A 48,279-nucleotide genomic window follows, 5' to 3' on the forward strand; every position below is an offset into this window, starting at 1 on the left:
GCACGGCGATAGGGGATCTGCACCTTCAGGGTCTTCTGCCTCCGGCTCAAGGTCGAATAGTCCGGAACGGGCCAGTCCAGCCCCGCGAGACGCAGCAGACTGGCGACCAGCCCGGCGGTCTGCCTGAGCGGCAGCTTGAACAGCACCTTGATCGACAGGCAGAACTGGATCGCCGCATTCGAGAACACCGGCGGGCGCCCAGGGCGGCCCTCATGCGGCGCGTGCCAGACCATCTCCTTGTCCAGCCAGATCAGCAAAGACCCGCGCTTGCGGAGCGCAGCGTTGTAGGCGGACCAGTTCGTCGTGCGGTAGCGGGCGGGCTTGGGCTTGCTCATGCTGCTCGTCTAATCGCATGGATTCCCGATGTGAATCCTTCACCCGCTGAGTTCTGCAACAACGCCGGGTTCAGCCTTTGGAAGGTCTCTCGACGCTGCGCCAGGAAATATGACAGCTGAAGTGCGGTCATTTTGGCTCCGGCCAAGTTTCCATCGATCTCGAACATCAGAGCTTCGTCATCCGAGCACCGCAACACATCACAGGGGATGACTGCTTCGCCGAGTTCGCGCATCGCGGAGAGCCGATTGGCCCCATCGAGCACGAAATCGCCCTTCTTGGTTCGACGCACGACAATGCGTCCGACGAAGCCTCGCTCGCTGATTGCTTCCTTCAGAGTGTCCACACCGTCGCGGGACACATCTCTAAGCCGTCCAGCGATCTGGATCTGATCGACTGGCAACTCATTGACTGTCGTGAGCCGCTCGATCATCTCTCACTCCCGACAATCCCTTGCAGCACTGACCGGAGTGCGCTGATGCGGATCTGGACGTCCGAGTTGATCCTCGCCGCCTCGTCATTGAGGATCTCGAGATGCTCGCGCTCGGCATCGGCATTGGTGAGCAGTTCGTCGATTTCGCCGTCATCGGTGCTCGCGCTCCGAGCGAGCAAGTCGACTTGGGCAGCGACCGAAGCCAACTCGTTTTCCATCCACTGCAAGCGGTCGGGTTGAACCAGGCGAACCGGTACCGATCTGAGATCTTCTTTAGGCTTGGGCCCAGAGATTTTTTGGAAGTCTGTCTTAGCCATCGGTACGCGGCCCTTTCTTCATGGTGTAGTAGAAGCGTCTCTCGCGCTCCGGCCCTTCGAGCCGGGTCTCGCAATCGATCCGTGCGCCGAGACAGCGCAGCTCGGCGATGCAGCTGTTGACCGCGCAGACCTTGGCCCGGCGCATGATCGACCAGGTCGAGTGGGGCTTGCCGTCGGACAGCACGGTCAGGACGCGCTGCAGGCGGGCGGATTTGAGCGAGGCGGCATTCATGATCCGCCTCCGCTCTGGCACCACATTGTGTGCTTTCCTTCCGCGAAGGCGCGACCCGTGCTAGGGTGGCGGCGCTGCCGGGTGTTACCGCACCCAGCAGCGCCTCTCATGCCCAAGTGAAGACAGCACAAGGACACGATCTCGATGACTGGATATGTGATCGAGGCGCAGGCGCGCGCGGACGAACTGTTGGAAATGCTCACGGAAGAGCAAGTCGACCTACTCTGGACATGGGCCCTAAACGTGGCGGAGATCGACTGGGAGCGCATCATGTCCGCTCCTTCCGATCATTCGCTCCGCGTCTTAGCGATGACGCCAAAGCAGCGATATCGCTGGATGACTGAGACACCGCCGGAGCAGTTCTATCGCCAATGGATAGAGGCTCGTCACTGGTCGGTTCTGTCAGCCATTGCATTGCAGCAAGCAGAATTCGCTGAGTACGCGAAGGGCATGAAATATCGAGAAGCCTGTCGATATGGGGCTCAAGCAGCAAGCAGGCATCTGGCCCCAAGGTCTCTAGAAACGACGCTGCGGCACTCATTTGGCGTCCTATGAACCAGCCTGGCAGACAGATCGGCGGGATCTGCCGCCACGACGGCCTCGCTCCCCTCAAGCTCCGGGCTGCCTTGCGCCGTTTGCGTATTCTTCGATAGATGTCGCGGCTCGTTGCCGTTCCGCCATGGATGCGTGGATCGGTCTCCATCTCTGGTCTTTCCCGGTTCTTGAGGGCATGGAACTTGGCTCCGGGATAAAAGTCCGGAGGCGTTTGACGATCGCGAAGATGCTCGAGCAGAAGGATCCCTGCACGGTCTTCAGTCGGGACCTCGGGCAGCTCCGGGAACTCGAATTTCCAAAGCAACTTGGTCCGGTCGTATGCCGCCTCAAAGGTCGGCCGGCTCGACCGAAAGAAGTCCTCGGCCAACAACAGAATGAAGCGATTTTCGGAACTCACAGCAGCACCCCCAGACCAATGATCGTGCCAACCACCAGCGCGACCACCGACACGCCGCCCAGCAGGTCGCCGAGCAGGCTCTCGGACAGCCGCCGTTCGGCGGCGCGAATGGTTGCCCAGGCCGCGCGCAGGGAGGAGAGGAAGGGCGCGGGCCTGGGCGCCCCGACGGTGCCTCTGCCGCCGGGGAGACGGTTGCCGGCGTTTCCGTGAGTGGTGGCAACCGTCTTGGTCTGGTGCATGGCTTCGTCGCCGCGCAGCGCGTCGGCCAGCAGCATGCGGGCGTGCTCGCCCACCATGCGCTCGGCCGCGCGGGCCGCGCCGAAGCTCTCGGGTTGACGGGCCGTGCCGATCAGCGTGACCCCGAGCGCAATGCGCTGCGCATCGGTCAGGCCACGGCCGATCTCGTGGGCACGAACAAGGACATCTGCGCGGTCCTGCATCACGAAGCCCTCCGGTCGCTGGCGGTGAGGGGCGCAGGGCGCGGCGTCTCGATCGGCCAGGGACACCTGTCCGGCCAGATCGTCGAGAAGACGCGCAGTGTAGCGTCGAAGGTCTCTTGGCGGACCCCAGACACCGGGTTTTCGCCCAACCGGACACGCAGCATCGTGAACTCGTGCAGGTTGCTTAGTGAGATCTGCGGGCCGAGGGACCTCACAGCATCGGACGCCAGGACTTGCCCGGTCGCGTCAAAATGAGTGGCGAAAAGAGTGCGAACCTCGTTTGCACGACGGCGGTTTTCGCGTGTTGTCTCAGGCGGCTGCGTCCTGCCCGTGCGCGCGGCCCAGGCCGGCACGTCGCAAGCGTCGATGCCAGCTGCGACCGTAGTAGCTCGAGTGCCTTTATGACACCGGCTGCCGATACTGCGTTCGACCGTGGATCGAAGCCCAGCGATCGCCTGGCGAGACCCGTCGAGAGCTTCGCCGAGCTCCGGACGGAGACGGAAATGGCTACCGGCGGCCATCAAACGCGCTCCTGCTCCAGCCGCTTCGCGTAGAGTGCGGCGAAAAGATCTGGGCCGATCTCCTCGATCATCGCATCGCGCATCAACTGCGCCTTCGGGCCATTACTCCAGCCGGTCGAATACCCACGAATGTTCTGGAAGTTGACACCGTGACGATCGGCGAACTCACGACTGCTGGACCCCAATGCCCGCATGCCCGCGAGGAACGCGTCATGAAAGATCGGCCCCGGCTGGTAGGATTGTTGATGTTTTGTCATGCTGCTCTCTTGAGTCGATGTGGCTTGACCGCGAATAACGTTCAGGAGGAAGATGACCGTGTATTACGTTATTGTCAATGGGCATTGAAATGGCAACCGCAATTTACGGTCAGCGCATCGCCGAGATACGCAAAAAAATTGGTCTGTCACAGCGAGCTTTTGGGTCAAAAGTATCGCGAAGTCAGGGATTTATCAGCGACATAGAGGCAGGACGCACCGATCCTTCGTTCGACTTTCTAGTCAAGCTTTGGCGTGAACTCGGCGTCGATCCCAGATGGGTCATCACAGGCGAGGGGAACGAGTTGCAGGCGCAAGCTCAGTTCCAGGGTCGCACCAGTCTAGTCAGCGCACCGGACACCAGCGTGCCAGCGCATGGCGATGTCATCATAGGTGACGCAGAGCTTCAGATGGTCCGCCGCTTCGATGTGTCCGGGTCTGCTGGCCTTGGCGCATTGGTGCCATCCGAGGAGGTCATTGACCATGTGGCCTTCACACGCTCGTGGCTCTTGCGAATGGGAATTAACGCTGATTTGGCTGGCCTTTTAAAAGTTAGTGGCGATAGCATGGCGCCGAATTTGCGAGACGGCTCCTTAGCTCTGGTTCACTTTGCAGAATTTGAAGTCGATGATGGCTACATTTATGCGTTCCTGTTGAATGAGGAACTCTTCATAAAGCGGCTGGCAAGAATTGACGGAGGATTTTTGGTAACATCTGATAATCCGACCTTCCAACCTTACAAGGTCTTGGGAAATGACGCCAAGGAACTCAGAGTGCGTGGACGAGTGCGCGCAGTGATCTCTCAAGTGTGAACGTGGAGTGGTACTATGAAGTTTATGAAATTCAGCATGGCGATTGTGCTTTCCAGCCTTTCTGTACCTGCGAAAGCGGAGGAAACTGATACTGCTAAAAGTGCCGCTGACAGTTGCTTAATGGCTTTAGAGGCGGGTGAAGAGCGCGCCGCGGGCGAGGCCGCGATCACCTTACAAGCCGTCGAAGGGGATGTTTTTGGTGAGGCTCGAGACCTCGGCGTTGAGTGTTTGGAGAAGTTCACCGGCGAGCAATGGCTATATGCACAAGGCCATAAGCGATTTATGTCCATCGACGCCTTCAAAGCCATTGATCAACGACGCACGATCAAGGCCAGAATGGGTCAAGTCGTAGAAGAAATAATATCTGATACGGAAGGCTTGGCCGAGCAAGCCAGGCAGAACCGCCTAGCTGCAGAAAAAGAGCGAGTGAGGGCCGGAGAGCTCTTGCAGCAATCTGCACAGGAGTTGTCGAAGGCACGTCGAGAGAGCGTTTCAATCCGAACTTACACGGCCTGCGTTAAACTCTATCGATCTAACGAGAACTCAGCGCTGGTGAACCCTGTCTGTAACGCATCATTTGTTGCCAACGGCCTGCCGCCCTCGATCGACTGAGGCAACTCACCATTCGCGTACGATCGCCTGCCGTGAGTTCTCCAGTGCGTGGCTGCACGCGTGGGCGCCGCCATCGTTGAAGGGCGGTCGGGGATATTGACGGTCGGATCGACAGGAGCGAAATAGACCTAGCCGGATCTCCACGTCGATCCTCGACTTTGTCGTGACTGCTCACACGAGTCGCATAAGGCACAGTATGTGGTGCGGTACGGTCGCGGCCTGGCTGAAAATCGGGTCCCACTTCTCTGAAACCGTTACGACGCCTCGCATCGACATAACGTGCTGTAATGGCGCTCGAAAATCCGTAAGTGGGACGGTCGACACGAAGTGGGCGGCTAGGGTCCCAGTTCGCAGCCCTGGTCAAAGCTCGAGAATGCCCCTGTACGGGCTTTCTCAGGGGGCATTGAACCATATTTCAATGGGGTTTCGCGGTGATCGCTTCTTACTCGCCTTCAAAGGCCTTCAGAGCCGCCATGGTGGCCGATTTGACCGGTTTCGCAGGATCACTGTAAACTTATGCCGACTGGGAGCAGACCATGCGTGGCGCTCAGCAACCCCTTGATTTCTCTTTCCATCCGCCGTCTTCCGACTTCTTCGAGCGTCTTCCGGGATCACTGTAATCTAAGGTGTCACCTAACAGCCACTGCTGTCACGGACAGATATCCGGAACGTTCGGGAAAAACCGCAAGAAACTGAAATCATTTGAAGATCGCGATCCCGATGAAGGTCCAGATGACCATGCCCGCGAGCACCGCCCAGAGAATCCACCATCCATGTCGCAAGCTGCAGGCTCCCCCGATCTGCCGTAGCGCGTCGCAATATCTTGCCCCGCGCGGCACGGGACCGGCAATGACTAGCGTTGTGTCAGGTGGATGACATTCACCGACTCGCCGGCCTCGCGGGCGGGGTCGCCGGGTGGGCGTACGACGAGCGCGTCGGCCGCCCCGAGAACGCTCAACAGAGAGCTGTCCTGCCGATCGAAGATCGTGACACCCTCGGAGCCGATGCGCCCGCGCATGTAGTGTTCGCGTGGCCCGTTGGCGCCGACGGGCGCGGCAAGGCGCAGCGCCTCGCGCGGGGCAGGAGCGGCGCCCAGGCCGAGCATGGCGCGGATCACCGGCGCGACGAAGACATGGCCGCAGACCATGGCCGAAACCGGGTTGCCCGGAAGCCCGATCATCATGGCAGGCCCCAAACGCCCGGACATCAGCGGCTTGCCCGGCCGCATGGCAACGCGGTGGAAGGCCCGCTCGAGGCCCATCTCGCCGGCCACCCGCGCGACGATGTCGTGATCCCCGACCGAGGCTCCGCCCACGGTGATGACGAGATCCGCGTCGTCGACCAGCCCCAACACGCAGCGCAGCGACTCCGGCGTGTCGCGGGCGATGGGAAGAAGCCGGGGCTCGGCGCCGAGATCGGCCAGCAGGGCATGCAGGCCGAAAGTGTTCGAGGCGATGATCTGATCTGGGCCGGGATCCTCGCCGGGCATGCGCAGTTCGTCGCCGGTGGCGATGAGGGCGACGCGAGGACGGCGTGCCACGGGCACCCGGTCGATGTTCATCGACGCCAGGAGAGCGAGGTCCTCGGGGCTGAGCCGGCGCGGCGCCTCGACGCGGTCACCGGCGCGAAAATCGTTGCCAAGAGCGCGGATATTGGCATTCGGGGCGACGGGTTCGGAGAGAGTGACGGCCTCGCCGTCGCGGATGACATTCTCCTGCAGCGCAACGCGGTCGGCGCCCTCGGGCACCGGGGCGCCGGTGAAGATGCGCACCGCCTCGCCCTGCGCGACCGTTCCGTCGAACCGCTGGCCTGCCGCCGATTCACCGATCACGCGGAAGCTGTCGACATCGCCGCCAAGGGCGTAGCCGTCCATCGCGGAGGCCGAAAAGGGCGGCTGGTCGCGGCGGGCCACGACGTCGCGCGCAAGCACGCGACCGTTGGCCTCCAGCAGCGGGATCTCTTCGCTCCCGAGTGGCTGCGCCAGGGCAAACAGCTTGTCGAGCGCCTCGGATACGGGGATCATGTCGCCTCGTAACGGCCTGATTTGCCGCCGTCTTTCAGGACAACGCGGATGCCGCCGATCTCCATGCCGCGATCCACGGCCTTGGCCATGTCATAGACCGTCAGCGCGGACGTGCTGACGGCCGTGAGCGCCTCCATCTCGACACCGGTCTGGCCGGTGGTCTTGACCGTGGCCTCGATGCGCAGGCCGGGCAGGTCGGTGTCGGGCGTCAGGTCGACCGAGACCTTAGTGACCGGCAGCGGATGGCAGAGCGGGATCAGCTCGGGCGTCTTCTTGGCGCCCATGATCCCGGCCAGCCGCGCGACACCGATCACGTCGCCTTTCTTGGCCTTACCTTCGGTAATGATCTCAAGGGTTTCGGGCTGCATCTTCACCCAGCCGACGGCGGTGGCGACGCGTGCGGTCGTGGCCTTGTCGGACACGTCCACCATGTGGGCATCGCCCTTGTCGTCGAAATGCGTCAGACCGCTCATGCCGCGACCGGATCCCTGAGCAGCGTGCGGGTGGCACGTTCCACGTCGGGCTGCCGCATGAGGCTTTCTCCGATCAGGAAGGCCCGCGCACCGTATTGCGCCATGTCGGCAAGATCGGCGGGCGTGTGGAGGCCGGATTCCGAGATCAGCAGCCGGTCGGCCGGCACATTGCGCGACAGGACGCGGGTCGTGTCCAGCGTGGTCTCGAAGGTCTTGAGATTGCGGTTGTTCACGCCAACGAGCGGCGAGCGCAGCTTGAGCGCGCGGTCGAGTTCGGCCGCATCGTGCACCTCGATCAGGGCGTCCATGCCCCAGCCAAAGGCTGCGTCCTCGAGCTCGGCCGCCTGCGCGTCGCTGACGCTGGCCATGATGATCAGGATGCAGTCCGCACCCAGCGCGCGAGCCTCGGCCACCTGGTAGGTGTCATACATGAAGTCCTTGCGCAGCGCCGGCAGCGTCGTCGCCGCGCGCGCCTCGGTCAGGAAGGATTTGGCGCCTTGGAAAGAGGGCGTGTCGGTCAGAACCGAGAGGCAGGTCGCGCCGCCGCGTTCATAGGCGGAGGCCAGTGTCGCGGGGTGAAAATCCTCTCGGATCAGGCCCTTGGACGGCGAGGCTTTCTTGACCTCGGCGATGAGGCCATAGCCCGTTGCGGCGGCCTCGCGCAGCGCGGCGCCGAACGGGCGCACCGGATCGGCCGCGCGCGCCTCGGCCTCGACCGAGATGAGGGACTTGGCAGCCTTGTCGGCCGCCACCTCTTCCAGCTTGTAGGCCTTGATCTTGTCGAGGATCGTCTGCGTCATCCGCTTACCCAGTCAATCGGTGTCTCGCCCCTTGCAATAAGCCACTCGTTGACGCGGGAAAAGGGGCGCGATCCGAAAAAGCCCCGCCGTGCCGAAAGCGGCGAGGGATGGGCCGAGCGCAGCAGCAGATGGTCCGTCCCGTGGATGTGCCTCTCGAACCCCTGCGCATGCTTGCCCCAGAGCACGAAGGCACGCGGCTTTTTCGACAGCTCCTCGAGCACCTGCTCCGTCAGCGTCGACCAGCCCATCCGCGCGTGGCCGCCCGCCGTGCCCGCCGGAACGGTGAGCGCGGTATTCAGCAGCAGAACGCCCTGCGCCGCCCAGTGGCGCAGGTCTCCGGTCGCGGGCGCCGCGCCGAATTCGGCCTCGAGTTCCTTGAAGATGTTGCCCAGCGAGCGCGGCAGCGGCCGAATGTGGGGCTCGACCGAGAAGGCCAAGCCGTGCGCGTGTCCGGGTGTCGGGTAGGGGTCCTGGCCCAGGATCACCACGCGCACCGTGTCGGGCGGGCAGGCGTCGAGCGCCGCGAAGATCTGCGGCGCAGGCGGCAGCACCTCGCGATCCTCTGCGGCAAGCGCGGCCGCGATGCGGGGCAGGTCCCGGGTGAAGAACGGCAGATGCGCCCAGGCTTCGGGCGGGGTCATGCCGCCTCTTGGGTCGCCTCGGCCAGCGCGCGAACCTTACCGAGCGCAGCGCCGCTGTCGATGCTCTCGCGGGCCATCTCGACGCCCTGGCGCAGGTCCGTGGCCTTCCCGGCCACGACGAGGGCGGCAGCGGCGTTCAGCAGAACCGCGTCGCGGTAAGCGCCCGCCGCGCCCTCGAGCAGCGCGCGGAAGGCGGTGCCGTTTTCCTCGGGTGTGCCGCCGACGATCTCCTCGAAGGCATGCTCGGGCAGGCCCGCGTCCTCGGGATGAAGCTCGACCTCGCGGACCGAGCCGTCCTCCTCCAGCGCGGCGACCCAGCTCATGCCGGAAATCGCCAGCTCGTCGGTGCCGTCAGAGCCGTGAACCAGCCAGGCGCGCTCGGACCCGAGCTGGCCGAGCGTCTCGGCCATGGGCTGGATCAGATCGCGCGAGAAGGCGCCGGTGAGCTGGCGCTTGACCCCGGCCGGGTTGGTGATCGGGCCGAGGATGTTGAAAATCGTGCGCGTGCCCAGCTCGGTGCGCACCGGGCCGACGTTTGCCATGGCCGGGTGGTGCATCGGCGCCATCATGAAGCAGATGCCGGTCGATTTCAGAGCCTTTTCAGCGGCTTTCGGCGGGATCATCACCTTGACGCCCATCTGGGTCAGCGCATCCGCCGAGCCCGATTTCGACGACAGGTTGCGGTTGCCGTGCTTGGCCACCGGCACGCCCGCGCCCGCGACCACAAAGGCGGCCGCCGTCGAGATGTTCAGCGTGCCCTTGCCGTCGCCGCCGGTGCCGACGATGTCGATGGCCCCCTCGGGCGCCTGCACCTTGTGGCACTTGGCGCGCATCACGGCGGCGGCGGCGGCATATTCCGACACCGATTCGCCGCGCGTGCGCATCGCCATCAGCAGCCCGCCCATCTGCGCCGGGGTCGCCTCGCCCTCGAAGAGGATGTCGAAGGCCGTCTCGGCCTCGTCACGGGTCAGCGGGCGGGTCGCGGCGGCGCCGATCAGCGGCTTCAGTCGGTCGCTCATGCAGGTTCTTTCATGGTCTCGAGGAAGGTCTTGAGCAGCGCATGGCCGTGCTCCGAAGCGATGCTCTCGGGGTGGAACTGCACGCCGTGGATGGGCAGCTCGCGGTGTCGCAGGCCCATGATCGTGCCGTCCTCGAGCCAGGCGTTGACCGCCAGCTCCTCGGGCAGCCCGTCGCGCGAGACCACCAGCGAATGGTACCGCGTCGCCTCGAAGGGTGAGGGCAGGCCGGCAAAGACGCCGGTGTCGTCGTGGTGCATGCGGCCCATCTTGCCGTGCACGATCTCGTCGTGGCGCACGACATTGCCGCCGAAGGCCTGGCCGATCGTCTGGTGACCGAGGCACACGCCCAGCAGCGGCGTTCCGGTCTCGGCGGCGGCCTGCGTCAACGCGAGGCAGATGCCGGCCTCGTTCGGGGTGCAGGGCCCCGGCGAGAGCAGGATGCCCGAGGGCCGCAGTGCCATCGCGTCCTGAACGGTCAGCGCGTCGTTGCGCCAGACCTGCGCCTCGACACCAAGCTCGCCGACGTAGTGCACGAGGTTGTAGGTAAAGCTGTCATAGTTGTCGATCAGCAGAAGCATGGGCGCGTCTCGGGGCTGGAAGGATGGGCATTCTCGGCGCTATACATGCGCCCGGGTGAGGTGCAGCGTCAAGGGCTGGCGCCGGAGAGCGCGACCGCGCCCGCAAGAGGCACGACAGACCGGCACGGATACCGGCGGGCAGAAGGGGCGCAAGGCATGGCGAAGGGATTTCTGACGGGGGCGATCAGCGGCCTGGTGGTTTCGGGTGTCGCAGCGGGCGCTGTCTCTTTCGCGCTTGGCCCGCCGCGGCCGGTTCGCCTGTCCGAGGCTCCGGTGGCGCCGCCGGCCGAGACCGCCGCACCCGCGCAGGACCAGGTGCTGCCCGAAACCGAGGGAACCGAGACAGCGCCCGAGCCGGTTGCAGAGGGGCCCGCACCAGAGACCGAGATGGAGACGGTCGAGGTCACCCCGTCCCCGGACGAACGTGCCGACCCCGAGAGCGAGACCGCCGAGGCGGAAGCCGGGGAGGTATCCGCGACGGAGACCGAACCCGCGACAGAGAGTGCCGAGGCGGAGTTGGACGAACCGGCCGCCGTTCAGGAAGTCGTCCCGCCGGCAAGGCGCCCGGCCGACGAGGCGCAGGTCGCGCTTGCAGGCGAGGGACCGGCGCTCAATTCCCCGCCAAGTGCGCCCGAGGCCAGCGCACCCGACACGACGCCCGCCGCGCGGCCCGACGCGGTGACCGGCACCGATGCGCCCGCCGCACCCGAGGCCAGCGAAGAGCCCGAGGCCCGCGTTGCGGTTTCGAGCGAGGCGCCCGTCCTGCCCGGCGGCCAGGCCGCAGCGCCCGAGGCGCCGCTGGCCGAGCGCGAGCCCGACATTTCCACCGACCCGGCCCAGCCCCCGGCGCCGCCGGTGTCCGCCGAAGAGAGCGGCCTGGTCGCGGATCCTGCTCCCGAAACAACTGAGGCAGGGCAGCCCGCGTCCGAAGACGAGGACGAAGACACCGGCACGATCGTCGCGGAAGGGGCCGTCGATGACGCCAACGAGGGCGCGCAGACGGCGCCCACAATCGGGCGGCCCGCGCAGTCGCTGATCCCCCGGGGCGGCGCCGAAGAGGCCGACGCTGATGAGACGGATGCTCCCGAGGCGGAGCAGCCCGCAGCCGAGGCCCGCCCGCTCGAGCGCTACGCGGCAGAGGCGGATGCAGCAGAGGACGAGCCGCGCATGTCGATCGTGCTGATCGACGACGGGTCCGGTCCGCTGGGCCCCGACACCATCGAGGCCTTCCCCTTTCCGGTCAGTTTCGCGATCCCGGCCTCGCATCCGGACGCCGCGGCGGCCGTCCGGGCCTACCGCGATCTCGGCTTCGAGGTGCTGGCACTCGCCGGCGTTCCTGAAGGCGCCCAGGCCTCCGACGTCGAAGTGACGCTCGAGGCGACGCTCGACGCGGTCGCCCGGAGGCTGTGGCGGTGCTCGAGAACCCGGGGCAGGGGCTTCAGTCCTCCCGCGCGGTCTCGGACCAGGTGGCGGGCTACCTCGCCGATACCGGTCACGGGCTTCTCATGCAGCCGAGCGGGCTCAACACCGCGCAGTCGCTGGCGCTGCGCGCAGGCGTGCCGTCGGCCACGGTGTTCCGCGATTTCGACGGCTCCGGACAGGACCCGCGCGTCATGCGCCGCTTCCTCGACCAGGCGGCCTTCAAGGCGCGGCAGGAGGGGGCCGTCATCATGCTGGGGCGGCTGCGGGCCGACACGGTCTCGGCGCTGCTGCTCTGGGGGCTGCAGGACCGGGCGGGCAGCGTGGCGCTGGTCCCGGTCTCGACGGTGCTCAGGGAGAGCGTCGCAACAGAGTAGGCGCTCAGCGCGCAGCCCAGCCGCGCAGCGTCGTCTCCAGATCACCGTAGCCCGTCGGCCGCCGCTCGAATGCAAGGCCGAGCCGCTCTGCCTGCGTGCGGGCGCGCTCGGTCAGCGTGGCGTCCTCGGTCTGGGCAAGATAGACCAGCGTCTCGTAGTTGCCGAAATACATGTCGCGCAGTTCTGGATGCCGGTCGAGCCCGAGCGGTTTCCAGACGAAGGCATCGAACTGCCGCACAAGGAAATCCGTCAGGTAGAAGGCCGTCGCCTCGTCCCGCGCGGCAAAGGCATCAACCCCCTCGAAGAAGGCGTAGCAGTGCGGCCCGGCGACCATCTCCACGCCCAGCCGCGCGCATTCCGCTCCGAGCAGCCCGCCGGTGCCGCAGTCGGCGTAGACGACATGGATCGCGTCATACCCCGCACGATGCCGCTCGACGGCGTCGCGAACGGCTTCCGGGATCTTTTCCGGACGATTGTGCAGAATGGCGGGCAGGCAGACGAGATCGAGGTGGTCCCAGCCGTTCCGCGCCTTGAGATCGAGGATCTCGCGCGCGAGCGCACCGCAGGCAATCAGCAGCACCTGCCCCTTGCCTGTGTCCTGCCATCCGGTATCGGTGAGCGTGGTCGCGTCAGGCGTGGCCATCGTCGGAAGCGATCGGCATCATGGCCCAGCGAGCCAGCAGGGCCAGCCCCAGCAGCAGCGGAACCATGGTTCCCGCGCCCCAGGCCACGAAGGCCCAAACGGTCAGGGCGGCCGCCGTCAGAACGGCGAAGATGAGCGTCACGAAAGTCGTTACCGGCATGATGCGTCTCCTCTGCCTAACAAGATAGGGCGCGACGCTCGGAAATAAAAGACAAATTCCTGACACGCACCAGGCGTCGCGACGTAACGGCCGCTTTGCGGGACAGCAGTGTTCTGGGGGTTGGGGCGTTTTCAGCCCGGGACCGGCCCTCCTCCCCGCCGGTCCCGGTGGCGCCGCCCGGCTATCAGCCTGCGGCGCGCTGATTGTGCCTGCGCGCAATCAGATCCTTCGCCATCTCTACCGCAACGGCGGCGTCACGGCAATAGGCGTCGGCACCGATGGCCTTGCCGAATTCCTCGTTCAGCGGCGCGCCGCCGACCAGGACGATGTAGTCGTCGCGGATTCCCTGCTCGACCATCTGGTCGATGACGACCTTCATGTAGGGCATCGTCGTGGTCAGAAGCGCCGACATGCCGACGATATCCGCGTTCTCGGCGGCCGCAGCCTCGATGTAGGTCTCGACCGGGTTGTTGATCCCCAGATCGACCACCTCGAATCCGGCACCCTCCATCATCATCGACACCAGGTTCTTGCCGATGTCGTGGATGTCGCCCTTGACCGTGCCGATGACCATCTTGCCGATGGTGGGCGCGCCGGTCTCGGCCAGGAGCGGCTTGAGGATGGCCATGCCGCCCTTCATCGCGTTGGCTGCCAGCAGCACCTCGGGGACAAAAAGGATCCCGTCGCGGAAATCCTTCCCGACCACGGTCATGCCGCCGACCAGTGCCTCGGTCAGGATGCGGTAGGGTTCCCAGCCGCGCTCGAGCAGGATGTTCACACCCTCCTCGATCTCTTCCTTGAGACCGTCGTACAGGTCGTCGAACATCTGCTCGACGAGTTCCTCGTCGTTGAGGTCCGAAAGGATCAGGTCGTCTTCTTCGTCAGACATGCGATTGTCCCATGGGTTCTGGCGTGGCACTGCACGCGGGAGGGGATACTGGTTTCCTGCGGGTTTCCGAGGCGGCACACTTGGCGGATTGCGACATGCGCCAAGCCGCCTGCGACGCCGGCGGATCACTGTGCGGGACCGCGACGGGGTGATTGCGGATGTTCCTTATTCGTTCTATCCTGCCTGCATGGAGCAATCGCCCAGACACGTCGATCCCGAGCGCCGCCGCGGACGCGGCGCCGCGACCCGCGAGACGGGTCGCTTCGAACGGCTGAACCGCGCCGACGAGTCCGACGGCTGGGACATTCCCGAGGAACTGCCGCCCATCCGAACCGAGGTGAGCGAGGAGCGGCCGCGCAGCCTCATCAACTACGTCCGCTCGCCGGACATTCCTTTCGACCGTACGATCAACCCCTATCGCGGCTGCGAGCACGGTTGCATCTACTGCTTTGCCCGGCCGAGCCACGCCTACCTGGGCCTCTCGCCAGGCCTCGATTTCGAGACGAAGCTGGTGGCGCGTCCCGAGGCGCCCGAGGTGCTGGCGCGCGAACTGCGGGCATGCCGATACGAGGTGGCACCGCTGGCCATCGGCACCAACACCGATCCCTACCAGCCCATCGAGCGCGACCGCGGCATCATGCGCGCCTGCCTCGAGGTGCTGCGCGATTTCCGCCACCCGGTCGCCATCGTGACCAAGGGCACGCTGATCGAGCGCGACATCGACATCCTCGCGCCGATGGCCGCCGAGGGACTGGTGCGCGTCGGGCTCTCTGTCACCACGCTCGACCCGGACCTGTCCCGCCGGATGGAGCCGCGCGTGCCGTCCCCGGCGCGGCGGCTGGCAACGATCCGGCGCCTGGCCGAGGCGGGGATCCCCGTCCGCCTCATGGTCTCGCCCGTGGTGCCTGCGCTGACCGACCCGGAGTTGGAACGCATCCTCGCCGCCGGTGCCGAGGCGGGCGCGGGCGCGGCAAGCTGGATCATGCTGCGTCTGCCGCTCGAGGTCTCGCCGCTCTGGCGCCGCTGGCTCGAAGAGCACTATCCCGGCCGCGCAGGCCGCGTCATGGCGCGACTGCGCGAGATGCACGGCGGGCAGGACTACTCGTCCCGCTGGCACCACCGCATGCGGGGCGAGGGGCATTACGCCGAGCTCATCGGCCAAAGGTTTCGCAAGACGGCGCGGCGCCTCGGGCTCGACCGCGAACAGCCGCCGCTGCGCTGCGATCTGTTCGCGCCACCGCCGCGGGCAGGGGACCAGTTGAGCCTGTTCTGAGGCCGCGCGCCCGAATCTCTTCGAAGAGATCTGCAAATTCCTTCGAAGGTATTTGGCGCGGCCCCTCACCGCAGCACCCTCACCGGCGCCCGATTGCAGAAGACGACCGTCCGGCCCGCGTTCTCGACCGCGCGAAAGCCGCGCCGGTCGAGCTTTGCCAGGAACCGCTCATTCCCCACGATCTGCCCGATGGCGCAGGTCCTGCGCCGGACCACGCCGCCCTGCGCCGCCGCGCGCGCGGCAACGAGCTGTGTCAGGCATTGGTCGAGGCGAATCGGAGCGGGGCGATCTGTCATGTCTGCAATCTCGCCCCGCCAGTGTTAAAGCCCGGTCAACCGCGACGCCGGCCGCGGCGCTCGCGCTTTGGCGCGCCCGAGTCGCCGGTGCCGTCGGTTTCCGAACTGAAGCCGCCCAGGCGCTCTGCGATCACCTCCAGCGTCGGCCGCTCGCCGCGCGGGCGCGTCTCGAGCGCCTCGCGCATGGCGCGCAGGTGCTCGGGCATGGTTCCACAGCAGCCACCGATGATCGTCGCGCCCGAGTCGCGCGCCATGCAGACATAGTCGGCCATAAGATCTGGCGTGCCGTTGTAGTGGATGTGCCCGTCCTCGTAGCGGGGGATGCCCGCGTTGCCCTTGGCGATGATCGGCCGAGCGGTGCCCGTGGCGGCAAAACCCAGCACCGTGCGCAGCAGGTCCGAGGCGCCCACGCCGCAGTTTGCGCCGAAGGCGAGCGGGGGGTTGGGCAACCCGTCGACCAGCTGGACGAAGGCCTCGGAAGTCACGCCCATCATGGTGCGCCCGGCCGTGTCGAAGCTCATGGTTCCGCACCAGGGCATGCCGACATTGGCGAATGCCTCGGCGGCGGCCTTGAACTCCTCGGGGGCCGAGATCGTCTCGACCCAGAGCACATCGGCGCCGCCTTGCTTGAGGCCGGTCGCGGTCTCCTCGAACATCTCGACCGCGGCGGCGTGGCTCAGCTCGCCCACCGGCTGCATGATATCGCCGGTGGGACCGACCGAGCCCGCGACCACCACCTTGCGACCGGCCGCGTCGGCCACCTCGCGGCCCAGCTCGGCGGCGATGCGCGACAGCTCCAGCGCGCGGTCCTGCGCGTCGTGCAGTTTCAGCCGCGAGGCATTGGCGCCGAAGCTGTTGGTCAGGAAGATGTCCGATCCCGCCTCGACCGCGTTGCGATAGAGCGTGCGGATCCGGTCGGGGTGGTCGATGTTCCAGAATTCAGGGGCGTCGCCCGAGCTCAGGCCCATGTTGAACAGGTTGGTGCCCGTCGCCCCGTCGGCCATCAGCCAGTCACGGGTCTCGAGCAGTTCGGAAAGCGCGTTTGTCATTCAGGGTCCTTGGAACTGCGGGTGTTCAGGGTTTCACATGGCGCACCGCGCGGCAATCGCGCAAGGCCCGCATGCGTCGCGCAAGGCGCCTTCGCGACCTATCCTGCCTTCCGTTCGCGCAGGACCATGACTTCGCCCACGTTTTCGCGCGTAACGTAGCCGAGCACGCGGCCCTGCCGGTCGGTCACAGCCACGGCGGGCGCCTGCGCCAGCGCGTCGAGCACCGTCTCGAGCGGCGTGGTCAGCGGGTATTGCGGCACCTCCTCCATGACCTCGGCCACGGGCTGCGCGCCGCGTTCCTCGGCCATGGCGTGAAACAGTCCCGCGCGGGTCAGGAAGCCGGCAAGCCGGCCCTCGGGATCGAGCACCGGGAATTCGTGCTGCGTGGTGCGGATGAGCGTCTGCGCCGCGACCTGCAGCGTGTCCTCGGGGCGCAGCGACTCGAAGCTGGTGATCATCGCATCGCGCGCGGCGAGATCGTGCGCAATGGCCCGGTTCGCCACGTCGCGGCTCTCGGCCGTGCCGGCGAAGAAGACGAAGAGGGCGATGAGCAGCAGCACGAGATTGCCCGAGGTCAGCCCCCAGAAGCCCAGCAGGAAGGCCATGACCTGTCCGGCGGTCGCGGCGGCCTGCGTGGCGCGCACCCGGCTCATGCGGGTGGCCAGCGCGGCGCGCAGCACCCGGCCGCCGTCCATCGGGAAGGCGGGCAGCAGGTTGAAAAGCGCAAGGAAGAGGTTCACCGCCGCAAGCTGGCCCAGGAAAGCGCCGGGCGTTGTGCCGATATCGGCAAGGTCCTCGACCGCCGTGGAGGCGCCGAAGCCCAGCAGCAGCGCCCAGATCACGATGTTGACCGCGGGGCCCGCGAGGGCGACGGCAATTTCCTGGGCCGGCTTCTCGGGCATGCGCTCGAGCCGGGCGAGCCCGCCGATCGGCAGCAGCGTGATGTCGGGGGTCTTGATGCCGTAGCGCCGGGCCATCAGCGCGTGGCCGAATTCATGCGCCACGACGCAGGCGAAGAGAGCCAGCACGAATGCGACGTTCTGCAGCGCCGCCTGCGGGCCGCCCGCGGCCCATGCTCCGGCCCCGACCCAGGCCAACAGGAGGAAAAACGTGGCATGGACCCGCAGGTCCGAGCCGAAGAGGCGTCCGATGGAAAACGACCAGGTCATGCGTACAATGTCCCCATGCCGGCGCAGCGCCGGTTACATCCAGAATTCGGGATCTGTCCGGACGTTGTCAACTCGGGCGGGGTGCCGCAGGGGCGCTCATCGCGGCGCCGGCCGATTGCTCCGGACGCTGTCGGAGGGGCACGAAAAAACGGGCCGCCCGGCCGGCGACCCGCTTTCGCATTCGTCGGATCTGGCGCCCGCCGGGCGCCGCGATCAGAACGGGATCTCGTCGTCGATGTCGCGAGAGGGCGCCCGCGAGGGGCCCGAGCCGCCGCCCGAGTAATCGTCGCGGCCGCCGCCGTAGCCACCGCCGCCACCCGAGCCGCCGCCGTAACCGCCACCCGAACCGCCGAAATACACCGCCGCCGCCGCCACCGCCGCTGCGACCGTCCAGCATGGTAAGGTTGCCGCCAACGCCGGCCACGACCACGTCGGTCGAATAGCGATCCTGGCCCGACTGGTCCTGCCATTTGCGGGTCTGCAGCGCGCCCTCGACGTAGACCTTGGAGCCCTTGCGCAGGTACTGCTCGGCCACGCGGATCAGACCGTCGCCACGCAGCACGACGTTGTGCCATTCGGTCCGTTCGCGGCGTTCGCCGGTGTTGCGGTCGCGCCAGTTCTCGGAGGTCGCGATGCGCAGGTTGCACAGCTTGCCACCGTCCTGAAAGGTGCGAACCTCCGGGTCCGCGCCGAGATTGCCCACCAGGATCACCTTGTTCACGGAACCGGCCATGTCGTCCTCTCTCTCGTATCCGAATCCCCGTTTCGGGGTCCAAGCATCCTTACACCACCATAGAGTGGTTAACAGGGGGGAAAGACCCGCCTCCGGGCCGATCCGCCCGAGGGTTTCGCGACCGCTCAAATCCTGTATAGTCGTGGCCGAGTGGACAGGGAACGGAACGGGACAATGAAGCGTGTGACGAGACCGGCGATGGCCGCGCTCGCCGCCGCCGCATTCTGCGGTGCACCTGCGGCGGGCGACGTCCTTTCGACCAAGAACAGGGTCATGCTTTTCCAGAAGCAGACGAACGTGCTCGACAGCCGTGCGGCGCAGCAATACCGCAACTCGGTGCGGCTGCAGCCGCCCAAGGTTGTGACGCCCACGAAATGGGGCCCGCGCGGCGGCGAGGAGGGCTCTGCACCCGCCTATCGCGGCGCCTACAAGGGCGTCTACGCCGACATGGCGCGGGTCGCGGCGCGCCGCCACGGCGTGCCGGAGGACCTGTTCCTGCGCCTCGTGCAGCAGGAGTCGGGCTTCAACCCCAAGGCGCTGTCGCACAAGGGCGCGATCGGGCTCGCGCAGCTAATGCCCTTCACCGCGCGGGCGTTGGGGGTCGATCCGAAGATCCCCGAGCAGAACCTCGACGGCGGCGCGCGTTACCTCGTGACGCAGTACCGCAAGTTCGGCTCCTGGAGGCTGGCGCTTGCCGCCTACAACGCCGGTCCGAACGCGGTCGAGAAGCACGGCGGCGTTCCGCCCTACACCGAGACGCGCAACTACGTGAAAACCATCTGGGGCGGCTGAGCCGCGCGCCCCGGATCAGCCGGCGGCGAAGCCCAGACCGTAGGGGTGGATCTCGAAGGTCGGGTGCATCTCGGCGCCGACCACACCGGGGCGGAAATGCCGGTACAGCGCGCGCCAGTAGGGCTGCACGATCACCGCGTCCCGCTGCAGCATCCGTTCCATATCGGCCATGACCTCGCGCCGCGCCTCGGCGTCGGCGATCGACATGGCCCGCGCCAGCAGCGCGTCGAACTCGGGATTGGCATAGCCGGACTCGTTCCAGGGCTCGCCCGACCGATAGGCCAGCGCCAGGATCTGCACGCCAAGCGGCCGGTGGTTCCACTCGGTGATCGACAGCGGAAAGGACGTCCATTCGCTCCAGAAGGCCGAGCCGGGCAGCACGCGGTGCGTCACCGCGATGCCCGCGTCGGTCAGCAGCGCCGCCGCCGCCGCGCCGGTGCGCCGGGTGAACCCGTCGTCGAGCGTCACAAGCTCGTGCCGGAAGTCCTCGAGCCCCGCCTCGACCATCAGCGCGCTGGCCTTCTCGGGGTTGAATGGCGTGGGGCCAACCTCGGCATAGTCGGGATGGATCGGCGCGACGTGGTGGTTGTGCGCCACCGTCCCGCGGTCGCCGTAGCCAAGCTCGAGGCAGACCGCGTTGTCCACGGCCATCTGCAGCGCCTGCCGCACGCGCAGATCGGCATAGGGAGTCCCCCCGTCGACCTGCGCGGTCTGGTTGCCGCGCAGCACGACCGTGGCGCCGGTCACGACCTCCGAGCGTTCCCAGCCGAGCTCGTCCGCTTCCTCGATGAAACCGCCCAGGTTCTCGTGCAGCATGTCCACGGTGTCGGCCTTGATCGCGGCGATCCAGCTCGCCGGGTCGGTGCCGAGGTCGATGAACTCGATGCGCTCGAGCGTCGGCTCTTCCCATCCTTCGACACCCGCGCCCCACCAGTCGTGGGCCGTGTTGCGAACCAGGACGGCGCTGGCGTGCGGCGCGAAGCTCTCGGGCAGGTAAGGCCCGGTACCGACGGGCGAGTCGAGCATGGTCTCCGGGTCGTGGCTGGCATGCACGACGGCTGCCGGGTAGTCGGCGAGCCCGGCCATGATCGTGACATCGGGCGCGGGCAGGGTGACGCGCACGGTCAGCGGGTCCACCTCCTCAACCGCGCCGTCACGCAGCTGCCCGGTCTCCGGATCGACGAGCGAGGCCAGACGGCCGGCCATGGAATTGCCCGCGACGCTGCGGTCGCACCAGTAGCCGAACATGCGCAGCACGTCCTGCGCGTCGAAGGCGTCGCCGTTGGTCCAGGTCACGCCGGGGCGCAGGTGGAGAACGTAGGTCGTGGCATCCTCGTCCACCTCCCAGCTCTCGAGCAGCATGCCCCGGAGGGTGCCCTCGCAGGTGTATTCCACGAGGTATTCGAGCCATCCGCGCGTGAAATTGGCGATCTCGGGCCAATCCGCCGTGCGCGGATCCCTGACCGGGCGCACGCCCATCTGGATGCGCAGGGTGCCACCCGGGCGCCGCTCCTGCGCCGCCACGGGCGCGGCGAGGCCTCCAAGCGCATGCACCGCGGTCGCACTCAGCCCCAGGGCCGTGGCACGGGTCAGGAATTCACGGCGACCGATCCGGCCCGCCGCGAAGTCGCGGGCCTGCTGGATCGCCGCCCGGTGGACGCGTGTGGGCGCGCCGCTCTGCGTCATGGTCGTCTCCCTCCGGCGCGTCTGGCCGATGACCTCATGGAACAACCCGGAGCGCCCGGACCGCAAGCCTTTTCCTGAGGGCGCCCGGCCTCAGCCGGCAAGACCGTTGCCGGCGGCGCGGCGCAGGTCCGTGGGAGAGCTTCCGGTGTGGCTGCGAATGAAGCGGGTGAAATAGGCCGCGCTCTGGAACCCCAGCATCTCGGCCACCCGCATGACGGGCGCCTCGCCCTCGGCCAGCATCTGGCGCGCGGCGTGCAGCTTGCGCTCGGCGATCATCTCGGCCGCCGTCCGGCCGCAGGCCACCCGGCAGGCGCGGGTGAGATGGGTGGGCGTCACGCTCAGCGCCTCGGCATAGCCCGCGACGCTGCGGTCCGAGGCGTAGTGCCGGGTCAGCAGCCGGGCGAAGGTCCGCGCGAGCCGCTGCGCCGCGCTTTCCTCTGGCGCGTCTGCGGTGCCCTCGGCGGCCTGGCGGTGCAGCCAGACGGCGATCAGGCGGACATGCGCCTCGAGCGCGTCCTGCAGCATGATCCGGCCCTTGGTGAACTCCCGCTGCATGGCCTCGATCTGGGCGGTCAGCTCGGACTGGGCCCGGGTGTCGCGGGCGCGCAGGTGCAGCGCCGAGCCGGGCAGGCGGCCGGTCAGCCCGGCGGGGCTGGTCACCACGAGGCCGAGGCATTGGGCGCTGGCGTCGACGGAGAACAGTGTGCCGGCTGGAATGAACATGGCGTTGTGCGTGCCGAACCCGCGCCGGATACCGTTGACCACGACCCGGCCCTGGCCGCGCGTGACCCAGATCAGCACGTTCTCGGGCCGGTCGTGCAGCAGGCCAAGACGCCAGGACGGCATGCGACCCAGCGAGGTGACCCGCACGAGCGCGGGGTCCTCGGCGCCGGTCATCGGCTGCGGGTGACGGATGAAGGCGGGTGTGGTCATGCCTCGGCCTCGGCGGGGGCAAGAGCGGGCCAGTCGCGCATCCGCGCCCTGAACCAGGTGCGCTGGCGCTTGGCGAATTGCCGGGTGAGGACTGTGGCACGCTCGATGGCAGTTTCCAGCGTGATCTCGCCGCGCAGGTGCGCCATGAGCTCCGACGCGCCGATGGCCTTGGCCGAGGGCAGGTCAGGCGACCAGTCGGCGAGGTTCGCGCGCGCCTCGTCCAGTGCGCCGCCCTCGACCATGGCGCGAAAGCGCGCGGCAATACGCGCATCGAGCCAGTGCTTGGGTGCCTCGACGAGGATCGGCTGCGCGCGCGCAAGCGGCAGCAACGGCGGCGGCGTCTCGTCCTGCCATTGGGCAAGGCCGCGGCCGGTGGCGCGCAGCACCTCCCAGGCGCGCTGCACGCGCATCGGGTTGTCCGTGTCGATGCGGGCGCGGGTCTCGGGGTCGAGCTCGGCCACCATCTCGGCGCGCCCGCCGGCATCGAGGCGGGCCATCGCCTCCGCCCGAACCTCGGACGGCGTGGGCGGGATCTCGGCCAGGCCCTGCGTCAGCGCGGTGAAGTAGAGGCCCGTGCCGCCGGTGATGATCGGGCGCGGGCGCTGTTCGAGCAGGGGGGCGAGATCGCGCAGCCAGTCGCCCACGGAATAGGCCTGCGAGCCCGGCACATGGCCATAAAGCGCGTGGGGTGCACGCGCCTCGTCCTCCGGCCCGGGCCGCGCGGTCAGCAAGCGCCAGTCGGAATAGACCTGAATCGCGTCGGCATTCACCACGACGCCGCCCGCGCGCTCGGCGATTTCCAACGCGAACGCGGACTTGCCGCTCGCCGTCGGTCCGGCGATCAGCACGGGCGCCGCCGGGTCCGGCGCGAGACGTGTCAGCCTGTCGGTCACGGCGCCCCCTTCGGACCTCGTCCTGCGGCATTGCAGCCGCAGGCGTTTTCCGCCACATATGGCGCGATCCTAGTCCCGGCAGCCGATGGAGCGCAACATGGCCGAGCCCTCCCAGACCACATTCAAGCGCGTTCTGCTGAAGATTTCGGGGGAGGCGCTGATGGGAGACCAGGGCTACGGCCTGCACCCACCGACGGTCGAACGCATCGCCCGCGAGGTGCAATCGGTGCACCAGATGGGCGTCGAGATCTGCATGGTGATCGGCGGCGGCAACATCTTCCGCGGCCTCGCGGGCAGCGCGCAGGGCATGGAGCGGACCACCGCCGACTACATGGGCATGCTGGCCACCGTGATGAACGCGCTGGCGATGCAATCGTCGCTGGAAAGCCTCGGCGTCTTCACGCGGGTCATCAGCGCGATCCGCATGGACGAGGTGGCCGAGCCTTACATCCGCCGCCGCGCCGTGCGCCACCTCGAGAAGAAGCGGGTCTGCATTTTCGCGGCGGGCACGGGCAACCCCTATTTCACGACCGACACGGCGGCGACTTTGCGAGCGAACGAAATGGCTTGCGAGGCGATCTTCAAGGGCACCAAGGTCGACGGCGTCTACGACAAGGACCCGGTGAAGTTCCCCGATGCGAAGCGCTACGACCGCGTCAGTTACGACGACTGTCTCGCCAAGCACCTGAAGGTGATGGACGCGAGTGCCATCGCGCTGGCGCGCGACAACAGCCTGCCGATCATCGTCTTTTCGCTCGACGAGCCGGGCGGCTTCCGCGGCATCCTGGCCGGGCAGGGCACCTACACGACGGTTCACGGCTGAGGCCGCGCCCCCGGGGCCAAGCGCCCCGGGCACCGCACCGTCAGCCGAGGTGGATGCGACCTTCGGGGTAGCGCACCAGCGGGTGCGCACGGGTTGCCAGGAAGTATCCCAGCGTGAGCGGCCCCACCCGGCCGATGAACATGATCACGCCGATCACCGCCTGCCCGAAGAGCGACAATTCGCCGGTGAAGCCGCGGCTGAGCCCCACGGTGCCGAAGGCACTGGCGACCTCGAAACTCACGTCGAGGAAATGCCCCTCATGCGTGGCCGAGAGCAGGAACACGCCGAGGAACACCAGCATCACGCTGATCGCCGTGAGCGCCATGACCTTGAGCACCTCGGTCAGGGGGATCGACCGGCCGAAGGCCGAAAGCTGGGTGCGGCGGCGGAAGAAGGCCACCGTCGCGAGGCACATGACCACGAAGGTGGTGACCTTGATCCCGCCCGCTGTCGACGTCGGGCCCGCCCCGATCAGCATGAGCGAAATCACCATCAGCGCGGTGCTGTCGTGGATGCCCGCCATGTCCACGGTGTTGAAGCCTGCCGTTCGGGGCGTCACTCCTTGGAACCAGCTCACCAAGAGGCGTGCTGCCGCGCTGTCATAATCTCCTAGCGTCAACGGGTTCGTCCATTCCAGCACGGCAAAGCAGCCCACCGACCAGAGGATCAGCCCGAGGCTGCCCGTGAGCATGATCTTGCTGTGCAGCGTATAGCGGCTCCAGCGATGGTGGCGCAGGATGTCGTCGATCACCACGAATCCCAGCCCGCCCACGATCAGCAGAGCCGGGATCGCGAGGTTCACCACCGGGTCGGTCGCGAAGGGCACGAGCCCCTCCGAAAAGGTCGAGAAGCCCGCGTTGTTGAAGGCCGAGACCGAATGGAAGAGCGCGGTCCAGAGACCGGGCCAGAATCCCTGTAGCGGCACGAAGGTGAAGCACAGCAGCAGCGCGCCGATCGCCTCGCAGACCAGAACGACCTGAAAGATCCGGCGCACCAACGCCATGATCCGGTGCAGCGAACTCTGGTTGAGCTCCTCGCGCAGGTAAATCTGGCCGTGCAGCCCCACGGGCACCCGCAGCGCCGCCAGCACGAAGACCGCGAAGGTCATGAGCCCCAGCCCGCCGAGCTGGATCAGCGCCAGCAGCACGGCCTGGCCGAAAAGGGTGAATTGCGTGCCGGGATCCACCACGATGAGCCCGGTCACGGTGACCGCCGAGGTCGCGGTGAAAAGCGCATCCGACCAGCTCAGCGGCACGCGGCTGGCCCAGGGCAGGAGAAACAGCGCGGTGCCCAGCACGATGAAGCCCGCGTAGAGCAGCGCCAGCATCAGCGGCGGCGGGACCGCCGTGACCCGGCGCAGAATGCGGCGACGAAGGCCCGTCATGTCGCCCCGGCTCGCGTTTCAGAGTCCATCGCCGAAGGCACGCAGATCGCCGCGGCGGCCCAGAACGATGAGCTTGTCGCCCTCCTTGAGGGCGGGCGCCGCCGCGTGGCAGTCGATGAACTCGGTGCCACGCATGGCGCCCAGCAGCCGCAGGTCGGGCCATTCCTCGAGCCCCAGCGCCTCGGTCGTCTCGCCACCCAAGCGTTCGGGCACGAGCATGTTGACCACGCTGTACCCGTTGCCGAGGCTGACGTAGTCCTTTACCATCGGGTTGTTGAGCATCTGCGCGATGTGGCGGCCGATCTCCTGCTCGGGCTGGATCACGCGGTCGGCGCCCAGCTTGGAGAGGATGCGGTGGTGCGTCTTGTCTCCGGCCTTGCACCAGATCTGGTCCAGCCCCAGCACCCGCAGGTTCATGGTCGCCAGGATCGAGGACTGCAGATCACTGCCGATGGCAACCAGTGCCACGCCGTAGCGGTCGATCCCGGCCTCGCGCAGAGCGGTCTCGTCGGTGGCGTCGAGGATGGCGGTCGCGGGCAGATCCTCGGCAAAGCGGGCGACCCGCGTCTCGTCCGAATCCACGCCAAGAACGTGGTTTCCGAAGCGCGCCAGTTCGAGCGCGACGGTCGAACCGAAGGCGCCAAGCCCGATCACGGCGTAGCTGGGGTTCGCGCGTGCCAAGTGCCTCATTCCACGGGATTTCGCAGAAGCAAGCGTTTCACCGCCCGCGCGAGCTGTCAAGCAGGCGGGCCGCGGCCTGCGGGCGCAAATCGCTATACATCCGGGGCTTGCTGCCTTAGAAGGCCGGAAGGACAAGAACACGGAGCGGACAAGACCACCATGTCTGAAGACTTCGAACTCGACACGGACGACCTCAAACGCCGGATGGACGGCACGCTGTCGAACCTGCGCACGGAATTCGCCTCGCTGCGGACAGGGCGGGCCTCGGCCTCGATGCTGGAACCGGTCCAGGTCGAGGCATACGGCCAGATGACGCCGATCAACCAGGTGGGCACCGTCAACGTGCCCGAACCGCGGATGGTCACCATCAACGTCTGGGACAAGGGCCTCGTGAACAAGGTCGAGAAGGCCATTCGCGAGAGCGGGCTGGGCATCAACCCCCAGATGAACGGCACGATCATCATGCTGCCGATCCCCGAGCTCAACGAAGAGCGCCGCCGCGAGCTCGGCAAGGTCGCCGGCCAGTATGCCGAGCACGCCCGCGTCTCGATCCGCAACGTGCGCCGCGACGGCATGGACCAGATCAAGAAGGCCAAGGCCGACGGCATCTCCGAGGACGACCAGAAGTTCTGGGAGACCGAGGTGCAGGAGCTGACCGACGAGTACATCAAGAAGGTCGACGCCGCGCTGGAGACCAAGCAGGAAGAGATCATGCAGGTCTGAGACGGCCCGCGCGAGCCAGGAAGGGGGCGCCATGCCCAAACCGATCCGCGACTGCGCCGGCCCGCGTCATGTGGCGATCATCATGGACGGCAACGGTCGCTGGGCACAGGGCCGCGGCCGGCCGCGCCTGTTCGGCCATCACGCGGGCGCCAAGCGCGTGCGCGAGATCGTCGAGGCCTGCCCGGACGTGGGGGTCCGCTACCTGACGATCTTCGCGTTCTCGACAGAGAACTGGAAGCGCACCCAGAACGAGGTGGCGGGGCTCATGAGCCTCTTCCGCCGCTACATCACCAAGGAAGCCAAGGCTCTGCGTGCCGAGAACGTGCGCGTGCGTTTCATCGGTGACCGCCTGCGGCTCGACGACAAGCTTGTCACGCTGATGGACGAGCTCGAGTTGATGACGGCCGACTGCACCGGCGTCAACCTGACCATCGCGCTCAATTACGGCGGCCGCGACGAGGTCGCGCGCGCGACACGGCGGCTGGCGCAGGACGTGGCGGAGGGCCGCCTGAAGCCCGAGGATGTGGGCGAGGAGACGTTGCCCAAGTATCTCGACACCTGCGTGCTGCCGGATCCGGATCTCGTGATCCGCACCAGCGGCGAGGCGCGGATCTCGAACTTCCTGCTCTGGCAGTCGGCCTATGCCGAGTACGAATTCGTTGATACTCTCTGGCCGGATTTCACCGACACCGAATTCTCCGGGCTCGTGCGTGCCTACGGCCGCCGAGAGCGCCGCTACGGGGGCGTGAAGGCATGACCTCGGTCTCGCGTTGGCAGGACCTGCGGCCGCGCATGCTCTCGGCCGCCGTGCTGATCGCACTTGCCCTGGTCACAGTCTGGATCGGCGGCCTTGTCTGGCGCGCCTTCATCTCGCTGGCCTGCGGGATCATGGTCTGGGAACTCGTGCGCATGGTCGACACCGCGCGCGACCGGTCGGCGCATGTGTTGGGGGTTATCGCGGGTGTCTGCTCGCTTGCGGCAATCTACCTGCCGCCATCCTTCGCCCTGCCGCTTCTGTTGTTGCCCTCGATGGCCGGCTTCGGCCGGATGGAGCGCGGCGGCGTGACCTATGCCGTCTTCACCGCGCTGATCATGCTGGCAAGCTACGGCTTCATGGCGCTGCGGGCCGATTTCGGCCTGATCTGGATGCTCTGGCTGGTCTGCGTCGTCGTCATCACCGACGTCGGCGGCTACTTTGCCGGCCGCGCGATCGGCGGCCCCAAGCTCTGGCCCCGGGTCAGCCCCAAGAAGACTTGGTCCGGCGCCATCGCCGGCTGGGTCGGCGCCGCGGTGGTGGGCCTGGTCTTTGCCGGCACGACACAGGCCGGAGCCGGGCTCATGGGCGTCTCCATCGCGGTCTCGATGGCCAGCCAGATCGGGGACATGGCCGAGAGCACGGTCAAGCGTCGCGCCGGGGTCAAGGACAGCTCGAACCTCGTGCCCGGCCACGGCGGGCTTCTCGACCGGTTCGACGGCATGCTGGGGGCGGCGCTCTTCCTGCTGGTGGCAGGGCAGATCGTGAACTTTCCGCCGGGGGTGGAATGAAACGCATCTCGATCCTTGGCGCGACCGGATCCATCGGGCAGAACACCATAGACCTCATCGACCGCGCGACGCAGACCTACGAGGTCGTGGCATTGAGCGGTGGCAGGAACGTCGCGCAACTGGCTGACGACGCACGCAGATTGCGCGCCGAGGTGGCCGTGACCGCGCACGACGAACTGTTGCCCGAGCTGCGCGACCTGCTCGAGGGTTCGGGCGTCGAGGCCGCCGCTGGCACGACTGCCCTGATCGAAGCAGCGCGACGCCCGGCCGACTGGGTCATGTCGGCCATCGTCGGGGCGGCCGGGCTCGCGCCGGGGCTGGCGGCGCTCCAGCAGGGGGCGACGCTGGCGCTGGCGAACAAGGAGAGCATGGTCTGCGCCGGCCCGCTGGTGATGGCGACGGCGCAGGCGCATGGCGGATCGGTCCTGCCGGTCGACAGCGAGCATTCGGCGGTCTTCCAGGCGCTCATCGGTGAAGACATCGCAAGCGTCGAGCGGGTCATCATCACCGCCTCCGGCGGAGCCTTCCGCGACTGGCCCGAGGAACGGCTGGCCGAGGCCACGCCCGAGCAGGCCGCGACCCATCCCAACTGGGACATGGGCCAGCGCATCACCATCGACTCCGCGTCGATGTTCAACAAGGCGCTGGAAGTCATAGAAACGAAAGAGTTTTTCGGCATCGACCCGGAGAAGGTCGAGGTCGTGGTGCATCCGGAGTCGATGATCCATGCGCTCGTGGGGTTCAACGACGGGGCGCTCATGGCGCATGTCGGCGCGCCGGACATGCGCCACGCCATCGGCTTCGCGCTGCATTACCCCGAGCGGCGGCCGCTGCCGGTCGAACGGCTCGATCTTCTGAAACTCGGCAGCTTCACCTTCCGCGAGGCCTGTGAACGGCGCTGGCCCGCGTTGCGCCTCGCGCGCGAGGTCATGCGCACGGGCGGCCTCGCCGGGGCGGTCTTCAACGCCGCCAAGGAACGCGCCCTCGACGGCTTCATAGAGCGGCGCATCGGGTTCACGCGCATGGCCGGGGTGGTCGAGGAGGTGCTCGAACGCGTTTCTTCGCAAAGCGGCCTCATTCGCGCCGAGATCACCCTTGATAACGTGCAAAACGCCGACCATCTGGCCCGTAAGGCGGCCGACGAGATCATGGCCGGCAGCTGAGGGAGCGACGTCTTTGGAAATCACGCAGCTGATGCCGCAGTTCGGCGGTCTTGTCTGGACTCTGGTGGCCTTCGTGGTCGCGCTGTCCATCATCGTCGCCATCCACGAATACGGTCACTACATCGTGGGCCGCTGGTCGGGCATCGAGGCGGACGTATTTTCGCTGGGCTTTGGGCCCGTGCTGTGGTCGCGATACGACAAGCGGGGCACCCGCTGGCAGATCGCGGCGCTGCCCTTCGGTGGCTACGTCAAGTTCAAGGGCGACGCCAACGCCAGCGGGGGCTCGGACGAGTCCGCACTCGCGGGCATGTCAGACGATGAAAAGCGCCACACCATGGCCGGCGCGCCGCTCTGGGCGCGCTCGGCGACCGTGGCTGCCGGTCCACTTTTCAACTTCGCGCTGACCATCCTGCTCTTCACCGGAATCTTCATGGCACGCGGCACCGTGACCGAGCCGCTGACCGTCGGCGAACTGCGCCCGCTGCCCGCCGTTCAGGAACTGCAGGAAGGCGACGTCATCCTCGAGATCGAAGGGCAATCGCCGACCTCCTTCGACGACGGCGCCGGCTTCCAGGATTTCATCGAAGCTCTGCCCGATACGGCCGCCCTGGGATACACCGTCGAGCGCACCGGCAGCCGGATGACGGTCGAGGGACCGCATGTCTATCCGCCGCTCGCCACGCAGATCGTGCCGCGCTCGGCCGCGAACGAGGCGGGCATGCAGCCCGGCGACGTGATCACCACGGTCGACGGCGATCCGATCCACGTCTTCGACGAGCTGAAGGAAAAGGTCGAGGCCTCGGAAGGCGCGACGCTGGCGCTGGAGGTCTGGCGCGACGGCGAGCTGCTTCAGCTCGACATGACGCCCGAAAGCACCGACGAGCCGCTGCCCGAGGGAGGCTACCAGACGGTCTACCGCATCGGCATCGTCGGCGGCCTGTTCTTCGAACCGGCGACCGAGCTCGCCGGCCCGGTCGAGGCGCTTGGCGGGGCTGTGACCCGCACCGCGAGCATCATCACCGGCTCGCTTTCGGGCCTTTGGCACATGGTCACCGGCAGCATTTCCTCGTGCAATCTCTCCGGGCCCATCGGCATCGCCGAGACCTCGGGCGCCATGGCGGCACAGGGCGGGCAGAGCTTCCTGACCTTCATCGCGGTGCTCTCGACGGCGGTGGGCCTCATCAACCTCTTCCCGGTTCCGGTGCTCGATGGCGGGCACCTGGTGTTCCACGCCTGGGAAGCGGCAACGGGCCGTCCGCCCTCGGACAAGGCGCTGAACGCGCTGATGTCGATCGGGCTCGTGCTGATCCTCGGCCTCATGGCCTTTGCCCTGACGAACGACATCTTCTGCCCCTGAGCGCCGGCCCGCGCCGGCCGCGCGGGGCAGGGCGCCAACATGCGCAAGTTCTTCATAAAACGCCCTAAAAGGGCCATATTCCCAGCGTAGCTCAGGCCGAGTGAAATACGACTCGGAGTGATCTCCATGCAAACGATCAATGCCGGATACAAGAGCCTGAGCCTGCTGGTCACCATCAACTGGGACCGGCTCCTCTACGTCTTCACGATCCTCGCCGCGCTCTTTCTCGGCGCCTTCGTCGGATCGCTTTGACGGCGCGAGGTTTCGGACTTTCGGCTTTTGACAAGGCCCCCCAATCCCGATACTCACGTTTGAAAAACACGGCGGAGTAAAGTGGTGGCATGACCAACGGGCTTTCGGGGGACGAGCCCCGGCGTCCGGCGCGCGCAGGTCGCGTCGGCGTCTCTCTCGCAGCAATGGCAGTTGCGCTGTCGACGGCGTTCACGGCCCTGCCTGAACCGGCAGCGGCGCAGAACTACACCTTCAACAGCGTTTCGATCGAGGGCAACCAGCGCATCGAGCCTGGCACGATCCTCAGCTACGCGGGCATCGCGCGTGGCGAGACGGTCAGCGCGGCGGAACTCAACGACGCGTATCAGCGCATCCTGGCCTCGGGCCTTTTCGAGAGCGTCGAGATCGTGCCCCAGGGCGGCACGCTGGTGATCCGCGTCGTGGAATACCCGACGATCAACCGCATCGCCTTCGAGGGCAATCAGCGCCTCGACGACGAGGCCCTCGCGGCCATCGTCGAGTCGCAGTCGCGCCGGGTCTACAGCCCCAGCACGGCCGAGGCCGACGCCAACTCCATCGCCGAGGCCTACGTGACCGAAGGGCGCATCGCCGCCCGGGTCACACCCAAGCTGATCCGCCGGTCGGAAAACCGCGTCGACCTGGTTTTCGAGGTCTTCGAGGGCGGCGTCAGCGAGGTTGAACGCATCGGCTTCGTCGGCAACGACGCCTATTCCGACCGCCGGCTGCGCCGCGTGCTGGAAACCAAGCAGGCCGGCTTGCTGCGCGCAATCATCCGCAGCGATACCTTCATCGAGGATCGTATCCAGTTCGACCGGCAGCTGCTGGAGGATTTCTATTCCTCCCGCGGCTACGTCGACTTCCGCATAACCGGCGTCAACGCCGAGCTGTCCGAGGAGCGTGACGGCTACTTCATCACCTTCAACGTGGAGGAAGGGCAGCAATTCGCCTTCGGCGACGTGACGGTGGAATCCGACCTGCCGGAAGTGGACGTCGCCAAGTTCCAGGACGCCATTCGGCTGCGCTCGGGGCGGACCTATTCGCCCAGCCACGTCGAGACGGAGATTGCCCGGCTCGAACGTCTCGCGGTCCAGGAGGGGCTGAACTTCGTTCGCGTCGATCCGCGGATCAGCCGCAACGAACGCGACCTGACGCTGGACGTCTCCTTCGTGCTGACACGCGGCGAGCGCATCTTCGTCGAGCGCATCGACATCGAGGGCAACACCACGACGCTCGACCGCGTCGTGCGGCGCCAGTTCGACACCGTCGAGGGCGACCCCTTCAATCCGCGCGCCATCCGGCAGGCGGCCGAGCGCATCCGCGCCCTGGGCTACTTTGCCAACGCCAACGTCGAAGCGCGCGAGGGTTCGACCCCGCAGCAGGTCATCGTCGACGTGGACGTCGAGGAACAGCCCACCGGCGCGATCAGCTTCGGCGGCTCCTACTCGACGACCAGCGGCTTCGGCGCGGCGATCTCCTTCAGCGAGAGCAACTTCCTCGGCCGTGGCCAGAAGCTGTCGCTGGGGGTCAACACCGCCTCGTCGGCCAGCAGCTACAACTTCAACTTCATCGAACCGGCCTTCCTCGGCCGCGATGTCGAGTTCGGCATCGCGCTGAACTACACCGAGACGGACAACCAGTACTCGGAGTACGATACCGGCACTGGCATCTTCCGGCCAAGCTTCGGCTTCCCGATCTCGGACAACACGCGGCTGACCCTGCGCTACACGGCGCGCTACACCGACATCCGTAACGCCAGTGACGGCGACGCCGGTCAGATCATCCAGTACGAAGAGGGCCTCGGTGAGCGTGTCGACAGCGAGTTGGGCTACACGCTCAGCTACGACACGCGGCGGACGGGCCTGAACCCCAATGCCGGCGTACTGCTGGAATTCGGGCAGGACTTCGGCGGCCTCGGCGGCGATACGAACTACGTGCGCACCAACATGCGTGCCGTGGCCCAGACGCTCGTCCTCAACGAGGAGGTCACGCTGCGCGCGGCCGTCGAGGCGGGCGCGCTCAACTACACCAGCGGCGTGAGCCGCGTGACCGACCGCTTCCTGCTCAGCGACAGCACCTTCCGGGGCTTCGAGTACGGCGGCATTGGTCCGCGCGAATACGACGGCCCCTCGGACGTCGACGACGCTGTCGGCGGCAACTTCTTTGCCGTGGCGCGGTTCGAGGCCGAATTCCCGGTCGGTCTGCCCGAGGAATACGGCGTGACCGGCGGCCTGTTCTACGACGTGGGCTCGGTCTGGGGACTGTCGGACGACACCGTGGACCAGACCTCCAACTCGATCCTCTACGAGGACGCCAGCCTGCGGCACGTGGTCGGCTTCTCGGTCTTCTGGGATTCGGCGCTGGGTCCGCTTCGACTGAACTTCTCGCAGCCGTTGAAAAAGGAAGACCGCGACCGCGAGCAGAACTTCAGCCTGTCGATCTCGACCGAATTCTGATGCGGCGCGCGGCCCTGGTGACGCGCCTGGCGGCCGCGCTGCTCCTGCTCGCGTCGCCGCTGGCGGCGCAGGACGCGAGCGGCCCCGGGGCATCGCTCCCGGGGCCGCGCGCAAACGCGCCGCGGGCCGGCGTGGTGCAAAGCCCGATCCTGACCATCGAGTTCGACCGCGTCTACGCGGAAAGCGCCTTTGGCGCGCGGGTCGCCCAGGCGATCGAGGACGAAGGCGCCGAGATCGCAGCCGAGAACCGCCGCATCGAATCCGAGCTCATCGCCGAGGAACAGGATCTGACCGACCGGCGCGCGACCCTTCCGCCCGACGAGTTCCGAGAGCTGGCCGATGCCTTCGACGAGAAGGTGCAGCGCCTGCGGGACGAGCAGGACGCCAAGGCGCGCGCGCTCACCAACCGCTCGGACGAGCGGCGCCGGCAGTTTCTCGCCCTTGCCGAACCCGTCCTGGCCACGATCATGCGCGAAGCCGGCGCGGCGGTGATCCTCGACAAGCGGTCGGTCTTCCTGTCGGCCGGCGTGATCGACATCACCGAACTCGCGATCGACCGGATCGACGAGCAGATCGGCACTGGCGGCGAGTTGCCCGAACCGGACGCGACCGAGACCGCGCCCGAGGCAAATGACAGCCGCCCCCGGCGAAAGCCCGCAGCTTTTGTCGGTCCCGGACCCGGGCACGAACCCGGACGAGGGCCCCGCAGAGTGACCCCTTGCACGCAAGGGGCAGCGGCGCCGCCGCTTGCTCACCGCGACACCGGTTGCTAGGGACGAAGGCAATAGGTTTCCACGAAAGGCTCCAGATGACCGAAACGCTCGCCCGCGCGGACATCCAGCTCATCCAGCGCATCCTGCCACATCGCTACCCGTTCCTGCTCGTGGACCGGGTCGAGGACATCGACGGCACGCGCTCGGCGGTGGGCATCAAGAACGTCACGATGAACGAGCCTCATTTCCAGGGCCATTTTCCGGGCCAGCCGATCATGCCCGGCGTGACCATCGTGGAGGCCATGGCCCAGACCGCGGCGGTCATGGTGGGCGTGGCGCTGGATCTCGCCGACAAGGAGTTGAAGGTCTATTTCATGGCCATCGACAAGTGCAAGTTCCGCCGCATGGTGGTGCCGGGCGATCAGCTGCGCATGTCGCTGACCACCGTGCGCGGCAAGCCCGGCGGGAAGGTCTGGAAATTCCAGGGCCGCGCCGAGGTCGAGGGCGAGATGGCCGCCGAGGCCGAGTTCACCGCGATGATGGACCTGCCAACGTGATGCCCGCCGTGATCCACCCGAGCGCCGTGGTGGAACGCGGCGCGCAGATCGCCGAGGACTGCAAGATCGGTCCCTTCTGTCACGTCGGCCCCGAGGTGGTGCTGGGCCGCGGCGTCGAGCTGAAAAGCCACGTCGTGGTGACCGGCGCCACCGAGATCGGCGACGAGACGATGGTCTTTCCCTTCGCGGTCATCGGCGAGATACCGCAGGACCTCAAGTTCAAGGGCGAGGAGACGCGCCTCGTCATCGGCAAGCGGAACCGCATCCGCGAGCACGTCACGATGAACTGCGGCACGGACGGCGGTGGCGGACTGACGAAAGTCGGCGACGACGGGCTCTTCATGGCCGGCTGCCACGTGGCGCACGATGCGCAGGTGGGCGACCGGGTGATCCTCGTGAACAACTCGGCGCTGGCGGGGCATTGCGTGATCGAGGACGACGTCATTGTCGGCGGGCTCTCGGGCGTGCACCAGTGGGTGCGCATCGGACGCGGCGCGATCATCGGCGCGGTCACCATGGTGACCAACGACGTGATCCCCTACGGCCTCGTGCAGGCCCCGCGCGGCAAGCTCGACGGGCTGAACCTCGTGGGGCTCAAGCGCCGGGGCGTGAGCCGCTCCGACATCACCGCGCTGCGGGCGGCCTTCCAGATGCTGGCGCAGGGCGAGGGCGCCTTTGCGGATCGCGCGAAGCGGCTCGGCAACGAGACCCAGAGCGACTACGTCCGCGAGATCGTCGATTTCATCCTTGGCGACAGCGACCGCCATTTCCTCACGCCGGGCTGAGCAATCCCGTGCTGGCGCTGATCGCAGGGCAGGGGGCCTTGCCCCGCGCGGTGGCCGAAGCGCAGGCGCAGCCACCCGTCGTCTGCGCGCTCGAGCCGCTCGAGCCCGAGGGTCTGACGCCCGACATCCGCTTCCGCATCGAACGGCTGGGCAGGCTGCTGCGCGATCTCGAGGTGCGCGGCGTGACGACTGTCTGCATGTGCGGCGCCGTGCCCCGGCCCGAGCTTCGGCTCGGGCGGCTGGACTGGCGAACGCTGCGCCTGCTGCCGCGCGTGATCCGCGCGCTGCGGCGGGGCGATGACGGAGCCCTGCGCATCGCGGTGAGCATCTTCGAGGACGCGGGCCTGCGTGTCATCGGTGCGCACGAGGCGGCGCCCGTGCTGCTGCCTCCGCCCGGTGTCGCGACCCGCACCACGCCCGGCGAGGGAGTGGCCGAGATGGCGGCCCTCGGGGATCAGGTGAGCGCCGAACAGGGCGCCGTCGACCTGGGCCAGGCCTGCGTCATACGGGGTTCCGAGGTGCTGGCGCGAGAGGACGACTCCGGCACCGATGCGATGCTCGCCGCGCTGCCGGAAGGCGGCGGCGCGGGCGGCATCCTCTACAAGGCGCCCAAGCCGGGGCAGGATCGCCGTGTCGATCTGCCGGTCATCGGCCCGCAGACCGCACGCGGCGCTGTCCGCGCAGGGCTGGCGGGCATCGTGATCGAGGCGCGCGGTGTCATGGTGCTGAACCGCGCCGAGGTGATCGAGGCGCTCGACGCGGCAGGCGCCTTTCTCTGGGTTCGCGAAAGGCCGGAACCATGAAGGTATTCATCACGGCAGGCGAAGCCTCCGGCGACCGGCTGGGCGCTGCGCTGATGGCCGGGCTGCGCGAGCTGGTGCCCGATGTCGAGTTCATCGGTATCGGCGGCGAGCGGATGCTGGAAGAGGGGCTCGAGAGCCTCTTTCCCATGGACGAGATCAGCATCATGGGCATCGGCGCGATCCTCAAGGAATACCGCGCCCTCAAGGCCCGCATTCGCGAAACCGCTGAGGCGGTGGTCGAGGCGCAGCCCGACGTCCTGGTGACCGTGGATCTGCCCGAGTTCTCGCTGCGGATCGCGAAAGAGGTCAAGGCGCGCTCGGACGTTCGGGTGGTGCATTACGTGGCGCCCACCGTCTGGGCCTGGCGCCCGGGCCGTGCGGCGAAGATGGCCGCGCATGTGGACCAGGTGCTGGCGCTGTTCCCCTTCGAGCCGCCCTACATGGAGGCCGCCGGCATGCGCTGCGATTTCGTCGGCCACCCGGTCGTGACCGACCCTCAGGCCACCGAAGCGGAGGCCGAGGCCTTCCGCACCCGGCACGGGCTGGGCAAGGCACCGGTCTGCCTCGTGCTGCCGGGCTCGCGGCGGTCCGAGATCTCGCGGCTGGGGCCGGTCCACGCCGAGGTGGTGCGCCGCCTTCACGCCGCGCGGCCCGAGCTACGCTTCGTGGTCCCGGCCGCCCGGCCCGTCGCGGGACTGGTCGAAACGCTGGTCGCTGACTGGCCGGGCGCGCCGGTGCTGGTCGACCCGCGCGGACTGCCGGCGCCCGAGGCCCGGGCCGAGAAACGCGCCGCCTTCGCTGCGGCGAACGTGGCACTGGCGACCTCGGGCACGGTCTCGCTGGAACTGGCGGCTGCGGGCACGCCGATGGTGGTGGCCTACGACATGCCCTGGCTCTCGCGACAGATCATCGGGCGGCTGCTGCGCACCGACACCGTCGTGCTTGTGAACCTCGTGGCGGAAAGCCGCACCGTCCCGGAGTTCGTCGGCAAGGCCTGCCGTCCCGGTCCCATCGCCGAGGCCGTCCAGCACGTACTGGAGGCGCCCGAGGCACAGGACGCGGCCATGCGGCTCACGATGGAGCGGCTCGGCCTGGGTGGCCCGCCGCCGGGCGCTCGCGCGGCGCAGGCGGTGCTGGACGGGATCGCCGGGGCAGGGCGCGACACATGAAAACGGGGCGCGCCGCCGATGCGACACGCCCCGTCTTTTCCGTGCAAATCCGTGCGCGTTACTGGCGCAGCGCCGAAGTCTCGCCATAGGCGGCGGTGAAGCCGTCAAGCGACATGCTCAGCTCGACCTGCTGGTCGGGCGCAAGCGCCGGGACGATGGTCACCTGCGCTTCGGCACCTGCCTTGAAGCGGTTCACGTCCTCGGCCGTGAAACCGACGCGCGCGTAGCAGCCGACCTGCGTGCAGAAGGAGAAGTCGTAGCGCTTCGCCTGGCCGCCATCGACCGAGACCACGAGCTTTTGCGTCAGCAGCGTCTCGAGCGGCACGACGAAGGTGCCGCCGGCCTCGACCTGGCCGCCGTTCTCCAGCCGGAAGATGCTCACCTCGGCGACGTTGCCGCCCTGGCCGTCCTTGAGCAGCTGGTACATCTGGCAGGGCTCGTCGGCTTCGACACCCTCGGGCACGCGCAGGCACTGCAGGTCCCAGTCGCCGTGCTCGGATTTCACGTAGGTCTCGGGCTGGTCCTGTCCCGGGACGGCGGGTGCGCCCTCGGTGGGTTCGCCCAGCGTGAGATCACCGCCGATATTGCCGCCGGAAGCGGGCGCCTCGGTCGAGTCTTGCGCCGCGGGTGCGTCGGATTCGGGCGTCTCGCTCTCTTGTGCCGCGGCCGGCAGCGCGCCGAGTGCCGCGATCAGCGGCAGCGCCGTCAGGATGGAAAGCGGTCTGGTCATGGATACTCCCCTGGGATCGTCATCATTTGCCGTCGATCTAGCACGACCGGCGCCGGCTGTCAGGCCGGAAATCCCTGACTTTTCGGTGTGGGCGGAAGAGCGCAAGACAATGAGCAAAAAGAGAAAAGGGGCCTTGCGGCCCCTTCCCCTTGCTCCCTGTCGGACCGGCCGACTTTGTCATTGCCGGAACGCTACGAAACTCTCATGCAGTGGTCAACAGGCTTTTCAACCCCGCCCCGATCACTTTCTCGCAGAAAAAAGCCGCGCCCGAAGGCGCGGCCAGTCTGACAGGGAGGAAGTCTGCCCGGGGCTGGAGAGGACATGTGGCCCCGGACGAATTCGATACTGGCACCAATCGGTTAAGATAGTATTCTCGACCGCACGCAGTGAGGAAGGGTGGGCATGGAACGGGATGTGTTCGTGGGCGGCGGCGGCCCTGGGTACGGCACGCGGCAGAACCTGACGTTGCGTTATGCAAACCGGCACGGGTTGATCGCCGGTGCCACCGGAACAGGCAAGACGGTCACGCTGCAGATCCTGGCCGAGGGCTTTTCCAACGCCGGTGTGCCGGTCTTCCTTTCGGACGTGAAGGGCGATCTGTCGGGCCTCGCGCGGGCGGGCAGCCCGGACTTCAAGCTGCACGAGGCCTTCGCCGCGCGGGCCGCGACCATCGGCTTCGACGACTACGCCTACCATGGCACGCCCGCCGTCTTCTGGGATCTATTCGGCGAGCAGGGCCATCCCGTGCGCACCACCGTGGCCGAGATGGGGCCGCTGCTGCTGGCGCGCCTGCTGGAGCTGACCGAGGCGCAGGAGGGCGTGCTCAACATCGCGTTCCGGCTGTCGGACGACGAGGGCCTGCCGCTGCTCGATCTCGCGGATCTCCGGGCGCTGCTGCGCTTCGTGGGCGAAAGCGCGGGTGAGCTGTCGCTGCGCTACGGCAACGTCTCGACGGCCTCGGTCGGCGCCATCCAGCGGCGGCTGCTGGTGCTCGAGAACCAGGGCGGCGCACGGCTTTTCGGCGAGCCGGCACTGGATCTCCCGGACCTCATGCGCACTGACGCGCAGGGCCGGGGGCAGGTCAACATCCTCGCCGCCGACGCGCTCATGGCCGCGCCGCGGCTCTACGCAACCTTTCTGCTCTGGCTCCTGTCGGAACTCTTCGAGGAGCTGCCAGAGGTCGGCGATCCCGACAAGCCGAAGCTCGTCTTCTTCTTCGACGAGGCGCATCTGCTTTTCGACGACGCCCCAAAGGCGCTGGTCGACAAGGTCGAGCAGGTGGCGCGGCTGATCCGCTCCAAGGGCGTCGGCGTCTACTTCGTCACCCAGAACCCGGACGACATCCCGGGCGACATCCTGGGCCAGCTCGGCAACCGCGTGCAGCACGCCCTGCGCGCCTTCACCGCGCGCGACCGCAAGGCGCTGCGGCAGGCGGCCGAGACATATCGGGCCAACCCGGCCTTCGACACCGAGACGGCGATCCGCGAGGTGGGCGTGGGCGAGGCCGTGACCTCGATGCTCAAGGACAAGGGCGTGCCGGGCGTGGTGCAGCGCACGCTGATCCGCCCGCCGTCGTCGCAGCTGGGGCCGATCACGCCCGGGGAACGCGCGACAGCCATGGCCGCGTCACCGCTCGCGGGGAAATACGACACCGAGATCGACCGCGAGTCCGCGCACGAGATCCTGCTGGCCCGCGCCGAAGCGGCGGCGCAGGCGGCCGAGACAACGGAAGACGACAAGGACACCTACACCCGCGCGCGACGCTACGACCCGACACCGCGGGCCAAGCCGAAACGCCGGTCGAGCCGCTACGCGGCCCCGAGCTCCATCGGCGAGGCGCTTGGGCAGGCCGTGCTCAAGGAGCTTTCGGGCACCACCGGCAAGCGGCTGGTGCGCGGCATCCTCGGGAGCCTGTTCAAGGCGCGCTAGGCGCCGTCAGAACCAGCTCTGCACTTCGCGCGAGGCGGAGGAGACGTCCTGCCCCACGCCGTCGATGGTGGCACAACCCGCCAGCGTGGCGAGCGCGATCAGGAGAATGGCCTGGTTCATGGTCTTTGCTCTTGTTGCTCTTGTTCTTCCTGGAAGCCGTCGGGGTCAGTCGGCGGTGTCGTCCCACCACCAGGTGCGCGCCTGCCAGTCGTACCAGTCGCCGTAGACCGGCGCGTTCGCGAACTGCAATTCCTTCGCGTGGGCGATGCGCGACACCGGGTACTGGTAGAGCGGGATCACGTAGCGCCCGGCGGTCAGCACGCGGTCGAGCGCGCGGGTCGCGGCAAGGAAGCCCTCCTGGCTCTCTGCGTTCAGCATGGCGTCGATCATCGCCTCGGCGGCGGGCTGGTCCATGCCCATCCAGTTGTAGCTGCCGGGCTCCTCGACGCCCTGCGCGCCCCAGTAGAGCCGCTGCTCGGTTCCCGGTGACAGCGACACGCTGCGCCAGTAGTTCGTCATGTCGAAATCATAGTTGCTGGTCTTCTGGACGTATTGCGCCTTGTCCACGGTCTCGATGGTCGGAAAGATCCCGATCCGCTCGAGCGCCTGCACGTAGATGTCGATCATGGACTGCTCTTCGCCGCCGCCCTGCTGCAGCAGGATCTCGAAGGTGAAGGGGCGCCCCTGGGCGTCCTTCATCACGCCGTCCTGCACGGTGTAGCCGGCCTCTTCCATGAGGCGGAGCGCCTGGCGCAGGTTGCGCCGGTTGCGCGCGCTGCCGTCGCCCTCGGGCAGGGAATAACCGTCAATGGCCCCGGGCGGCAGGTCGTCGGCGAAGGGCTCCAGCAGCTCGCGCACGCGGCCCTCGGCGGGGCCCTCGCGCATGGCGAGTTGCGAGTTCGAGAAATACGAGGTGATGCGCGGCTGGCGCCCGCCGGTCACCGTCTCGTTGATGTACTCGAAGTTGAAGGCATGCAGCAGGGCGTCGCGCACGCGCCAGTCCTCGAAGACACCGCGGCGCGTGTTCATCACGAAGCCGCGGATGCCCGAGGGCCGGCCATGCGGGATTACCGACTTCACGACCTCGCCACGCTCGACGGCGGGGAAGTCGTACTGCGTCTCCCATTTCTCGGCGTTGAACTCGCGGTTCGAGTTGAGAACGCCCGCCTTGAAGGCCTCGAAGAGGGCGGTGCCGTCTGCGAACATCTCCATCCGGATCTCGTCGAGGTTGGCCTGTCCCTGCATGAAGGGCAGCTCGGCGCCCCAGTAATCGGGGTCGCGTTTGAGCGAGATGAAGCGGCCCGCTTCGAAGTCGTCGACGACGTAAGGCGCGGTCGAGATAGGCGCCACGTCGAGCCCGGAGTCCGCGAACTCCCGGTCCTCCCACTGCGCCTTCTTGAGGATCGGACGCAGGCCGATGACGAGCGCCAGCTCGCGGTTGTCGCCCTCGAAGGTGAAGCGCACCTTGCGCGGGCCGGTCTGCTCCATCTTCTCGACCGCGCCCCAGGCGCCCTGGTAGCGGGGATGGCCTTCGCTCCCCAGCGTCTCGTAGCTCCACATCACGTCCTCGACCGTGACGGGGCTGCCATCGGAGAAGCGGGCCTCCTCGCGCAGGGTGAATTCCACCCAGGATCGATTCGGCCCGGTCTCGATCGTCTCGCAGAGCAGGCAGTAGAGGGTGAAGGGTTCGTCCCAGCTGCGGCCCATCAACGACTCGTAGGCGATGAGCCGCATCAGCCAGGGCGTCGAGCCCTTGAGCACCAGCGGATTGAGGCTGTCGAAACTGCCAACCTCGCCCACTACGAGACGCCCGCCCTTGGGCGCATCGGGGTTTACATAGGGCAGGTGTTCAAAATCTGGGGGCAGGGCGGGCTCGCCATACATAGCTATGCCATGCTTCGGCTCTGCCGAGGCGATTCCCGCCGCGAGCATCAGCGCGGGAATCGCCGTCGCGCAAACGGCGACCCTACGGAAAAAATCGGCCTGCATCCTGTAAGTGCCCCTCGACTGCCCTTGTTTTCTTGGCCCCGGAGGGTACCGGCGGTTTCACGTCTTTTCAAACTTTTAGCTTGGACTCCTGCGGATTCCCGCGTATAAAGAGGGCACTGCTCGATAGGTTTCTTGCCTGTATGAAACCTGCCTCAATGACTGAACCCCGGCCTCGTGCCGGGGTTTTTTTCTGTCCGCAAGTCCGGATCGACATCACGTTACGGCAGTGGCGGCGCGTCTTGTCGCAGGCAGGGAACATACCGGCCACGCGCCCCCTTATGTTGCAGGCGCAGCGTGTTATTCTGCACCGGCATCATCGAGGAGTTTTCTAATCATGTCACTCAAGGGCAAGACCGCGATCATCACCGGCTCGAACTCGGGCATCGGGCTGGGGGTCGCCCGGGAACTGGCGCGCGCCGGTGCCTCGGTCGTTCTCAATTCCTTTACGGACAACGACGAGGACCACAAGCTGGCCGAGGACCTGGGCAAGGAATTCGGCGTCGAGGCCCGCTACATCCAGGCCGACATGTCGAAGGCGGAAGAGTGCCGCGCGCTGATCGAGAAGGCCGGCGCCTGCGATGTCCTCGTCAACAACGCCGGCATCCAGCACGTCGCACCGATCCAGGACTTCCCGACCGAGACGTGGGACGCGATCATCGCGATCAACATGAACTCTGCCTTCCACTGCACGGCAGCCGCACTGCCGATGATGCGCCGCGCCGGCTGGGGCCGGGTCGTCAACATCGCTTCGGCCCACGGCCTGACCGCCTCGCCCTACAAATCGGCCTATGTCACCGCCAAGCACGGCGTCGTCGGCATGACCAAGGTGGTGGCGCTGGAGACGGCGAAGGAGCCCATCACCGCCAACGCGATCTGCCCGGGCTACGTCAAGACGCCGCTGGTCGAAGCACAGATCCCCGACACGGCCAAGGAATACAACATGACCGAGGAGGAGGCGATCGAGAAGGTCATCCTCGACCGCCAGCCCTCGAAGGACTTCGCCACGGTCGAGCAGATCGGCGGCACCGCGGTCTTCCTGTGCTCGGACGCGGCCGACCAGATCACCGGCACGACGATCAGCGTGGACGGCGGATGGACCGCGCTCTGAAGCGATCGCATGATGCAGGGAAGAGGCGGGGCCTAGCGCCGTCTCGGGCGGCGGGCCCGGCCTCTCCCTGCGTATTTGGAACAAGAAGAAGACCCTTGGGGCGGAGAGCGACATGAGCCTTCGGATCAATCTCGCGCTGCAGGGCGGCGGCGCGCATGGCGCCTTCACCTGGGGCGTGCTCGACCGGCTGCTGGAAGAGGACGACATCGAGATCGCGGCGATCACCGGCACCTCGGCCGGCGCGCTGAACGGGGCGGCTTTGAAGGCCGGGCTCGTGACTGGCGGCAACGAGGGCGCGCGTGCGGCGCTCGACTGGCTGTGGCACGAGGTGAGCGGGATGCGGGACATGTCGGTGCCCGACTGGCTGCACACCTGGATGCCCGATCCCGGCGTGGTGAGCCGCTCGGTGCAGTACTCGGCCTCCTTCACCGTGGGCGAGGCGGTGGGGCGGATGCTCTCGCCCTATGCCTGGGGGCCGGTCTACCGAAACCCGCTGCAGCGCATCGTGGACCAGCTCGATTTCGACAACGTCTGCGCGGATGCCGACCCGGAGTTTTTCGTCTGCGCCACCTCGGTGCGCGACGGCAAGGTGCGTGTTTTCGAGGGCGAGCGCATCACCTCGGGCGCGATCCTCGCCTCGGCCTGCCTGCCGACGATCTTCCAGGCGGTCGAGATCGAGGACCCCGATACCGGCGTGACCGAGGCCTTCTGGGACGGCGGCTATACCGGGAACCCGGCGCTTTTCCCGCTGTTCCGGCGCGAGCTGCCGGATGATCTGGTGATCGTGAACATCAACCCGCTCTACCGCGAGCGGCTGCCGGTGACACCGCCCGAGATCCAGAACCGGATCAACGAGATCAGCTTCAACGCCTCGCTCCTGCGCGAGCTGCGCGCCATCGAGTTCGTGCAGCGGCTGATCGCAGAGGGCTCGATCGCCCAAGGCGCGATGAAGAACCTGCGCATCCACATGATCGCCGACGACGGGCTGATGAACGAGCTTTCGGTGGCGACAAAGATGGTGCCCGTGGCGACCGTGGTCTCGCAGCTGAAACAGGCGGGGCGGCGCGCGGCCGACACCTTCCTGACCGAGCACAGGCAGGACCTGGGGGTGCGCCAGAGCGCGGATCTGCGCGAGATGTTCGCCTGAACCGCGCCGCGCGCGGCGGTCAGGAGGCGCGGCGCACGGGCTCGACCCTGGGCTTGCCGTCGCCCTTGTTGTCGGGCGGATAGACGAGGCCCGCCGAGATCACCAGCTTGGCGGCTTCCTCGATCGTCATATCGAGCTCGATCACGTCCTCGGCCGGGAAGAACAGCAGGAAGCCCGAGGTGGGGTTCGGCGTGGTCGGAACGAAGACCGAGACCAGCTCGCCCATGGTCTCGGCGCGGTCGGCGACCTCGCCCTTGGCGGTGGTCGAGATGAAGCCGATGGCCCAGATGTCCTTGCGCGGATACTGCACGAGGCAGGCCTTCTCGAAGCTGCGCTCGGTCTGGGCGAAGACCGTCTCGGCGATCTGCTTGATGCCGGAATAGATCGAGCGGACGACGGGCGTGCGATCCACCAGCGTCTCGGCGAAGCGGATCAGCGAGCGGCCGATCAACCCCTTGGCGATCCAGCCGACCGTGATGGTGAACAGCAGGAAGATGATGACACCGACACCGCGCAGGTTGATGCCGATGTATTCCTCGGGGCTGAAGCGCTGCGGCACCAGCGGCAGCACGAACCCGTCGACCCAGCCGAAGAGCGTCCAGATCAGCCAGACGGTCAGGCCCACCGGCGCGATTACCACGATGCCGGTCAGAAAACTCGCACGCAGCGAGGAAAGCAGGCGGGGCCTGCGGGGCTTGTCGTCGAAGGGCGAGGTCATGGATGCAACCGAATGATCGAGATGCCTTCAAGGTAGGGAGTGCGCAGGCCCGGAACAATGGCTGCCGGACGCGCGGCGCTCATTCAGCTGGCTGCGCGGCGAGTTCGACCGCGATTTGCGCGCCAAGTCGGGCGTTCGCGAGCACCAGAGCGATGTTCGCGGTGAGCGATCCGCCTTCGGTGAGCTCGTAGATTCGCTGCAGCAGGTAGGGCGTCACGTCCTTGCCCGAGATGCCATGCTGCGCCGCGTCGGCGGTCGCCTGGGCGATCACCGGCGCCATGGTGCTGCGCGGGATCTCGTCTTCGGCCGGGATCGGATTCGTGACCAGCTGCCCGCCCGGGATCCCGAGCGTCTGGCGCATGCGTTGCGCGGCGGCAATTGCGCCGGCGCTGTCCATGCGCAGCGGCGCGCGGAGGCCCGCGTCGCGCGACCAGAAAGCGGGCAGGGCGTCCTGACCGTAGGCGATGACCGGAACGCCGAGGGTTTCCAGCACCTCGAGGGTCTTCGACAGGTCGAGGATCGCCTTGGCGCCGGCGCAGACCACGGTGACCGGCGTCTGCGCCAGTTCCTGCAGGTCGGCGGAGACGTCGAAACTGGTTTCGGCGCCGCGATGCACGCCGCCGATACCGCCGGTGGCGAAGACCTCGATCCCCGCGAGCCGCGCCGCGATCATGGTGGCGGCGACCGTGGTGGCGCCAGTGCGCCCCTCGGCCATGCAGATCGCGAGGTCGGCGCGGCTGAGTTTGGCTGCACGGGTCTGCTGCGCCAACGCTTCCAGCTGCGCGTCCTCGAGCCCGACGCAGAGCCGGCCTTCGATCACGGCGACGGTGGCGGGCTCGGCGCCGGCTTCGCGCACCACGCCCTCGACGCGGCGGGCCATCTCGAGGTTCTGCGGCCAGGGCATGCCGTGGGTGATGATCGTCGATTCCAACGCCACCACGGGCGCGCCGCGCACCAGCGCGTCGCGCACGGCGGGCGAGAGATGGACGAGAGGATGGGTCATGACGCGATGTCTCCGGAAACGTAGTCGGCGGCGGCACGCAGCGCGCGGTCCAGCGCGTCGGCGCGGTCGGCCTCGCCGCGCTCGGCCACGATATGGGCCGCCATGAAGGTGTCGCCCGCGCCGGTGACGCGGGTCACCAGCACCTCGGGCGGATCCTGCGCGACGCAGCCCTCGGGCGTGGCGTCGCAGGCCGTGGCACCGCCGTCGGTTACCACCGCGCGCGCGGCCCCGCGTTCGATCAGCTTCTGCGCGGCCGCGCGGGAGTCGGCGAAGGTCTCCTGGCAGAGCAGACCGGCTTCCTCGAGGTTCACGTAGAGCGTGCCGCGGCCGGCGCGCAGGAAGGGAACCAGGCGCAGCGCCTTGCCCGGGCTCGCGGGCGCGATGCGAAGGTCGGCGGCGCGGAAGGCCGGCGCGTGGGCGATCTGCTCGAGCAGCGCCTCTGTCAGGTTGCCGTCCAGCGCCACGATTCCGGGGTAGGGTGTCTCGGCCGTGCCGAGCGGCCCGTCGGTCAGCGGCGCGAGGATGCGCGCGCCCGCCTGTTCCAGCGAATGCGCGTCCGCGATGGCGGCGATCAGGCCGTTGGCGCCCTCGACCGCCATGTAGCGGTCGGTCGGCAGATCGGGCGAGCGGTAGAGATGCGCGGTCTCGCAGCCAAGCGTGGCGCAGGTCGCGATCAATTCGTCGCCCTCGGCGTCACGGCCGACGGCACTCAGCAGCGCCGGGCGCAGCCCGAAGCGGGCCAGCGTCATCGCGATGTTCATCGCCACGCCGCCGGGGATGCGGGTGATCCGGCCCGGCACGTCCGAGCCCTGCCGCATGTGCACGGCGGAGCGGCCGATCACGTCCCAGAGGACGGAGCCGATGCAGAGGATGTCGGGCGCGGTGCTCATGCCGTCCTTGTGGCCGAGCGCGCAGGTCCGGGCAAGAGCCGATGCGCCTGAGACCGTGCCGGAATCGGATTGCCTTCGCCGCGCGAGGCGCGTTTCCTGCGGCCGGTCCACAGGAGGCACGATGCTGCGCGAAGAAAATCTCTGGCATGTCACGGGCGGCGCGGCACCGGATGCTCCGGCGCTGGACCGAGACGCGTCCTGCGACCTGGCGATCGTGGGCGGTGGCTTTACCGGCTGCGCGGCGGCGCTGAGGGCGGCGGAGCAGGGCGCGAGCGTGGTTCTCTGCGAGGCCGAGCACGTGGGTCACGGCGGCTCGGGGCGGAACGTGGGCCTGGTCAACGCGGGCCTCTGGCTGCCGCCCGAGACGCTGGCCGAGACCATGGGCGCCGCGCCGGCGGCCCGTCTGACCGAGGCGCTCGGCGCTGCGCCGGCACGCGTTTTCGAGCTTATTCAACGGCATGGCATCGCCTGCGAGGCCACGCGCAGCGGCACCTTGCACTGTGCGCATGCGCCCTCGGGCATGCGGGACCTGCGCGAACGGCATCGCCAGATGGCGGCACTGGGGGCGCCGGTGACGCTGCTCGATGCAGATGAGACGCGTTTGCGGGTGGGGTCGGATGCGGTGCATGGGGGGCTGCACGATGCGCGGGCCGGAACGGTACAGCCGATGGCCTACGTGCGGGGGCTGGCCTGGGCGGCTATGAAGAATGGCGCGCAACTGCATGAGAAGACGCCGGTTTCCGGCGCGGAGTACGAGAACGGCATGTGGCGACTCACGGCCAACGGGCACACGATCCGGGCGCGCGGGCTGCTGGTCGCGACCAATGGCTATCACCGCGGCATCGCCGGGATGTACGTGCCGTACACCTCTGGCGTACATTTCTTCCAGCTCACGACGGCGCCGCTTTCGGAGGCACAGGGACACCACATCCTGCCGGGCCGCGAGGGCTGCTGGGACACGGGGCTGATCATGTCCTCGTGGCGCCGCGACGCCGCCGGGCGGCTGATCCTTGGCGGCATGGGACGGCCCGAGGGTGCGGGCCGCGCGCTGCACATGGGCTGGGCGCGGCGCAAGCTGGGGAAGCTCTTTCCCGAACTGGCCGAGCTGCCGTTCGAGAGCCACTGGACCGGGCGCATCGCGATGACCCGCGACCACGTGCCGAAGGTCCTGAGGATCGGCCGGCAAGCCTATGCGATGTTTGGATATTCCGGCCGCGGAATTGCGCCGGGCACGGTCATGGGCGAGGCGCTGGCCGATGCGATCCTGAGCGGCGATCCCGAGGCACTGCCGCTGGCACCGGTGGAGAGCTACCACGAGACCGCCACGGGCCTGCGCAGCGCCTGGTACGAAACCGGCGCGAGGGTCTGGCACGGAACGCGGACCTGAGCGCCAAGGGGGCCTGTCTTGCCGTGGACTCACGCCGAAGCGCAACGTGTGACACTTGACGCTATTCCGGCCGGTTCCTGATCTCCAGTAGACGGCTCTCGAAGACCTCGGCGGGGGTGCGGTAGCCGAGGCATTTCCTCGGCGTGGCGTTCAGTTTCCGGCAGATGGTCCTCAGCCGCTGCTGGGTCAGCGATATCGGATCGGTCGAGCGGGGCAGG

Annotated in this window: 53 protein-coding genes and 2 pseudogenes; 23 read left to right on the forward strand and 32 right to left on the reverse strand. The window is 67.5% G+C overall.

The genetic code is table 11. The annotated features are described in order from the left end of the window. The 4 genes from SALMUC_RS19645 to SALMUC_RS19660 all read right to left on the reverse strand — a co-directional run. On the reverse strand, window positions 1–335 hold a 335-nt coding region (locus SALMUC_RS19645), incomplete at its 3' end, for an IS5/IS1182 family transposase (RefSeq protein ID WP_037372424.1). Continuing rightward, on the reverse strand, window positions 332–766 hold the full coding sequence (locus SALMUC_RS19650; protein ID WP_020042280.1) for a ParB N-terminal domain-containing protein: 435 nt from the start codon (window positions 764–766) through the stop codon (window positions 332–334). The genes SALMUC_RS19645 and SALMUC_RS19650, both read right to left, overlap by 4 nt. After that, entirely contained in the window at window positions 763–1,083 is a 321-nt protein-coding gene (locus SALMUC_RS19655) for a hypothetical protein (RefSeq protein WP_020042281.1), read from the reverse strand. Before SALMUC_RS19655 ends, SALMUC_RS19650 begins: the two co-directional genes overlap by 4 nt. Next, window positions 1,076–1,315, reverse strand: a complete 240-nt coding sequence (locus tag SALMUC_RS19660; protein ID WP_020042282.1) for a hypothetical protein — start codon at window positions 1,313–1,315, stop codon at window positions 1,076–1,078. The genes SALMUC_RS19655 and SALMUC_RS19660 overlap by 8 nt, the downstream gene beginning before the upstream one ends. A gap of 144 nt (window positions 1,316–1,459) precedes the next feature. On the opposite strand from SALMUC_RS19660, the gene SALMUC_RS19665 reads away from it, so the two are divergent. Then, on the forward strand, window positions 1,460–1,870 hold the full coding sequence (locus SALMUC_RS19665; RefSeq protein ID WP_020042283.1) for a hypothetical protein: 411 nt from the start codon (window positions 1,460–1,462) through the stop codon (window positions 1,868–1,870). A 393-nt stretch (window positions 1,871–2,263) separates the two neighbouring features. On the opposite strand, the gene SALMUC_RS19670 is transcribed toward SALMUC_RS19665, so the two are convergent. After that, complete coding sequence (locus SALMUC_RS19670) at window positions 2,264–2,710, reverse strand: hypothetical protein (RefSeq protein ID WP_021120680.1); 447 nt, start codon at window positions 2,708–2,710, stop codon at window positions 2,264–2,266. A 517-nt stretch (window positions 2,711–3,227) separates the two neighbouring features. After that, window positions 3,228–3,485 carry a hypothetical protein gene (locus tag SALMUC_RS19680; protein WP_020042286.1) on the reverse strand — a complete coding sequence of 86 codons (258 nt, stop codon included), beginning with the start codon at window positions 3,483–3,485 and terminating at the stop codon, window positions 3,228–3,230. Between the two features lie 77 nt (window positions 3,486–3,562). On the opposite strand from SALMUC_RS19680, the gene SALMUC_RS28390 reads away from it, so the two are divergent. Beyond that, window positions 3,563–4,294 (forward strand): XRE family transcriptional regulator, encoded by a 732-nt coding sequence (locus tag SALMUC_RS28390; protein WP_020042287.1) that lies wholly within the window; start codon window positions 3,563–3,565, stop codon window positions 4,292–4,294. Between the two features lie 15 nt (window positions 4,295–4,309). After that, window positions 4,310–4,906 carry a hypothetical protein gene (locus tag SALMUC_RS19690; RefSeq protein WP_020042288.1) on the forward strand — a complete coding sequence of 199 codons (597 nt, stop codon included), beginning with the start codon at window positions 4,310–4,312 and terminating at the stop codon, window positions 4,904–4,906. An 853-nt stretch (window positions 4,907–5,759) separates the two neighbouring features. Here SALMUC_RS19690 and SALMUC_RS19695 read toward each other — a convergent pair. The 7 genes from SALMUC_RS19695 to SALMUC_RS30025 all read right to left on the reverse strand — a co-directional run bounded on the left by SALMUC_RS19695 (window position 5,760) and on the right by SALMUC_RS30025 (window position 11,261). Next, complete coding sequence (locus SALMUC_RS19695; protein ID WP_020042289.1) at window positions 5,760–6,929, reverse strand: molybdopterin molybdotransferase MoeA; 1,170 nt, start codon at window positions 6,927–6,929, stop codon at window positions 5,760–5,762. Continuing rightward, window positions 6,926–7,402 carry a cyclic pyranopterin monophosphate synthase MoaC gene (gene moaC / locus SALMUC_RS19700; protein ID WP_020042290.1) on the reverse strand — a complete coding sequence of 159 codons (477 nt, stop codon included), beginning with the start codon at window positions 7,400–7,402 and terminating at the stop codon, window positions 6,926–6,928. Before moaC ends, SALMUC_RS19695 begins: the two co-directional genes overlap by 4 nt. Then, complete coding sequence (trpC, locus tag SALMUC_RS19705; RefSeq protein ID WP_020042291.1) at window positions 7,399–8,202, reverse strand: indole-3-glycerol phosphate synthase TrpC; 804 nt, start codon at window positions 8,200–8,202, stop codon at window positions 7,399–7,401. Before trpC ends, moaC begins: the two co-directional genes overlap by 4 nt. Beyond that, complete coding sequence (locus SALMUC_RS19710; RefSeq protein WP_020042292.1) at window positions 8,199–8,843, reverse strand: uracil-DNA glycosylase; 645 nt, start codon at window positions 8,841–8,843, stop codon at window positions 8,199–8,201. The genes trpC and SALMUC_RS19710 overlap by 4 nt, the downstream gene beginning before the upstream one ends. Beyond that, window positions 8,840–9,862, reverse strand: coding sequence for an anthranilate phosphoribosyltransferase (trpD, locus tag SALMUC_RS19715; protein WP_020042293.1), 1,023 nt, complete (start codon window positions 9,860–9,862; stop codon window positions 8,840–8,842). Before trpD ends, SALMUC_RS19710 begins: the two co-directional genes overlap by 4 nt. Continuing rightward, a complete protein-coding gene (locus SALMUC_RS19720; RefSeq protein ID WP_020042294.1) occupies window positions 9,859–10,440 on the reverse strand; it encodes an anthranilate synthase component II in 582 nt (193 codons plus the stop codon). Before SALMUC_RS19720 ends, trpD begins: the two co-directional genes overlap by 4 nt. Window positions 10,441–10,976: 536 nt before the next feature. Beyond that, window positions 10,977–11,261 carry a hypothetical protein gene (locus tag SALMUC_RS30025; RefSeq protein ID WP_156883569.1) on the reverse strand — a complete coding sequence of 95 codons (285 nt, stop codon included), beginning with the start codon at window positions 11,259–11,261 and terminating at the stop codon, window positions 10,977–10,979. A 585-nt stretch (window positions 11,262–11,846) separates the two neighbouring features. Here SALMUC_RS30025 and SALMUC_RS28400 point away from each other — a divergent pair. Further along, entirely contained in the window at window positions 11,847–12,236 is a 390-nt protein-coding gene (locus SALMUC_RS28400) for a divergent polysaccharide deacetylase family protein (protein WP_051155956.1), read from the forward strand. 4 nt (window positions 12,237–12,240) lie between these two features. Here the strand turns inward: SALMUC_RS28400 and SALMUC_RS19730 are convergent, their stop codons facing one another. The 3 genes from SALMUC_RS19730 to SALMUC_RS19735 all read right to left on the reverse strand — a co-directional run bounded on the left by SALMUC_RS19730 (window position 12,241) and on the right by SALMUC_RS19735 (window position 13,928). Then, the gene (locus tag SALMUC_RS19730; protein WP_020042297.1) at window positions 12,241–12,879 is read right to left on the reverse strand and encodes a DUF1638 domain-containing protein; all 639 of its coding nucleotides are present in this window, start codon (window positions 12,877–12,879) and stop codon (window positions 12,241–12,243) included. Continuing rightward, entirely contained in the window at window positions 12,866–13,039 is a 174-nt protein-coding gene (locus SALMUC_RS30600; protein ID WP_020042298.1) for a hypothetical protein, read from the reverse strand. The genes SALMUC_RS19730 and SALMUC_RS30600 overlap by 14 nt, the downstream gene beginning before the upstream one ends. A 184-nt stretch (window positions 13,040–13,223) precedes the next feature. Next, the gene (locus SALMUC_RS19735) at window positions 13,224–13,928 is read right to left on the reverse strand and encodes a corrinoid protein (protein ID WP_020042299.1); all 705 of its coding nucleotides are present in this window, start codon (window positions 13,926–13,928) and stop codon (window positions 13,224–13,226) included. Window positions 13,929–14,115: 187 nt separating this feature from the next. On the opposite strand from SALMUC_RS19735, the gene SALMUC_RS19740 reads away from it, so the two are divergent. Beyond that, entirely contained in the window at window positions 14,116–15,201 is a 1,086-nt protein-coding gene (locus SALMUC_RS19740) for a PA0069 family radical SAM protein (RefSeq protein WP_020042300.1), read from the forward strand. 65 nt (window positions 15,202–15,266) lie between these two features. Here the strand turns inward: SALMUC_RS19740 and SALMUC_RS19745 are convergent, their stop codons facing one another. The 4 genes and pseudogenes from SALMUC_RS19745 to ssb all read right to left on the reverse strand — a co-directional run bounded on the left by SALMUC_RS19745 (window position 15,267) and on the right by ssb (window position 18,448). Further along, window positions 15,267–15,497 carry a hypothetical protein gene (locus SALMUC_RS19745; RefSeq protein WP_020042301.1) on the reverse strand — a complete coding sequence of 77 codons (231 nt, stop codon included), beginning with the start codon at window positions 15,495–15,497 and terminating at the stop codon, window positions 15,267–15,269. A gap of 35 nt (window positions 15,498–15,532) precedes the next feature. Further along, window positions 15,533–16,546, reverse strand: coding sequence for a betaine--homocysteine S-methyltransferase (gene bmt, locus SALMUC_RS19750; RefSeq protein WP_020042302.1), 1,014 nt, complete (start codon window positions 16,544–16,546; stop codon window positions 15,533–15,535). Between the two features lie 98 nt (window positions 16,547–16,644). Beyond that, window positions 16,645–17,715 carry a site-2 protease family protein gene (locus tag SALMUC_RS19755; RefSeq protein ID WP_020042303.1) on the reverse strand — a complete coding sequence of 357 codons (1,071 nt, stop codon included), beginning with the start codon at window positions 17,713–17,715 and terminating at the stop codon, window positions 16,645–16,647. A gap of 213 nt (window positions 17,716–17,928) precedes the next feature. After that, window positions 17,929–18,448: pseudogene (gene ssb, locus SALMUC_RS19760) on the reverse strand (single-stranded DNA-binding protein). A gap of 198 nt (window positions 18,449–18,646) precedes the next feature. On the opposite strand from ssb, the gene SALMUC_RS19765 reads away from it, so the two are divergent. Beyond that, window positions 18,647–19,240, forward strand: coding sequence for a lytic transglycosylase domain-containing protein (locus SALMUC_RS19765; protein WP_020042304.1), 594 nt, complete (start codon window positions 18,647–18,649; stop codon window positions 19,238–19,240). A 15-nt stretch (window positions 19,241–19,255) separates the two neighbouring features. On the opposite strand, the gene SALMUC_RS19770 is transcribed toward SALMUC_RS19765, so the two are convergent. The 3 genes from SALMUC_RS19770 to miaA all read right to left on the reverse strand — a co-directional run bounded on the left by SALMUC_RS19770 (window position 19,256) and on the right by miaA (window position 22,752). Continuing rightward, entirely contained in the window at window positions 19,256–20,926 is a 1,671-nt protein-coding gene (locus tag SALMUC_RS19770; RefSeq protein WP_037372433.1) for an ABC transporter substrate-binding protein, read from the reverse strand. A 90-nt stretch (window positions 20,927–21,016) separates the two neighbouring features. Beyond that, window positions 21,017–21,859 carry a helix-turn-helix domain-containing protein gene (locus SALMUC_RS19775; protein ID WP_020042306.1) on the reverse strand — a complete coding sequence of 281 codons (843 nt, stop codon included), beginning with the start codon at window positions 21,857–21,859 and terminating at the stop codon, window positions 21,017–21,019. Beyond that, complete coding sequence (miaA, locus tag SALMUC_RS19780; protein ID WP_020042307.1) at window positions 21,856–22,752, reverse strand: tRNA (adenosine(37)-N6)-dimethylallyltransferase MiaA; 897 nt, start codon at window positions 22,750–22,752, stop codon at window positions 21,856–21,858. The genes SALMUC_RS19775 and miaA overlap by 4 nt, the downstream gene beginning before the upstream one ends. A gap of 97 nt (window positions 22,753–22,849) precedes the next feature. Between miaA and pyrH the strand changes: the two genes are divergently transcribed. Continuing rightward, window positions 22,850–23,575, forward strand: a complete 726-nt coding sequence (gene pyrH, locus SALMUC_RS19785; protein ID WP_037372438.1) for a UMP kinase — start codon at window positions 22,850–22,852, stop codon at window positions 23,573–23,575. A gap of 40 nt (window positions 23,576–23,615) precedes the next feature. Here the strand turns inward: pyrH and SALMUC_RS19790 are convergent, their stop codons facing one another. Together SALMUC_RS19790 and SALMUC_RS19795 are read right to left on the reverse strand one after the other, a co-directional pair. After that, window positions 23,616–24,959, reverse strand: a complete 1,344-nt coding sequence (locus SALMUC_RS19790) for a TrkH family potassium uptake protein (protein ID WP_020042309.1) — start codon at window positions 24,957–24,959, stop codon at window positions 23,616–23,618. Window positions 24,960–24,977: 18 nt separating this feature from the next. Beyond that, window positions 24,978–25,640 (reverse strand): potassium channel family protein, encoded by a 663-nt coding sequence (locus SALMUC_RS19795; protein ID WP_020042310.1) that lies wholly within the window; start codon window positions 25,638–25,640, stop codon window positions 24,978–24,980. Between the two features lie 159 nt (window positions 25,641–25,799). Here SALMUC_RS19795 and frr point away from each other — a divergent pair, with 159 nt between their 5' ends. From frr to lpxB, 12 genes are all read left to right on the forward strand, one after another. Next, complete coding sequence (gene frr / locus SALMUC_RS19800) at window positions 25,800–26,363, forward strand: ribosome recycling factor (protein WP_020042311.1); 564 nt, start codon at window positions 25,800–25,802, stop codon at window positions 26,361–26,363. 31 nt (window positions 26,364–26,394) lie between these two features. Continuing rightward, window positions 26,395–27,120, forward strand: a complete 726-nt coding sequence (locus SALMUC_RS19805) for an undecaprenyl pyrophosphate synthase (protein ID WP_020042312.1) — start codon at window positions 26,395–26,397, stop codon at window positions 27,118–27,120. Further along, window positions 27,117–27,908, forward strand: coding sequence for a phosphatidate cytidylyltransferase (locus SALMUC_RS19810; protein WP_020042313.1), 792 nt, complete (start codon window positions 27,117–27,119; stop codon window positions 27,906–27,908). Before SALMUC_RS19805 ends, SALMUC_RS19810 begins: the two co-directional genes overlap by 4 nt. Beyond that, window positions 27,905–29,071, forward strand: a complete 1,167-nt coding sequence (gene dxr / locus SALMUC_RS19815) for a 1-deoxy-D-xylulose-5-phosphate reductoisomerase (RefSeq protein ID WP_020042314.1) — start codon at window positions 27,905–27,907, stop codon at window positions 29,069–29,071. Before SALMUC_RS19810 ends, dxr begins: the two co-directional genes overlap by 4 nt. 13 nt (window positions 29,072–29,084) lie before the next feature. Then, on the forward strand, window positions 29,085–30,428 hold the full coding sequence (rseP, locus tag SALMUC_RS19820; protein ID WP_020042315.1) for an RIP metalloprotease RseP: 1,344 nt from the start codon (window positions 29,085–29,087) through the stop codon (window positions 30,426–30,428). A 126-nt stretch (window positions 30,429–30,554) separates the two neighbouring features. Further along, a complete protein-coding gene (locus SALMUC_RS31570; protein WP_021120687.1) occupies window positions 30,555–30,680 on the forward strand; it encodes a hypothetical protein in 126 nt (41 codons plus the stop codon). 89 nt (window positions 30,681–30,769) lie between these two features. Then, the gene (bamA, locus tag SALMUC_RS19825) at window positions 30,770–33,133 is read left to right on the forward strand and encodes an outer membrane protein assembly factor BamA (RefSeq protein ID WP_021120688.1); all 2,364 of its coding nucleotides are present in this window, start codon (window positions 30,770–30,772) and stop codon (window positions 33,131–33,133) included. Continuing rightward, window positions 33,133–33,906, forward strand: a complete 774-nt coding sequence (locus SALMUC_RS19830) for an OmpH/Skp family outer membrane protein (protein WP_020042318.1) — start codon at window positions 33,133–33,135, stop codon at window positions 33,904–33,906. Before bamA ends, SALMUC_RS19830 begins: the two co-directional genes overlap by 1 nt. 35 nt (window positions 33,907–33,941) lie before the next feature. After that, window positions 33,942–34,403, forward strand: coding sequence for a 3-hydroxyacyl-ACP dehydratase FabZ (gene fabZ, locus SALMUC_RS19835; protein ID WP_020042319.1), 462 nt, complete (start codon window positions 33,942–33,944; stop codon window positions 34,401–34,403). Further along, entirely contained in the window at window positions 34,403–35,188 is a 786-nt protein-coding gene (gene lpxA / locus SALMUC_RS19840; RefSeq protein WP_020042320.1) for an acyl-ACP--UDP-N-acetylglucosamine O-acyltransferase, read from the forward strand. Before fabZ ends, lpxA begins: the two co-directional genes overlap by 1 nt. 8 nt (window positions 35,189–35,196) lie before the next feature. Continuing rightward, a complete protein-coding gene (locus tag SALMUC_RS19845) occupies window positions 35,197–35,991 on the forward strand; it encodes an LpxI family protein (protein WP_020042321.1) in 795 nt (264 codons plus the stop codon). Then, entirely contained in the window at window positions 35,988–37,160 is a 1,173-nt protein-coding gene (lpxB, locus tag SALMUC_RS19850) for a lipid-A-disaccharide synthase (protein ID WP_020042322.1), read from the forward strand. The genes SALMUC_RS19845 and lpxB overlap by 4 nt, the downstream gene beginning before the upstream one ends. Before the next feature lie 58 nt (window positions 37,161–37,218). Here the strand turns inward: lpxB and SALMUC_RS19855 are convergent, their stop codons facing one another. Beyond that, complete coding sequence (locus SALMUC_RS19855; RefSeq protein WP_020042323.1) at window positions 37,219–37,890, reverse strand: invasion associated locus B family protein; 672 nt, start codon at window positions 37,888–37,890, stop codon at window positions 37,219–37,221. 402 nt (window positions 37,891–38,292) lie between these two features. On the opposite strand from SALMUC_RS19855, the gene SALMUC_RS19860 reads away from it, so the two are divergent. Next, window positions 38,293–39,819 carry a helicase HerA-like domain-containing protein gene (locus SALMUC_RS19860; RefSeq protein WP_020042324.1) on the forward strand — a complete coding sequence of 509 codons (1,527 nt, stop codon included), beginning with the start codon at window positions 38,293–38,295 and terminating at the stop codon, window positions 39,817–39,819. Between the two features lie 6 nt (window positions 39,820–39,825). Here SALMUC_RS19860 and SALMUC_RS19865 read toward each other — a convergent pair whose 3' ends face one another. Together SALMUC_RS19865 and SALMUC_RS19870 are read right to left on the reverse strand one after the other, a co-directional pair. Continuing rightward, window positions 39,826–39,939 (reverse strand): entericidin EcnA/B family protein, encoded by a 114-nt coding sequence (locus SALMUC_RS19865; RefSeq protein ID WP_020042325.1) that lies wholly within the window; start codon window positions 39,937–39,939, stop codon window positions 39,826–39,828. A gap of 45 nt (window positions 39,940–39,984) precedes the next feature. After that, on the reverse strand, window positions 39,985–41,808 hold the full coding sequence (locus SALMUC_RS19870) for an extracellular solute-binding protein (protein WP_037372356.1): 1,824 nt from the start codon (window positions 41,806–41,808) through the stop codon (window positions 39,985–39,987). A gap of 334 nt (window positions 41,809–42,142) precedes the next feature. Between SALMUC_RS19870 and SALMUC_RS19875 the strand changes: the two genes are divergently transcribed. Beyond that, window positions 42,143–42,916, forward strand: a complete 774-nt coding sequence (locus SALMUC_RS19875; RefSeq protein WP_020042327.1) for a 3-hydroxybutyrate dehydrogenase — start codon at window positions 42,143–42,145, stop codon at window positions 42,914–42,916. A gap of 112 nt (window positions 42,917–43,028) precedes the next feature. Next, window positions 43,029–44,063, forward strand: a complete 1,035-nt coding sequence (locus tag SALMUC_RS19880; protein ID WP_020042328.1) for a patatin-like phospholipase family protein — start codon at window positions 43,029–43,031, stop codon at window positions 44,061–44,063. 19 nt (window positions 44,064–44,082) lie between these two features. On the opposite strand, the gene SALMUC_RS19885 is transcribed toward SALMUC_RS19880, so the two are convergent. From SALMUC_RS19885 to SALMUC_RS19895, 3 genes are all read right to left on the reverse strand, one after another. After that, window positions 44,083–44,781, reverse strand: coding sequence for a DUF502 domain-containing protein (locus tag SALMUC_RS19885; protein WP_020042329.1), 699 nt, complete (start codon window positions 44,779–44,781; stop codon window positions 44,083–44,085). A gap of 79 nt (window positions 44,782–44,860) precedes the next feature. Then, window positions 44,861–45,784, reverse strand: a complete 924-nt coding sequence (locus tag SALMUC_RS19890; protein ID WP_020042330.1) for a pseudouridine-5'-phosphate glycosidase — start codon at window positions 45,782–45,784, stop codon at window positions 44,861–44,863. Then, complete coding sequence (locus tag SALMUC_RS19895; RefSeq protein WP_020042331.1) at window positions 45,781–46,674, reverse strand: PfkB family carbohydrate kinase; 894 nt, start codon at window positions 46,672–46,674, stop codon at window positions 45,781–45,783. The genes SALMUC_RS19890 and SALMUC_RS19895 overlap by 4 nt, the downstream gene beginning before the upstream one ends. 121 nt (window positions 46,675–46,795) lie before the next feature. Between SALMUC_RS19895 and SALMUC_RS19900 the strand changes: the two genes are divergently transcribed. Next, window positions 46,796–48,061: an NAD(P)/FAD-dependent oxidoreductase gene (locus SALMUC_RS19900; protein ID WP_020042332.1), complete on the forward strand. Its 1,266-nt coding sequence runs from the start codon at window positions 46,796–46,798 to the stop codon at window positions 48,059–48,061. Window positions 48,062–48,122: 61 nt separating this feature from the next. Here the strand turns inward: SALMUC_RS19900 and SALMUC_RS31245 are convergent. Next, a pseudogene (locus SALMUC_RS31245) lies at window positions 48,123–48,279 on the reverse strand (IS30 family transposase); the annotation flags it as partial.

This window comes from Salipiger mucosus DSM 16094, from assembly GCF_000442255.1.
Taxonomy (GTDB): Bacteria; Pseudomonadota; Alphaproteobacteria; order Rhodobacterales; family Rhodobacteraceae; genus Salipiger; species Salipiger mucosus.

Coding starts and splice junctions, on each gene's coding strand:
- SALMUC_RS19650 (WP_020042280.1), bottom strand. CDS start 766: ATGATCGAGCGGCTCACGACAGTCAATGAGTTGCCAGTCGATCAGATC.
- SALMUC_RS19655 (WP_020042281.1), bottom strand. CDS start 1,083: ATGGCTAAGACAGACTTCCAAAAAATCTCTGGGCCCAAGCCTAAAGAA.
- SALMUC_RS19660 (WP_020042282.1), bottom strand. CDS start 1,315: ATGAATGCCGCCTCGCTCAAATCCGCCCGCCTGCAGCGCGTCCTGACC.
- SALMUC_RS19665 (WP_020042283.1), top strand. CDS start 1,460: ATGACTGGATATGTGATCGAGGCGCAGGCGCGCGCGGACGAACTGTTG.
- SALMUC_RS19680 (WP_020042286.1), bottom strand. CDS start 3,485: ATGACAAAACATCAACAATCCTACCAGCCGGGGCCGATCTTTCATGAC.
- SALMUC_RS28390 (WP_020042287.1), top strand. CDS start 3,563: ATGGGCATTGAAATGGCAACCGCAATTTACGGTCAGCGCATCGCCGAG.
- SALMUC_RS19690 (WP_020042288.1), top strand. CDS start 4,310: ATGAAGTTTATGAAATTCAGCATGGCGATTGTGCTTTCCAGCCTTTCT.
- SALMUC_RS19695 (WP_020042289.1), bottom strand. CDS start 6,929: ATGATCCCCGTATCCGAGGCGCTCGACAAGCTGTTTGCCCTGGCGCAG.
- moaC (WP_020042290.1), bottom strand. CDS start 7,402: ATGAGCGGTCTGACGCATTTCGACGACAAGGGCGATGCCCACATGGTG.
- trpC (WP_020042291.1), bottom strand. CDS start 8,202: ATGACGCAGACGATCCTCGACAAGATCAAGGCCTACAAGCTGGAAGAG.
- SALMUC_RS19710 (WP_020042292.1), bottom strand. CDS start 8,843: ATGACCCCGCCCGAAGCCTGGGCGCATCTGCCGTTCTTCACCCGGGAC.
- trpD (WP_020042293.1), bottom strand. CDS start 9,862: ATGAGCGACCGACTGAAGCCGCTGATCGGCGCCGCCGCGACCCGCCCG.
- SALMUC_RS19720 (WP_020042294.1), bottom strand. CDS start 10,440: ATGCTTCTGCTGATCGACAACTATGACAGCTTTACCTACAACCTCGTG.
- SALMUC_RS30025 (WP_156883569.1), bottom strand. CDS start 11,261: ATGTCGGGCTCGCGCTCGGCCAGCGGCGCCTCGGGCGCTGCGGCCTGG.
- SALMUC_RS19730 (WP_020042297.1), bottom strand. CDS start 12,879: ATGGCCACGCCTGACGCGACCACGCTCACCGATACCGGATGGCAGGAC.
- SALMUC_RS30600 (WP_020042298.1), bottom strand. CDS start 13,039: ATGCCGGTAACGACTTTCGTGACGCTCATCTTCGCCGTTCTGACGGCG.
- SALMUC_RS19735 (WP_020042299.1), bottom strand. CDS start 13,928: ATGTCTGACGAAGAAGACGACCTGATCCTTTCGGACCTCAACGACGAG.
- SALMUC_RS19740 (WP_020042300.1), top strand. CDS start 14,116: ATGGAGCAATCGCCCAGACACGTCGATCCCGAGCGCCGCCGCGGACGC.
- SALMUC_RS19745 (WP_020042301.1), bottom strand. CDS start 15,497: ATGACAGATCGCCCCGCTCCGATTCGCCTCGACCAATGCCTGACACAG.
- bmt (WP_020042302.1), bottom strand. CDS start 16,546: ATGACAAACGCGCTTTCCGAACTGCTCGAGACCCGTGACTGGCTGATG.
- SALMUC_RS19755 (WP_020042303.1), bottom strand. CDS start 17,715: ATGACCTGGTCGTTTTCCATCGGACGCCTCTTCGGCTCGGACCTGCGG.
- SALMUC_RS19765 (WP_020042304.1), top strand. CDS start 18,647: ATGGCCGCGCTCGCCGCCGCCGCATTCTGCGGTGCACCTGCGGCGGGC.
- SALMUC_RS19770 (WP_037372433.1), bottom strand. CDS start 20,926: ATGACGCAGAGCGGCGCGCCCACACGCGTCCACCGGGCGGCGATCCAG.
- SALMUC_RS19775 (WP_020042306.1), bottom strand. CDS start 21,859: ATGACCACACCCGCCTTCATCCGTCACCCGCAGCCGATGACCGGCGCC.
- pyrH (WP_037372438.1), top strand. CDS start 22,850: ATGGCCGAGCCCTCCCAGACCACATTCAAGCGCGTTCTGCTGAAGATT.
- SALMUC_RS19790 (WP_020042309.1), bottom strand. CDS start 24,959: ATGACGGGCCTTCGTCGCCGCATTCTGCGCCGGGTCACGGCGGTCCCG.
- frr (WP_020042311.1), top strand. CDS start 25,800: ATGTCTGAAGACTTCGAACTCGACACGGACGACCTCAAACGCCGGATG.
- SALMUC_RS19805 (WP_020042312.1), top strand. CDS start 26,395: ATGCCCAAACCGATCCGCGACTGCGCCGGCCCGCGTCATGTGGCGATC.
- SALMUC_RS19810 (WP_020042313.1), top strand. CDS start 27,117: ATGACCTCGGTCTCGCGTTGGCAGGACCTGCGGCCGCGCATGCTCTCG.
- dxr (WP_020042314.1), top strand. CDS start 27,905: ATGAAACGCATCTCGATCCTTGGCGCGACCGGATCCATCGGGCAGAAC.
- SALMUC_RS31570 (WP_021120687.1), top strand. CDS start 30,555: ATGCAAACGATCAATGCCGGATACAAGAGCCTGAGCCTGCTGGTCACC.
- bamA (WP_021120688.1), top strand. CDS start 30,770: ATGACCAACGGGCTTTCGGGGGACGAGCCCCGGCGTCCGGCGCGCGCA.
- SALMUC_RS19830 (WP_020042318.1), top strand. CDS start 33,133: ATGCGGCGCGCGGCCCTGGTGACGCGCCTGGCGGCCGCGCTGCTCCTG.
- fabZ (WP_020042319.1), top strand. CDS start 33,942: ATGACCGAAACGCTCGCCCGCGCGGACATCCAGCTCATCCAGCGCATC.
- lpxA (WP_020042320.1), top strand. CDS start 34,403: ATGCCCGCCGTGATCCACCCGAGCGCCGTGGTGGAACGCGGCGCGCAG.
- lpxB (WP_020042322.1), top strand. CDS start 35,988: ATGAAGGTATTCATCACGGCAGGCGAAGCCTCCGGCGACCGGCTGGGC.
- SALMUC_RS19855 (WP_020042323.1), bottom strand. CDS start 37,890: ATGACCAGACCGCTTTCCATCCTGACGGCGCTGCCGCTGATCGCGGCA.
- SALMUC_RS19860 (WP_020042324.1), top strand. CDS start 38,293: ATGGAACGGGATGTGTTCGTGGGCGGCGGCGGCCCTGGGTACGGCACG.
- SALMUC_RS19865 (WP_020042325.1), bottom strand. CDS start 39,939: ATGAACCAGGCCATTCTCCTGATCGCGCTCGCCACGCTGGCGGGTTGT.
- SALMUC_RS19870 (WP_037372356.1), bottom strand. CDS start 41,808: ATGCAGGCCGATTTTTTCCGTAGGGTCGCCGTTTGCGCGACGGCGATT.
- SALMUC_RS19875 (WP_020042327.1), top strand. CDS start 42,143: ATGTCACTCAAGGGCAAGACCGCGATCATCACCGGCTCGAACTCGGGC.
- SALMUC_RS19880 (WP_020042328.1), top strand. CDS start 43,029: ATGAGCCTTCGGATCAATCTCGCGCTGCAGGGCGGCGGCGCGCATGGC.
- SALMUC_RS19885 (WP_020042329.1), bottom strand. CDS start 44,781: ATGACCTCGCCCTTCGACGACAAGCCCCGCAGGCCCCGCCTGCTTTCC.
- SALMUC_RS19890 (WP_020042330.1), bottom strand. CDS start 45,784: ATGACCCATCCTCTCGTCCATCTCTCGCCCGCCGTGCGCGACGCGCTG.
- SALMUC_RS19895 (WP_020042331.1), bottom strand. CDS start 46,674: ATGAGCACCGCGCCCGACATCCTCTGCATCGGCTCCGTCCTCTGGGAC.
- SALMUC_RS19900 (WP_020042332.1), top strand. CDS start 46,796: ATGCTGCGCGAAGAAAATCTCTGGCATGTCACGGGCGGCGCGGCACCG.